The organism is Telluria sp. ZB2R32, assembly GCF_059685715.1.
In genome coordinates, this window is the sequence record NZ_JCASIG010000009.1 from 171,949 (window position 1) to 220,373 (window position 48,425).

Sequence of the window (48,425 nt, forward strand, 5' to 3'; positions counted from 1 at the left end):
CGAGAGGTTTATTGTGACTTACAGCATCAAAGAAATTTTCTATACCTTGCAGGGCGAGGGCGCCCATGCCGGCCGGCCGGCGGTGTTCTGCCGCTTCTCCGGCTGCAACCTGTGGACCGGGCGCGAGCAGGATCGCGCGAGCAGCGTCTGCACGTTCTGCGACACCGATTTCGTCGGTACCGATGGCGAACGCGGCGGCAAGTTCCGCGACGCCGACAGCCTGGCGCGTGAGATCGACAGCCTGTGGCCGGCCACCTATGCGCCCAGCAAGTACGTGGTGTTTACCGGCGGCGAGCCGCTGCTGCAACTCGACGACGCCTTGATCGCGGCCATGCACGCGCATGGCTTCACGATCGCGATCGAAACCAACGGCACCCTGCCGGTGCCGCCGGGCGTGGACTGGATCTGCGTCAGCCCGAAGATGGGGTCGACGCTGGTGGTCGGGAAGGGCAACGAACTCAAGGTCGTGATCCCGCAGGCCAACCAGGACCTGTCCGCCTACGAGGGGCTCGACTTCGAGAACTTCTTCGTGCAGCCGATGGATGGCCTGTTCGCCGCGCAGAATACGCGCCTGGCGATCGAGACTTGCCGGAACAATCCGAAGTGGAAGCTCAGCCTCCAGACCCATAAACTTTTACAGATCCCATGACTGGGCCGACACGCTGATGTTGACTATTACCCGCAAGCTTGAATTCGATGCAGGGCACCGGATTCCCGACCATAAAAGCCAGTGCCGCAACCTGCACGGCCACCGCTACACGCTCGAAATCACCCTGGTGGGTGAAGTGATCCAGGCCGAAGGCAATTCCGACAACGGCATGATCATGGACTTTTCCGACATCAAGGCGCTCGCTAAGGATCACCTGGTCGACGTCTGGGACCACGCCTTCATCGTCTACGAAAAGGACGACAAGGTGCGCGAATTCCTGTCCAGCCTGCCCGGCCACAAGACGGTCGTGATCGACCGCATCCCGACCGTGGAAAACCTGGCGCAAGTGGCCTTCGGCATCCTCAAGGCGGCCTACACCGACCGCTTCGGCACCGGCCTGCACCTGCATAAACTGGTGCTGCACGAAACGCCGAACTGCTGGGCCGAGATCACCGATGCCTGACAGCGCAGCCTTGCCCGGGCTTGTGATGGACGGCAGCGCTGCGCTCGAGGCGGCTGTACTCGACGCCCATTTCATGAGGCTGGCGCTGGCGCAGGCAGACCAGGCCTACGCCGAGGGCGAGGTGCCGGTCGGCGCCGTCGTCGTCAAGGAGGGCGAAGTGGTCGCGGTCGGCTACAACCAGCCGATCGGGCGCCACGATCCGACCGCGCACGCCGAGATTGTCGCCTTGCGCGCGGCCGCCGACAAGCTCGGCAATTACCGGCTGCCCGGCTGCGAGTTGTACGTGACGCTGGAACCGTGCGCGATGTGCTCCGGGGCGATGATGCATGCGCGCCTGGCGCGCGTCGTGTATGCCGCGAGCGACCCCAAAACCGGGGTATGCGGCTCGGTGCTCGACCTGTTCGCGCACGAGGTCCTGAACCACCACACCGAGGTCGTCGGCGGCGTGCTGGCGGACGAAGCGAGCGCCATGCTCAAGGGCTTCTTCGCCGAACGGCGCGCGGCGGCACGCCGAAACGTCGCGCCTTAGCGTTTTTCGCGCCACTCTGTGCACGCGACGCACAGCCTTGCGCTGCGCGTGCTGTGAAAATGTTATGCTGGTTTCCATCCTGCCGCCCGCGCCGCGCTTTGCTGCCCGGGACTGCTGCTCGGGACTTGACTCGACTCATGACCATGCCGACGCTGACCGCCAACGGAATCCGCATCGCCTTCGACACCGCCGGGGACGCCAAGTCGACCCCGCTGCTGCTCGTGTATGGGCTCGGCATGCAGCTCACCAGCTGGCCCGACGAATTCGTCGACGGCCTCGTCGAGCTCGGCTTCTACGTGATCCGCTTCGATCACCGCGACTGCGGCCTGTCGACCAAGTTCGAGCGCGCCGGTCAGCCGCACCCTGTCTGGCACTGGCTCAGGTCGCACCTGAAACTGCCGCGGCGGCCCGCCTACCAGCTCGACGACATGGCCGACGATGCGCTCGGCGTGCTCTCCGCGCTGGGTGTCGCGCGCGCGCACCTGGTCGGGGTGTCGATGGGCGGCATGGTGGCGCAGATCCTGGCGGCGCGCCATCCGCAGCGCGTGCTCAGCCTTGCCTCGATCATGTCGAGCAGCGGTAAACGGGGTTTGCCCGGGCCGGCGCCCGCCGTGCGCCAGGCGCTGCTGGCGCGCCCTGGCGATCCGAACGACGTCGACGCGATCATCGACACCGCGGTCGCGCTGCAGCGCGCGATCGGCAGTCCCGCCTATCCGACCCCGGAAAAGCAGTTGCGCCGGCGCGCCGCGCGCGCCTTGCGACGCTGCTATTGCCCGGCCGGCGTGGCGCGCCAGATGGCGGCGATCGCCGCTGCGCCCGAGCGCGGCGAGCTGCTGCGCTCGATCGGGGCGCCGACCCTGGTCATCCACGGCGCCGCCGATCCGCTGGTGCCGCTCGCCTGCGGCGAAGACACCGCCGCCCACATCCCGGGCGCGCGCCTGGAAGTCATCCAGGGCATGGGGCACGATTTACCGGCCCAGTTGAACGAGCGCTTGCTTGCCTTGATCGACGCCAACGCGCGCGGTAAGATGGCCGCCAGCTCAACACCGCGCCTGTTCGTTCGGCAATAACCATCAGGTTTCAACTCAGTGACTCACACCCAACCAGGCGTCGCCATTGTGGCGCCCGCCGGCTTCGTGCCGGACCCTGCCGCCGTCGAGCGCGGCGTCGCCTATCTCGCAGCACGCGGCTGCCGCGTGCACAATTACTACGATCACGGCGCGATCCACCAGCGCTTCGGCGGCACCGACGCGGCGCGCCTGGCGACCCTCTACGCCGCAGCGGACAACCCCGAGGTCGACCTGGTGATGGCCGTGCGCGGCGGCTACGGCCTGACGCGCCTGCTACCGGCCATCGATTTCGAGCGTTTGGCGGCGGGACGCAAACTATTCGTCGGCTACTCCGACATCACCGCGCTGCAGATGGGCCTGTATGCGAAGGCGGGGGCGCAAAGCTATGCCGGCCCGTTCGTCGCCAACGATTTCGGCGCGCAGGAGCTGAACCAGTTCACGCTCGACGATTTCTGGGCCTGCCTGGCCGGCCCCACGCACACAGTCAATGAGAGCGCCCGCGGCAATCCGCGCGTAGAAGCGGCCGGCACGATCTGGGGCGGCAACCTGGCCATGATCGCTTCACTGATCGGCACCGAATGGTTCCCGCGCATCGACGGCGGCATCCTGTTCGTCGAAGACATCGCCGAGCATCCCTACCGGGTCGAGCGCATGATCCTGCAGCTGCACCAGGCCGGCATCCTTGCGCGCCAGCAGGCGCTGGTGCTGGGCGACTTTTCCGGCTACCGCCTGGGGACGATGGAAAATGGCTACGATTTCGACGCCATGCTCGCTTACCTGCGCCAGACCTTGCCGATTCCGGTGGTGACCGGGCTGTCTTTCGGGCATATTCCACGCCGGGTCACGATCCCGTTCGGCGCGCAGGCGTCGCTGGTGTCGAACAGCGAAGGTTTCCGGCTGACGATCAGCGATTACCCGACGTGGCCCCCGGCACGGTGGTAAAATAACCGGTTAATCGAACACGCTTCCAAAGGCTTTTCAGTGCTCTCCACAGCTAACATCACAATGCAATTCGGCTCCAAGCCGCTCTTCGAGAACATCTCCGTCAAGTTTGGCGAAGGCAACCGCTACGGCCTGATCGGCGCCAACGGCTGCGGCAAGTCGACGTTCATGAAGATCCTCGGCGGCGACCTCGAGCCTTCAAGCGGCAACGTCAGCCTCGATCCGGGCGAGCGCCTGGGCAAGCTGCGCCAGGACCAGTTCGCGTATGAGGACGTGCGCGTGCTCGACGTCGTCATGATGGGCCACACCGAGCTGTGGAATGCGATCGCCGAGCGCGACGCCATCTACGCCAATCCGGAAGCGACCGACGACGACTACATGAAAGCGGCCGAGCTCGAAGGCAAGGTTGCCGAATACGACGGCTACTCGGCCGAAGCGCGCGCCGGCGAACTGCTGCTGGGCCTGGAAATCGCCAGCGACCTGCACCAGGGACCGATGAGCGCCGTGGCGCCGGGCTGGAAGCTGCGCGTGCTGCTGGCCCAGGCCCTGTTCTCGAATCCGGACATCCTGCTGCTCGACGAGCCGACCAACAACCTGGACATCAACACGATCCGCTGGCTGGAAGACGTGCTGAACCAGCGTAACTCGACGATGATCATCATCTCGCACGATCGTCACTTCCTGAACCAGGTCTGCACCCACATCGCCGACATGGACTACGGCACCTTGAAGGTCTACCCGGGTTCCTACGACGACTACATGCTGGCCTCGACCCAGGCGCGCAACCAGCAGCTGGCGAACAATGCCAAGGCCAAGGAAAAGGTCGCCGAACTGCAGGAATTCGTGCGCCGCTTCTCGGCCAACAAGTCCAAGGCACGCCAGGCCACCTCGCGCGCCAAGATGATCGACAAGATCAAGATCGAAGACTTCAAGCCATCCTCGCGCGCCTATCCGTTCGTGCGCTTCGAAGGCGAGAAGAAGCTGCACCGCCTGGCTGTGGAGACCGAGGGCTTGACCAAGTCCTACGACCGCACCCTGTTCAAGAACTTCTCGATCATGATCGAGGCGGGCGAGCGCGTCGCCATCATCGGCGCCAACGGCGCCGGTAAAACGACGCTGCTGCGCTGCATCGGCGGCAAGGACGTGACCGGCCTCGACGCCGACCACGGCCGCGTGAAGTGGGCCGAGAACGCCAACGTCGGCTACATGCCGCAGGATCCGACCGAGGAATTCCCGAAAGACGACATCCTGACCGACTGGATGGGCCGCTGGACGAAAGAGGGCGACGACGACCTGGCCGTGCGCTCGATCCTGGGCCGCCTGCTGTTCGGCGGCGACGAAGTCAAGAAATCGGTGAAAGTGCTGTCCGGTGGCGAGAAGGGCCGCATGATGTACGGCAAGCTGATGCTGGGCCGTCACAACGTCATGCTGCTCGACGAACCGACCAACCACATGGACATGGAATCGATCGAGTCGCTCAACATCGCGCTGGACAAATACGAAGGCACGCTGGTGTTCGTCTCGCACGACCGCGAATTCGTCTCCTCGCTCGCCACGCGCGTGCTGGAAGTAAAGGAAAACGAAGTTGTCGACTTCCGCGGCACGTACGAAGAGTACCTGACCAGCCAGGGCATCGACTGATCTACGTAGTGGCTTGTCATGCGGGCACCTGGCCCGCATGACCCCGTAAGGTGGGCGGGTTCCCCGCCCACGCGTTCAACCAGCGCCAGCAGGCCGGCGCCGGTATCACTGCCCAACTATAAGAGCATACAGCGCATGAACATCCAGCCAATCCAGACCTACGACTACGACCACCCGCGAGGCGGCAACGCCTGCACGGCGCAAGCCTGGGCACGTATTCCCGCCACCCCGTCGCCGCAAGAAAAAGCCGAACTTAAAGACCGCATCCGCCGCCTCCTGAAAGAAAAACAAGCCGTCCTGGTCGCCCACTACTACGTCGACCCCGACCTGCAAGACCTGGCCGAAGAAACCGGCGGCTGCGTCTCCGACTCGCTGGAAATGGCGCGCTTCGGCCGCGACCATCCGGCCAAGACCCTGGTCGTCGCCGGCGTGCGCTTCATGGGCGAGACGGCGAAAATCCTCAGTCCCGAAAAGACCATCCTGATGCCGGACCTGGAAGCGACCTGTTCGCTCGACCTGGGCTGCCCGGCCGATGAATTCGCCGCCTTCTGCGACCAGCATCCGGACCGCACCGTCGTCGTCTACGCCAACACCAGCGCCGCCGTGAAAGCGCGCGCCGACTGGATGGTGACGTCTTCGATCGGCCTCGACATCGTCAAGCACCTGCACGCGCAGGGCAAGAAAATTTTGTGGGCGCCCGACCGGCACCTGGGCTCGTACATCCAGAAGCAGACCGGCGCCGACATGCTGCTGTGGCAGGGTTCCTGCATCGTGCACGACGAGTTCAAGGGCATCGAACTCGACCTCTTGAGGGCCGAGTACCCGGACGCGAAAGTGCTGGTGCACCCGGAGTCGCCCGCCAACGTGGTGGCCCAGGCCGACGTGGTCGGCTCGACCACCCAGCTGATCAACGCTGCCGTGACGCTGCCGGCGACCCACTTCATCGTCGCCACCGACAACGGCATCCTGCACAAGATGCGCGCGGCCGCGCCAGGTAAACACTTCATCGAAGCGCCGACCGCCGGCAACAGCGCCACCTGCAAAAGCTGCGCGCACTGCCCGTGGATGGCAATGAACGGCCTGAAAAACCTGGCGGACGTACTGGAATCTGGCGCCAACGAAGTCTTCGTCGACCCGGCCATCGGCGTCCAGGCCGTGCGCGCGATCGACCGCATGCTCGACTTCGCGGCCGCGAAAAAGGCGCAAGCGCTGCCAAGCGGCGCGCTCGAGCAAAACACCAACCTGTTTTCGAATGTGGGCCCCGCATGACGACCTTGAAGAATCCCCATGACGCTTTCGACGAAAAGCTGCAAGCGTCGTTCGAACAGAACATCCTGGCTGCGCTGCTGGAAGACGTCGGCACCGGCGACCTGACCGGCATGCTCGTCCCTGAGGAACCGCGTGCCCAGGCGCGCGTCATCGTGCGCGAAACGGCGGTCCTGTGCGGCGCGCCCTGGTTCGAAGGCGTGATGCTGGCGGTCGACCGGGACATCGACATCGACTGGAAATACGCCGAGGGCGACCTGATGGCAAAGGACAGCGTGGTCTGCACGATCGCCGGTTCGCCGCGCTCGCTGCTCACCGCCGAACGCGGCGCGCTGAACTTCATGCAGCTGCTCTCGGGCGTGGCGACTGCCACCCGCACCTACGTCGACGTGGTCCGGGGCACCAGCGCCGCCATCCTCGACACCCGCAAGACCCTGCCGGGCCTGCGCCAGGCGCAGAAGTACGCGGTGCGCGTCGGCGGCGGAAAGAACCAGCGCATGGCCCTGTACGACGGCATCCTGATCAAGGAAAACCACATCGCCGCGGCCGGCGGCATTACTGCGGCGCTGAACAACGCGGCGGCGCTGGATGCAGGTGTGACCGTGCAGATCGAAGTGGAAACCATCGCCCAGCTGGAAGAGGCGCTCGCGGCGGGCGTCAAGTCGGTCCTGCTCGATAACTTCGACCTGGCGATGATGCGCGAGGCCGTGACGGTGAACGCCGGCCGCGCGTTGCTGGAAGCCTCGGGCGGCATCAACATGGAAACCGTGCGGGCGATCGCCGAGACAGGCGTCGACCGGATTTCGATCGGCAGCCTGACCAAGGATGTACGCGCAACGGATTTTTCGCTGCGCATTGTCGGTTGAAGCGGCGTTTCGTGTGAATGAAGATGGGCGGGTTATCCCGCCCATTTTTTATTCCGAGGCGACGCTACACTCCGCTCTCGCTCGCTATCGCCAATGCTTCCTCCTGCGGACTGCGCAATCCAGCCGGTTCCCCAGCCTGCGCGGCGATCGCATCCACCGCGCGCACGATCGGCTCCGGGTGCGCGTAATGCACCATGTGGCCGACGCCCGGTTGCAGGTGCAGCTCGCTCGATTGGCCCGCCTCCTGCAGGTCCGCATGCAGCCGCTCGGAATTGGGCGCCGGCTTGACGATCCTGTCCTGGGTGCCGCTGATGATCTGCACCGGTACCCGCAATTCGCCGAGGCGCTTCGAGAGCGAGACCGCGGCCGGTCCCATCAGCACGGCCTCGGCGCCGCTGGCGCGCAGCTGACCGGGGCGCAGCGCCATCCAGGGCGAGATCCTGCGGAATTCCGCCGCCACGTTCAAGGGCGCGAACACGCGCTTTGCCGCCAGCGGCCACAGTGCGCGCCCGAGCAGCGGCGTGAGCGTGTAGCGCAGCACGTCGCCGACGACCGGAATCGCCGGCTGGCCGACGACCGGAACGTCCAGGCGCAGGGTGGGGTAATAGTAACCCGACAGCAGCACCAGGCCGCGCACGGCATCCGGCTCCTGCAAGCCCATCGCCAGCGCCACCATCGTGCCCCAGGAATGGCCCAGCACGATGGCCGAGTCGACCCCGATCTGCCGCAGCGCGCTATGCAGCAGGCGCGCCTGGGCGTCCGGTGTCCACACCGTGGTGCGCGGGCGCTCGCTGTAGCCATAGCCGGGGCGGTCGAAGGCGATCACGCGGTAGCGTTCGCTCAGCTTGTCGACCAGGCCGCTGTACTCGAAATCGGTGGCAAACACGCCGTTCCCGTGCAACAGCACCAGCGCCGGCCCGCTGCCGCGTTCCAGGTAGTGCAGGCGCACGCCGTCGACCTCGACGAATTTGCCGCGCGGCGGATGCTCGCGTTCGGCCTGGGCCGTCTTGTTGCGTACCACCAGCCAGGAGGCGGCCAGGGCCAGTGCACCGAGCAGCAGGCCGGGACGCATGCGGCCCTCGGGATGGCGGCGGTGTTCGAGCGATGTCGTCAAAATACTCCCCTTTCATTGATATGTTCAAGCGGTAGCGGTAGCGGTAGCGGCGTGCGGCCCGCGTGCAGCCGTGCGGCCACTTGCGGCAGCAGCCGTTCTGCGGATTGTTCGATCTTCAGGTCGAGCATGTGGTCGGCCCGGGTGCGGCCCAGGTTCACCGCGGCGATCGGCTTGCCGGCTTCCTGCGCCAGGCGGCAGAAGCGAAAGCCCGAGTACACCATCAGCGACGACCCCACGACCAGCAAGGCGTCGGCGGCGGCCATCTGCGCCAGCGCGCAGGCGGTGCGCGCGGCGGGGACGTTATCGCCGAAGAAGACGACGTCCGGCATCAGCGTGCCGCCGCAATGGCTGCACAGCGGCAGCTGGAAGTCGTCGAGGAATTCCGGCTCGACCTGGGCGTCGCCGTCGGGCAGCGGCTGGGCCGGGGCGTTGGCCACCTGCGGATTGGCCGCTACCAGCTGCGATTGCACGAACGCGCGCGGCACCCGCGCGCCACAGCCGAGGCAGATCACCGAGTGGATGTTCCCGTGCAGTTCGAGCACGGCATGGCTGCCGGCGCGCCCGTGCAGGCCGTCGACGTTTTGCGTGATAAGGGCGCCCAGGTGGCCGGCCGCTTCCAGCGCCGCCAGCGCCTCGTGCCCGGCGTTCGGGCGCGCCAGCGCCAGCACCGGCCAGCCGATCATGCTGCGTGCCCAGTAGCGCCGCTGCACCGCCGGCGAGCGCCGGAATTCCGGACCCTGGATCGGCTGGCGCCCGCGCCGTACACCGTCGCGGTCGCGGTAATCGGGAATGCCCGAGGCGGTCGACAGGCCGGCCCCGGTCAGCACCAGCGTCTTCGGGTGGCGCAAGAGGAAACCGGCCAATGCGTCCGCCTGTTCTGTCGTGCTGTCGTGTACGTCGAGTCCTTCAGCCATCGCGATGCATCCTCCCGTTCTGCCGAGGATCGTAGCACCCTTGCGGGTTCATCCGACACACGATTCCGGGTGTTCATCCCAACGCGGTTGCCGCCGCACCGGGCCGCCGCTAGCCTGACGACTTGACTTCACTTCTTTACATCACAAAGGACAACCCATGCGAACCATATGCCTGACCCTGCTGGCCGCACTGCTGGCCGGCGCAACACCGGCGATTGCCGCCGAGGTACCGGCCCCGGACGTGCCGGCTCATATCGGCCGCTACACGACGACACCCGAGGACCGGCGCGAAATCAACCAGGTCGTGGCCGATTTCCAGACCGCGCTCAAGACCAAGAACATCCGCCAGCTGGCCGGGCTGATGCTGCACGCCGACATCCCGTGGTCGTCGCCGGCATCGCCCGAGACGATCCGCAAGATCCGCGCCGAGTTCGAGCCGAACGCCAACGGCCTGCGCGCCGGCGGCTTCCACGATTTCGTGCAGTTTATCCGCGAGAGCAAGGTGCCGGTCGAGGAGCGTTTCTACAACGTCAAAATCACCCAGGATAAGCATGTAGCCTGGGTGATGTTCGATTACGAATTCGTCGAGGACGGCAAGGTCTGGAACTACGGTATCGAGACCTGGCAGATGATGAAGAACGTCGATGGCAAGTGGAAGATCGGCAGCGTCTGGTGGACCACGAACCTGATGGCGCCGTGAGGCTTCAGCGCGCCGAGACTGCGATGCCGCCGACGATCAGCCCGAACGCCAGCGCATGGTACAGGTGCGGCGCCTCGCCCAGGAAGGCCGAAGACAGCAGCGCCGTGAACAGCGGCGTCAGGTTGATGAAGAAGGAACCCAGCGTCGGCCCGGCCTGCTGCAGGCCGGCCCCCCAGCAGCGCATGGCGAGGATGGCCGGCCCGATCGCCACGTACAGCAGCGCGGCAGCCAGCGGCCAGCTCCAGGCGACGTGGACGTCGGCCAGCGTCCATTCCAGGCTTGACAGCGCCGCGCACCACAGCACGCCGTAGCCGACCTGGGCCAGCAGGAAGGCGGCCCAGTCGGCGCGCAGGTGCGATGGATCGCGCTGCTGCATCAGCATCCAGCTGTAGAACGACCAGGCGATCGTCGCCAGGATCATGTACAGGTCGCCCGCCACCAGGCGCAGCGCGGCCAGCTGGTGGATGTCGCCGCGGCACAGCACCACCAGCACACCCAGGATCGACAGCACGGCGCCACCGACCTGCTTCGGCTTGACCGGCGCCTTGTAGAACAGCTTCCCGACCAGCAGCATCCAGACCGGCATGCCCGACGCCACCAGGGTGACGTTGATCGGCGTCGAGCTTTGCAGCGCCAGGTATTGCAGCGAGTTGTAGAGGCCGATGCCGAGCAGGCCGAGCATGCTCAGGCGGCGCCAGTTGGCCAGCACGCCGCTGCCGGGTTTGAGCGCGGCGCGCCCGAGCGGCACCAGCACCAGGAGCGCGATCGTCCAGCGCAGCAGGTTGAGGGTCATCGGCGGCACGGCGTCGCGCACCATCCGGCCGACGATGGCGTTGCCGGCCCAGAGCAGCGGCGGGACCGTCAACAGCGCGGCCGTGGAAAGGGTGAGTTTGCGGGTCATGGGGATATAAAAACGCCCGCCGCGAAAGGGCGGGCATTATCTACAGCATAGCGAAGTTCAGCGGCGGTCCGGAGTCAGTACGCTCGGCAGGGCTTTCGGCAGGGTGTCCGGATAGTCGCGCGAATAATGCAGGCCGCGGCTTTCGCGGCGCGACAGGGCGCTGTTGACGATCAATGAGGCCACGTCGACCAGGTTGCGCAGCTCGAGCAGATCATGGGTGATGCGGAAGTTGCGGTAGTACTCGTCGATCTCTTCCTTGAGCAGCGCGATGCGGTGCTGGGCGCGCTCGAGGCGCTTGGTGGTGCGCACGATGCCGACGTAGTTCCACATGAAGCGGCGCAGTTCGTCCCAGTTGTGGGCGATGACGACTTCCTCATCGGCGTTGGTGACGCGGCTTTCGTCCCACGGCGGCAGCGGCGGATTCTCGATCGGCGGCGCGGCGGCGATCTGGCTGGCGCAGGCGCGTCCGACCACCACGCATTCGAGCAGCGAATTGCTGGCCAGGCGGTTGGCGCCGTGCAGGCCGGTGCAGGCGGTTTCGCCGACGGCGTACAGGCCGGGGATGTCGGTGCGGCCGGCCAGGTCGGTGACCACGCCGCCGCAGGTGAAGTGCACGGCCGGCACCACGGGAATCGGTTCCTTGGTAATGTCGATGCCCAGTTCCAGGCAGCGCGCGTAAATGGTCGGGAAGTGCTCCTGCAGGAATTCGGGACTCTGGTGGCTGATGTCGAGGTGGACGTAATCGAGGCCGCGCTTTTTCATCTCGAAGTCGATCGCGCGCGCGACCACGTCGCGCGGCGCGAGTTCGCCGCGTTCGTCGTGGGCCGGCATGAAGCGCGTGCCGGCGGCGATGCCCGCTTCCGGCGGCAATTTCAACAGGCCGCCTTCGCCGCGGATCGCTTCCGTGATGAGGAAGGATTTGGCGTACGGGTGGTACAGGCAGGTCGGATGGAACTGGATGAATTCCATGTTCGAGACGCGGCAGCCGGCGCGCCAGGCCATGGCGATGCCGTCGCCGGTGGCGGTGTCGGGATTGGTGGTGTAGAGGTAGACCTTGCCGGCGCCGCCGGTGGCCAGCACCGTATGCTCGGCTTCGAAGGTCAGGACCTTGCCGCTCTCTTCGTCCTGCACGTAGAGGCCGTGGCAGCGCGGCTGGCCGACCAGGTGGGGCACGCCGCCATGGACCGCTTTACCCGTCAGCTTGTCGGAGGTGATGACGTCGATCGCGCAGTGGTGCTCGAACAGCGAGATGTTCGGATGGGCGCGTACTTTCTGTTCCAGCGTGACCTGCACCGCATGGCCGGTGGCGTCGGCGGCGTGGATGATGCGGCGCTGGCTGTGCCCGCCCTCGCGCGTCAGGTGAAAGCCCAGTTCCGCCGTCGCATCGCGCGTAAACGGCACGCCTTGCTCGATCAGCCATTCGATCGCTTCGCGGCCGTGTTCGACGATGTAACGGGTGGCGGCTTCGTCGCACAGGCCGGCGCCGGCGACCAGGGTATCGGCGATGTGCTGGTCGTGGCTGTCGCCGGAATCGAGTACGGCGGCGATGCCGCCCTGGGCCCAGTTGCTGGCGCCATCGAGCAGCGCACGTTTCGAGATGATGGCGACCTTGCGCGTTTGCGCGAGGTGCAAAGCCACCGACAAGCCGGCCAGACCGCTGCCGACGATTGCGACGTCAAATTTCATGGCACATTTTATATTTGTACAGAGGCATGATCATAGACGATTTGGCCTCCCCGCGCCCCGTGAATTCCAGGGCTGCCACGGTGCGTGCATCCTGCCGAGGCGCTGCCACGATGCATGCATCCCGGGGCAGTGCCCCGGGCTCCCGGTCAACGGAGCCCGGGCATTGCCCGGGTTACCAGGATCCGAGCCAGCTGGCGCATGCAAAAGCCACCGCATCGCGCCAGGCGCTACGGCGCACGTCGACCCCGGCATGGGCGATTTCGACGCGCCGGCTGCGCGGGTACTGGCCCGCGAGGTCGCGGGTAGGATCCTGGCCGCCGGGAGCGGCGTCGCCACTGACCAGCAGCACGCGCCCGCTGAAGCCGGCCAGCGCCTGTGCCAGGGCGGGCGCCACGCCCTGGCTGGTGGTATGTCGTCCATCGTCCCGGCCGGCCCGGCTGGCGGCGCGCCCGATCGGGAAGCCCAGCGCCGCGGCGCGGCGCAGCAGGCGGTCGGCGGCCGAACGCGGGCCGTAGCGCACGCCGGATTCCGCCACCTGCCCCGGTGCGCCCGCTGCCGCCTCCGCCGCTGCCGCATTCGGGCAGCGCGGCAGTAGCGGATCGAGCAGCGCCAGCCCGGTTACGCGCGCATCCTGCGCCGCATACAGCGCGGCGCAACCGGCGGCGTCGCCGGGCGCCAGGATGACCGATTCTTTCATTTCGGGCACGTGGATGAAAAATTCTTTCATCGCCGCGCCGACGTCGTCCAACGTCTGCGCCGCCGCGTCGCCGTCGCTGTCGCCGGCGCCCATGCGGTCGAAGCGCATCACCGCCACCCCGCGCGCGGCCAGCAGGCGCGAGAGCAGGGTGAACTGGCGGTGGCTGCCGGTGCGGTACTGGGTGCTGTCGGGCAGGACCAGCATGCCGCGCGCCAGCGGGCGCTCCGGCACGTCGACGATGCCGATCAGCGCCGCGCCCCGGGCGTGGAAGCGCAAGGCGCGTTGTTCGAGCTTCATGCGGGATCTCCTGAAAACAGGCTGCAGGTGGCCGCGCGCAGCTCCGGCAGGTCGAGTTCGCCCGCGCCATTCCAGTCCGGCGTGCCTTCGAGCGGGTGGAAGTGCAGGGCGGCCCCGGCGGCGCCCCAGCGTTCGCCCAGCCGAAGTGCACTGGCCGCCAGTTTAGCCGGCGCGGCGCCGCCATACGCGAACCAGTGCACGGCGCACGGCGGCAGGGTCACATGGGCGGCGTCGCAGGCATCGATCGCCTTTACCAGCGGCACCGCCACTTCGAAGCCGTTCACTTCGATCGTGCCATGCACGGCCAGTTGCGCGCGCAGCGCGGCCGTGCTGCGCGGTGCGCCCGGCGCCGGGTCGACCAGCTGCTCGGACAGGCGCAGGAACTGGTTGATGCAGGCGCGGCCGCTCATGAACGGCTGCCACAGCAGCACGCGGCGTGCCTGCAGGCGCGCCGCCGCGTCCAGCGCCAGCAAGCCGCCCAGGCGCACGCCCCACAGGGTCAGGGGGCCGCTGTCGCGGTCTGCCAGCCAGGCCGCGGCCAGGTCGAGGTCGTCGTGCCAGATCTGCCAGCGGCCGGCGCTGAATTCGCCGCAGCTGTCGCCGCAGCCGAACAGGTCGATCTGCAGCACCGCATACCCGAGCGCGGCAAAGGCGCGCGATTGCAGCGCCGCCATCCGCCGCGTGCGGTTGAGTTCGCCCGCAAACGGATGGACGTAGAGGATCGCACCGCGCGGCGCGACCTGGGGATTGGGTGCGTGATAGAGGCTGAAACGCGTTCCAGGCTCGGCATCGAAGAAAAATGGCTCCACGCGCGGCGTGGTCAGCAGCGGAGCATTCATGGCCGCTTGTCTCCTGCACTGTGAGCATCGGCGCGCTGGGCGTGTCGAAGCCGGTTTGTCGGTGTAACGATCGTATATTTATGTCAATTTGACACGCGTGCCGCCGCACCGCCTTGCGCGGAGACAGCTGAGCCCAAGCAATATCAATTGATATGGGTCAATAACCCGTTTGCAGTTTTTCTCAATCATGGATTTTTACGTTCAGCAAGATTGGGAAAAAAATGGCTCAGCTGGTACATGAACTGATCGACGCGGCGGCGCTGTGGTCGCCCACCGCGACCGCCTTGCGCCACGGTTCCGAACGCATCAGCTACGCCGGGCTCGCCGGTGCGGTGGCCGCCTGCGGCGCTGCGCTGAGCGCGCTCGGCGTGGCCGGCGGTGATCGCGTCGCACTGGGCCTGCCGCCATCGACGGCGGCCGTGGTGGCCTTGCTGGGCACTTCGCACGCGGGCTGCGCTCTTGTGCCGCTCGACCTGCGCTGCGCTGCGGCGGCAGTCACTTCGCGCCTGCGCGACTGCGGCGCACGCGTGTTAATCACGGATGCAGCCGGCCTCGATGCGCTCGGCGACGCCGCCGGCAGCTGTCCGGCATTGCGCGCCATCGTCGTGCACGGCGGCGGCGTCCCACGCAGCGGCCAGGCGCCAGTGCTCGGCTGGGACAACTTCCTCGCCTCCGCGGCGCCATCCTGCCCGGCAGCAGGCGGCGAGCCGGGCCTGGGCGCACTGATCTATGGCGCAGCCGCCACGGACGGTACCGGCGAGCGTGCGCTGGTCCTGTCGCAGTCTAACTTGGTCGCGGGCGCTGCTTCGAGCGCGCGCTGCCTCGGTATCCGGCCCGGCGACCGGGTGCTGGCCGCGCTGCCGTTCGCCGGCGATTACGGCGTCAACGTCCTGCTGGCGACCTTGAGCGCCGGCGCTACCGTGGTGCTCGACGGCGCCGGGGCGGCGACGCCCGCCGGCTCGCCGGACCCGGCGGCGCTGGCGCGCCTGCTCGAACGCGGCGAGATCACCGCGCTGGCCGCGCTGCCCGGCACCTGGAATGCGCTGGCCGCGCACGACCTCGGACGCACGGCCGACTGCCTGCGCTACGCCGCCTGCGCCGCCGGCGGCCTCGAACGCGACGCGCTGGCCACGCTGCGCGCGGCGCTGCCGCGCACCCGCATCCACCTGCTGTACGACATCGGCGAGGCGTGCCGCTCGACCAGCCTGATGCCGTCCCAGCTCGACGAACGGCCCGGTTCGATCGGGCGCGCGCTGCCGTACTCGGACTGGCTGGTGCTCCGCGCCGACGGGCGCGAATGCGCGCCGGGCGAGACCGGAGAACTGGTGCGCCGCGGCGCGCTGGTGGGATCGGGCTGGTGGAACGACCCCGGCGCCAGCTGCGAACAGTTCCGCTCCCTGCCTCCCGGCGCGGGCCTGGCGCAGAGCGATACCGGCTACTGGCCGGGCCTGAGCGCGCGCAAGGACCTCGACGGCTACCTGTACCTGAGCGAAGGGCGCAACGACACCATCACCACCGGCGGCTACCGCATCAGCGGGCGCGAGGTGGAAAAGATCGTCATCGGCACCGGCCTGGTGGCCGAGGCGGCGGCGGTCGGGGTCGCCCATCCTGTACTCGGACAAGTGATTGCCGTGCTGGCGACGCCGCGCCAGGGCGCCCGGCTCGATTCCTCGATCCTGTTCGGCGCCTGCCGCGCGCGCCTGCCGCAGCACATGCTGCCGGCCATGGTCGACGTGCGGCGCGCACCCTTGCCGCGTGCGCGCGATGGCCAGATCGACCGCGCGCTGCTGGCCGGCGAACTGGCGCCGCTGTTTGCCGACGTGGCGGCGCGGGGCGCGCCATGAGCGGCCTGTGCGGCTGGTTTTCACGAGAGCCAGCGGCCATGCAGCTGGCCGACATGGCCGCGCCGTTCACCCTGGCGCAGCCCTTGCGCAGCGCCGCCCACAGCCTGGGCGCGATGGCGCTCGCCGCCGCTTCCGCCGAGGCCAGCCTGTACCACCAGGATGGCCTCCTGATCGCCAGCTTCGGCGCCCAGGCCGACGCGATCGCACGCTTGTGGCGCGCGCACGGCGCCCGCGCCTGCGCGGCGCTGTCCGGGCACTTTGCCTTTGCCTTGCTCGACGAACGGCGCGGCGAAGCCCTGCTGGCGGTCGACCGCTGCGCCACGCGGCCGCTGTTCTATCAGATGGCCGGCCGCGGCCTGGTCTTTGCCAGCAGCATGGAAGCGCTGGCGCGCCATCCCGGCGCCGGGCGCGAACTCGATCCGCAAGCCCTGTTCGATTACCTGTACCTGCACGCGGTGCACGGGCCACGCACCATGTTCGCCGGCCAGCGCCGGCTGGCCCCGGGCGAATGCCTGCACCTGCACGGCGGCCGCGTCGAACGCATCCGCTACTGGCGCATGCGCTACACCGAGCACGCGGTCGACCCGGTCCCGCAGACGGCGCTGCTCGACGCGCTGGCGCTGGCCCTCGACTGCACGCCGCACGGCCCCAATGTGCCGCCGCGGGCCGCGGTGATGCTGGCGGGCGGTGCCGGCGCCACGCTGGCGGCCACGCTGCTGCAGCGCGGCGGGGCGCCGGTGCATACCTATGCGATCGGCTACAGGGTCGGCGAAAACCGCGGCGACGGGGCGATCCTGGCAAACGCACGCGCGGCGGCGCGCAAGATCGGCAGCCGCCACCGCGAGCAGGTCATCGACGGCAGCGACGTGGCCGACGCGGTCGCCGCGCTCGCGCAGGCTGCGGATGCGCCCTGCGGCGACCAGGCCGCCGTCGCCATGCTGTTTGCCGGCCGCATGGCGCGCGAGGATGGCGTCGAGCGCCTGCACGGCGCATTCGGCGCGGCCCAACTGTTCGGACGCGGACGGCGCTACGCCGGCCTGGCGCAGGCCAACGCCTATGAACGCCTGCCGGGCGCGCTGCGCCAGTTACTGATCGAACCACTCCTGTTTGGGCCGGGCGCGCGCCTGCCGATGCTGGAGGGCCTGCGCAGCCGCATCGAACACGCCATGGCGCCGCCGCTGGCCCGGCTGCGCCGCCGCAACGCACTGCTCGCCCACGGCACCGCGAATGTGTTCGAGCCGGCTTTCCTCGAACTGGTCGACCCGGATGCGCCCGCCGCCGTGCAGGAGGAGGCCTGGTGGCTGGCGCAGGCGCGCAGCGCCGTCAACCGCGCGGTCGACCTCGAACTGCAGGGCGACCTACCGTGCCGGATCGTGCCCGCCTTCGCCGCAGCCTGCGCGGCGGCCGGCGTGCAGGCCGGGCTGCCTTACCTGGACGACGCGGTGGTCGCCATGGCGGCGCGCCTGGCGCCACGCCACAAGAGCGGCAACGGGCCGCAGCGCCTGTTCTCGCGGGCGCTACGCGAACTCGGCGCGCCCGCGCCGGCTTATGTGGCCGACTATGCGGCCGGCGCCGTGACGCTGCCGTTCGGGCGCTGGCTGCTGGGCGACGCCAGGGTGCGTGCGCTCGCCTACGACAGCCTGTCGAGTCTCTCGAAGCGGCGCATCCTGCGCCGCGAATTCATCGACCTGCTGCTCGCGCGGCGCCTGCCCCAAGACCCGGCGGCGCACGGACAGACGGTCTGGCGCCTCCTGATGCTGGAACAATGGCTGGCGCGCGGGCGGCGCGATGGGGTGGCTGTGGCAACGCGTGTGGACGCCTCGGTACTGGAGCCGGGCTAGGGCTGGCGGCCGCGTTCAGCCGCCGGCCAGCGCGTCGTACACCGCAAGATAGCTGCGCGCCATCGCCGGCAGGCTGTGGTGGGCGATCACCTGGCCGCGCGCGCGCGCGCCGTGGCGGGCGCCCATCTCGGGGATGCGGCAGTAGTCGGCGATTGCCGCCGCCATCACGTCCGGCGACATCGGCGGCACCAGGATGCCGGTCAGGCCCGGCTGCACCAGTTCCTTGTGCACCCCGACCGAGGTGGCGACGACCGGCAGCCCGGTCGCCATCGCTTCGAGCAGCACGTTGCCGCTGACTTCGGCCAGCGCCGGCAGCACCATCAAATCCATCGCGCGCATCAGCTGGGCGGTATCCAGCCGTTCGCCCGGCAGCCAGGCGCGCTGCCCGGCGCCGGCGCGTTCGAGCATCGCCTGGCATTCGGCGCGCATCGGTCCGTCGCCCACGATCAGCAGGCGCAGGCGGCTGTGCGCCGCGTGGGGCGAGGAGATCAGGCGCAGGAAGGCTTCGACCAGGGTGGTGTCGTTCTTGGCGTCGTCCATGCGCCCGACGCTGCCGATCACGAAGGCATCGTCGCGCATGAAGCCGTCGGGGCCCACTGCGGCGTGCGGGCCGAGGCGCGGGTGGAATTCGAGGCTGTCGACGCCGTTCGAGATGTGCGACACCCGCGAAGGCTCGGCGCCGACCTGTTCGATCAGCCAGCGCTCCTGCTCGGCGCTGACGGCGATGTAGTGGCCGACCAGCGGTCGTAGCGCGCGGCGCAGGAAGCCGGGCGGGCGTTTGCGGCCGGGGCCGGCGGACTCCCTGCCTGGTCCGGGTGCGGATTCGCGCGCATATTCGCCATGCACGCGCAGCCGCACTCCCGCCAGCGCCGCCGCCAGCTGCCCTTCCAGGCCGCCCAGGTTGCGGGTATGCACCAGGTCCGGCCGCAGCGCGCGCAGGGCGCGCACCATGCGCAGGAAGTGGCCCGGGTCCGGACCGTCCCGCTTGTGCAGGTCGATCACTTCGACCCCATGTTCGCGCAGATGGGTGTGCAGCAGTGCATGGTCGCGCAGGCACAGCACCGCATGACGATAGCGGTCGCCCGGCATGTGCGCGATCAGGTCAAGCAGGCTGTCGCCGGCGCCGCCGGCATCGAGCCGGTTGACCACGTGCGCGATCAGCCGCGGCGGCGCGAACGCCGGCGCCAGCGCGGCGACGGGACGGTTACCCATGGCACCCCACCAGGACCTGAAGCGCTCTCATGCGTATATAGGAAACAGGAACGCTCGGCGCAGCCGCGCCAAACGATGACGATGGGCGAGGAACATTGGACGGTCTCCGGTGAACGGCCAGGGCGGCGCGCAGGTGCGTTGGCTTGCAACCCTGTCGATTATATGGCCGCGCGCGAGGTGCACTGCGCAACCCTTTTCACCGTTGATACCGGTCAAAGAGGTGGCGTGCACATATGAAATTTCCTTATCGACACATCTTTCCACCAAGTGCTGGTGATTAATTTCTTCCGTGATTGATCTATGTCCAGATGGCAAAGATTGCACGCAAAGCCCGGGAACCCCGTTACTGCTGACCTTGTCTGAATCGCAGTCATGTCGTTTTCGCCAATGACGGCGGAACGCTACTTTCAGGGAGACCAGTATGTTGGTAGATGAATTGCCGATCGCAACGTTCGAGGCAGCACCAATCCAGGCGCCGCGTACCGGGGGTGCCGGCCCCGCAGTCCAGGCGCCGGCGCGCCTCGACAACCAGGTATTCAATATCCGCGTGGCGCTGTCGGCCGAGTGCCACGCCGACAGCGGCGCCCTGGTGCGGCGCATGTACGCCTGGCGCGGCTATGCGTTCGAGGCGGGCGAGGGCGGCTACGACAGGGTGACCATGTACGCCGAGACCGGCGGCGAGCTGGTCGGCACGATGAGTCTGTGCCTCGACCGCGGCAATCGCCTACCGGCCGACGAGAACTTTGGCGACCGCCTCGACATCCTGCGCGCCCAGAACCGGCGCCTGTGCGAACCCTCGCGCCTGGCGATCGACGCCGGCACGTCCAAACGCGTGTTCGCCGCGCTGATCCACATCTCTTATCTGTACGCGAGCGAATTGCATGGCTTCACCGATTACATCATCGAGGTCAATCCGCGCCATGTCGCCTTTTACAAGCGCATGCTCGGCTTCACCGACTTCGGCGGCGAACGCCCGTGCAGCCGCGTCGGCGCCCCAGCCGTGCTGCTGCGCCTGACGCTCGACCAGATGGGCGGGCAGATCCGCAAGTGGGCCGGCAGCTTCGAGCAGGGCGCGGGCGAGCGCTCCTTCTACCCTTGGTTCTTCCCCATGTGGGACGTCCCCGACATCCGGGCGCGCCTGGCGGCCCTGTGCCGTGGCGGAGAACGCGCATGAGCCGCCTGAACGACCTGCAGGGCGTGGTGGATAGCACCGACGCGCTCGCCGCGATGGCCGCCGTGGTCGGCGCCGCCAACGTGCTCGCCGACGAGACCACGCGCGAGCGCTATGCGCGCAGCACGGCAGCGCGCCCGGTGCGCCCGCTGGCGCTGGTGCGGCCGGCGAATGCCGGCGAGGTGGCGCAACTGGTCAAGATCGCGGCCGGCGCCGGCGTTGCCGTGTACCCGATCAGCACCGGCAAGAACTGGGGCTATGGCGACGCCTGCGCGGTCGGCGCCGGCCAGGTGATCCTCGACCTGTCGCGCATGAACCGCATCATCCACGTCGACCCGGAACTGGCGTACGCGGTGATCGAGCCGGGCGTGACCCAGCGCCAGCTGTCGGACCACCTGCTCCAGCGCGGCTATCCGCTGTGGGCCGACTGCACCGGCGCCGGGCCGGACACGAGCTACATCGGCAACATCATGGAACGCGGCTTCGGCCATTCGCCCTACGGCAACCGCCTGCAGCACGTGGCCGGCATGCAGGTGGTGCTGGCCAGCGGCGAACTGCTCGAAACCGGCTTCGGCCACTACCGCCAGGCACGCGCCGCACACCTGTTCCCGTATGGCGTCGGACCCTTCCTGGATGGCCTGTTCACCCAGTCGAACATGGGGATCGTCACCCGTCTGGGCATCTGGCTGATGCCGCAAGTCGAATGCGTGAACCACTTCCTGTGCAGCGTTCCGGCCCATGCCGACATCGCCGACGTGGTCGACGCCCTGCGGCCGCTGCGGCTGGACGGCACCCTGCGCAGCATCCTCCACATCGGTAACGACATGCGCGTGTTTTCCGGCAGCGGCGCCTTTCCGCGCGCGGCCGTGCCGCAGGGCGCGCGCCTGCCCGAGGCGCTGCGCCAGCAGATGCGCGCCGAAAGCGGCGTCGGCGCCTGGACCGTCTCCGGCGCGCTCTACGGCTCGCACGCCCAGGTGGCGGCGGCGCGTGCCGCCGTGCGGCGCGCCCTGCGCGGCACGAAGGGACGCGCGCGCTTTGTGAGCGAGCGCAGCCTGCGCGCCGGCTCATTCGCCGCGCGCCTGCTAGGGAATACCGAAGCGGGCAAGCGCTTGCGCACCCAGGTCGCGCTCGGCGAATCGCTGTTCGGGATGAACCGCGGCGTACCCGACGGCCGCTTCCTGTCGGGGGCCTACTGGCGCCGCCGCGGCGGCGTGCCGGCGACCTTTCCGGTCCAGGCCAATCCGGCGCAGGACAATTGCGGCCTGCTGTGGGTCTCTCCGGTACTGCCGCTGCGCGGCGGCGACATGCTGGCCGTGCACGAGCTAGCCCATGCCAGCTTCGACAAATACGGCTTCGACCTGTTCGCCACTTTCAGCATGATCAACGAGCGCACACTCGGCGGCGTGCTGACGGTCGCCTACGACAAGGACGACCCCGACGAAGCCGCGCGCGCCCGTGCCTGCCATGACGAGGTGTTCGCCAACATGTTCGACGCCGGCTACATTCCCTACCGCGTCGGCAACCACGCCATGGGCCGGCTCGACCCGGACGGCGACAGTTACTGGCGCACGGTCGGCGCCATCAAGGCCGCGCTCGACCCGGCCGGGATCCTGGCGCCGGGACGCTACCAGCCGGGGGTGGCAGCCGGATTGATGTAGACACGTCGCCGTGCGGCAGCGTTCGCCGCCGCACGGAACGCGGCCGGCGTCTGTTCTAGGATGTCGGTTCACTCAATATCCAAGGAAACGCCATGTCCATGACGAACGCTTCGGCCCAGGCGGCCGCGCTGGCGGACAAGATCCGCTCGATGCGCTTTGCAATGTTTACCACCGTCGACGAGCACGGCCACCTGATCAGCCATCCGATGACCAACCAGGAAACCGACGAGCAGGGCGGTCTCTGGTTCTATACCTCGATCCATGCGCCGCTGTGGCAGAACATCGCCCTGCAGCCGGAAGTGAACGTCAGCTTCGCCCAACCGGACGACAGCCTGTACGTCTCGATCAGCGGCACCGCCGAGCGCGTGGTTGACCGTGAGCGCATTCGCGCGCTGTGGAACCCGATGGTGCAGGCCTGGTTCCCGCACGGCCCGGACGACGAACACGTGGTGCTGGTGCGCGTGTCCCCGCACAGCGCCGAATACTGGGATTCGAACGACAGCAAGATGGTGCGCATGTTCCAGATGGCCAGGGCCGCCGTCACGGGGACGACGCCGGACGTCGATCCGGGCGAACACGGAACGATCAGGCTGGATAATTAATCTAAGCTGATCGGCGCAGCGGCGGATGGCCGCCGCTGCGCATCGCTTTTCAAGTCCGGGGCGGCAAGTCGTCCTGCGACTGGTTGGCGCCGGACTCGCGCGAACCGATGCCGGTGCCGGTACCACCGGCCTGCTGCGAGGTGGTGTCGAGGTGGCCACGCGCGCCGGTCTGCATGGCGCTGCCTTGCGCTTCCGGCGCCGGTTCGGTCGCAGGCGGGGTTGCATCCGGGGCTGCGCTTGGCGCGGCATCGTCCTCGCCGGTGCTATGCGTTAGCTGGGCGCCGCCGCTGCCGCCGGTTTCCTGCTGGGTTTCGTGGTGCGGCGTGGCGCCGGCCTGGCCGCTGGTGGTGCCGCCGATGCCTACCGTGGTCGAGGCGGAGTCGTTCGAAGGATTGGTCGCCATATTGCTCTCCCGTTGATGCGTTATCAGTGACCCGATTATGCCCGCAGCCGCGTTCGGCGCCATCGGTGCGTGCAGCGTGGCGCTGTAGGACGGCAGCCAATCCGTGGTGCATAGCGTCCATGCACAGCGCCTGAAACGCCAAAAGACTTCGGCCCGGCATCAAGCCAGGGACGTTTGCCTCGTGTATTGTTGCGGCTAAGAACAAATCAGCGCCCGAGCGCCGAGGAGACCGCCCATGACCACCTTGCCGCGCACTACAGCGTCGATGTCAGCGTCGACGCCAGCGACGATCCATGAAGCCATCATCATCGGCGCCGGCTTTGGCGGCATCTGCATGGGCGTGGCGTTGCGCCGCGCGGGCATCGACAATTTCCTGATACTGGAAAAAAGCGCCGACCTGGGCGGCGTCTGGCGCGACAATACCTATCCCGGCGCCGCCTGCGACGTCCCCTCGCACCTGTACTCGTTTTCCTTCGCGCCGAATCCCGACTGGTCGCATACCTTTGCCGGCCAGGCCGAGATCCACGCCTACCTGCACGATTGCGTGCGCCGCTTCGCCCTGGGCAGTCACATCCGTACCAGCTGCACCGTGCAGGGCGCCGCCTACGACGAAGCGCGCGCATTGTGGGAAATACAGCTGGAAAACGGGGAACGCCCGCTGGCGCACCTGCTGGTCAGCGCCGCTGGACTGCTGGGCCGCCCGGTGCCGCCGCGGCTTCCCGGTATCGACAGCTTCCGCGGCCATGCCTTTCACTCGGCGCAGTGGGACCATGCCTGTACGCTGGCGGGCAAACGCGTCGGCGTGATCGGCACCGGCGCCTCGGCGGCCCAGTTCGTGCCGGTCATTGCGCGCGAAGCCGCACACCTGACCGTGTTCCAGCGCTCGGCGCCATATATCAAGGCGCGCGCCGACCGGCCGTACCCGCACTGGCAAAAGCAGATGTTTCGGCGCTTGCCGGTCCTGATGCGCCTGCACCGCGCCTTTATTTATGCCGCATACGAAACCCGGACGCTGGCCTTTACGCGCATGAAAAGCATGATGTGGCTGGCGGTCGGCAAGCCGTTCCAGGACATGCTGGCGCGCGAAGTGCCCGACTCCGCCTTGCGTGCGCGCCTGACGCCGGATTACCCGATCGGCTGCAAGCGCATCCTGCTGAGCGACGATTATCTCGCCGTCTTCTCGCGCTCCTCGGTGCGCCTGGTGACCGACGCCATCGCGCGCATCACGCCGGCCGGCATCGAGACCGCCGACGGCGCGCAGTACCGGTTCGACGTCCTCATCTACGGCACCGGCTTTGCCGCCACCGAGTTCCTGGCGCCGCTGGCGATCCATGGACGCGGCGGGCGCTCCCTGCACGATGCCTGGCAGGGCGGCGCCGAAGCCTATCTGGGCATGACGGTGCCGGGCTTTCCCAACTTTTTCATGCTGTATGGGCCGAACACGAACCTGGGCCACAATTCCATCGTTTACATGCTGGAAAGCCAGGTCGCACACATCATGCGTTGCCGCCGCGCGCTGCATGCGGCGGGCGCAGCGGCGATCGAGGTCGAAGCCGCGCCGCACGCGCGCTTCAACGGCATGCTGCGGCGGCGCCTGGGCGCCACGGTCTGGCAGGGCTGCCGCAGCTGGTATCTCGACCGTCATGGGCGCAACAGCGCCAACTGGCCCGGCTTCACGTTCACCTACCGCTTCCTGACGCGCCATGCCAGCCTGCTTGCCTACCGGTTCACCAGGCCGCTTGCGGATTATCCGGACGGGGTCGAGGTCGCCGCGCCGCGCGCACTGTCCGAACGCTGCGCGGCCGGCTTCCAGCGCGCCTTCCTGCGCACGTGTTTCAAGCCCCTGATCGGGCCGCCGTTCGGGGCCGGGACGCAGCGCCGCATCGTCGCGATGCTGGCGCCGCTGATGCCGGGCGTGGGCGGCGTCGGCCACCGCCAGGTGCACGCGGGCCGACTGTCCATCGAAGTCGTGACGCCGCCAGAAACAGGGGAGGGCGCGATCCTGTACCTGCACGGCGGCGCCTTCTGCCTGGGTAGCCCAAGGACCCACCGCAGCATCACCACGCGCCTGGCGCGCGCGGCCGGGGTGCCGGTCTGGGTGCCCGACTACCGTCTCGCGCCCGAATATCCTTATCCGGCGGCACTGGATGACGCAATGGCCTGCCACGCCGCCATGCTGGCCGCCGGCATCCCGGCTGCGCGCATCGTGCTGGCAGGCGATTCGGCGGGCGCCGCGCTGGCGCTGGCGGCCGCGCTCAGGCTGCGCGATGGCGGCACGGCGGCGCCGGCCGCGCTCGCGCTGATATCTCCGCTCACGCAACTGCCGCCGGGCGAACACCCGGCGCACGCGGCGGCCGATCCGATGGTGCGCACCGCCTGGGGCCGCCAAGGCGCCGCCTGGTACGCCTGCCCGCCGGATGCCACCGTCCACCAGCCGCTGCGCTGCGACCTGCGCGGCCTGCCGCCGCTGCTGGTGCAGGTAGGCGACCAGGAAATCCTGCTGCCCGATTCGCTGCGCCTGGCCGACCATGCCGCTGCCTGCGGCGCGCCGTGCCGGCTCGAGATCCACCGGGCGCGCTGGCACGTTTTTCACTTGCAGGCGTTTTACCTGCGCTCGGCGGACAACGCCATCGGCGCGCTTGGCCAGTTTGCGCGCGAGCGGATCCTGGCGACGCAAGCGGCCACCAGCGACGCAACATCGCTCTAAGCTACCAAGCGGGCGCACAATAGGCCATGCTCTACGCCGCTGCAGCCACGCTCGTCCTGCTCGCCCACCTCGCCTTCGTGCTGTTCGTCGTGTTCGGCGCGGCGCTGGTGCCGCGCTGGCCGCGCCTGATAGGGCTGCATCTGCCGGCGGCGGCCTGGGGCATCTTCATCGAGACGAGCGGGCGCGGCTGTCCGTTGACCGCGCTGGAAAACCTGCTGCGCCTGCGTGCCGGCCTGGACGGCTATGCCGGAGGCTTCCTCGAACACTACATCCTGTGGCTGCTGTATCCGGGCGGTCTTACGCGCGAGATCCAGTTCGTGCTGGCCGGCGTGGTCGCGGCCGTGAATATCGTCCTGTATGCACGAATCTGGCGCCGCCGCCGGCAGAAATAAGGGGGCCCCGCGTCCGGTTGGCGCGGCCAGCGCTTGCTCAACAGGGGTTGCCGGAGCAATAATGCAATGTGCTGGCTGATTGTTATCGCTTTTCGCCCGCGCGTGGGGCCTGTAAGGACACGAAGCGGCTGCGGACATGGCGAGTCGATTCGCGCCTGACCATATCGCAAGATGTGACAGGCGCTTTCCCTCGTGGTGACTACGAACCCGGACCCGTTTGCGTGTTGCGCAAGCGGGGGGGGTACGCGTATGCGATCGATCGGCCGGCGAATAATGGCAATGCGGCAGGGAAGCGGGAAAGACGCCCGGCACGGATTGGCAAGTGCCGCGACGACTTCCGACAGGAGACAGACAATGCATAACAGGAGAGCACGTAGTGAGTCTTTTTAGAACGAAAAACCTCGATACCATGGTGGCGGACAGCCGCACCCCTGGCGGACTGAAAAAGGTCCTCGGACCGATGGACCTGATCCTGATGGGTATCGGGGCGATTGTCGGCACGGGTATCTTCGTGTTGACCGGCACCGGTGCCGTCACGGCTGGCCCGGCATTGACCCTGTCCTTCGTCATCGCCGCCGTGGCCTGCGGTTTCGCCGCCCTGTGCTATGCCGAATTCGCCTCGAGCGTGCCGGTGGCCGGTTCGATCTACACCTATTCCTACGTCACCCTCGGTGAACTCGTGGCCTGGATGATCGGCTGGGACCTGCTGCTCGAATACGGCCTGGCCACGTCCACCGTCGCCGTGGGCTGGTCGGGTTACTTCCAGTCGCTGCTCAAGGGCATCGGGATCGTCCTGCCGGAAGCCTTGCGCGCCGCCCCCGGCGCCATCCCCGGTGTCGACACGGTGTTCAACCTGCCGGCCTTCCTGATCATGATCGTGCTGACCTTCATGCTCTCGCTCGGCGTGCGCGAGTCGGCCCGCGTCAACAACGTCATGGTGCTGATCAAGACCGGCGTCGTGCTGCTGTTTATCTTCGTCGGCGTCAACTACGTCAAGCCGGAAAACTGGCAACCCTTCATGCCGTTCGGCGCCGGCAGCGTGATGAGCGCGGCGGCCCTGGTGTTCTTCGCCTTTATCGGCTTCGACGCCGTCACCTCCGCCGCGGAAGAAGTCAAGAATCCGAGCAAGGACCTGCCGGTCGGCATCATTGGCTCGCTGGCCGTCTGCACCATCCTGTACGTGGCGGTAGCGGCCATCATGACCGGCATCGTCCCGTTCATGAATTTCAAGGGTGTCGACCACCCGGTCTCGCTGGCGCTGCAGTACGCCGGCCAGGACTGGGTCGCCGGTTTCGTCGACCTCGCCGCGATCCTGGGCATGAGCACCGTGATCCTGGTGATGGCCTACGGCCAGACCCGCATCCTGTACGCCATGTCGCGCGATGGCCTGCTGCCGAAGAAACTCTCGACCGTGCACCCGAAATACGGCACCCCGTACTTCGCCACCTGGCTGGTCGGCATCATCTTCGGCCTGATCGCCGCCGTCGTGCCGCTGGGCGTGCTGGCCGAACTGGTCAACATCGGTACGCTGGCCGCGTTCTCGCTGGTCTCGCTGGCCGTCATCATCCTGCGCAAGAAGCGTCCGGACCTGCACCGCGCCTTCCGTTGCCCGGGCGTACCGGTGATCCCGGCCCTGGCCATCCTCTTCTGCATCACGCTGATGACGTTCCTGAGCTGGCATACCTGGGTTGCCTTCATCGTCTGGCTGGCGATCGGCCTGGCGGTGTATTTCGGCTACGCACGTTCGCGTTCGCTGCTGCACAAGCAGGGCTGAGCCGTTCCGGCATAAAAAAACCTGGCCGCGGCCAGGTTTTTTCGTTTGTGCTACCTGGACAAATCAGGCGTGGGCGGCAAGCCCTGCGAATTCGTCGAGACCGGCCACGCGCGCGCCGAGCGCAGCCATGCGCTCGATCGCGCGTTCGCCATCGCCCGGCGCAACGTCCACCGCGCGCATCGCTTCCGCGACGATGACCACCTCGAACCCGAGTTCGCGCGCATCGAGTACCGTGTTCAGCACGCAGTAATCGGTGGCCAGTCCACCGACGACCACCCGGCGCACGCCACGCCCGCGCAACTGCTGCGCGAGGTCGGTGCCGTTGAATGCCGAGTAGGCGTCGGCGTCCGCCGTGTCCGCCTTGGACACGACCGTTGTGCCGGCTGGCAGCTCGAGCTCGGCGGAAAACGCCGCCCCCTCGGTATCGGCCACGCAATGCGGCGGCCACGGTCCGCCGCGCGCGGCGAACGAACAGTGGTTGTCGGGATGCCAGTCGCGCGAGGCGTAGACCGGCAAGCCCTGGCGGGCGAACAGATCAGCCAGGCGGTTGATCGGCGCGATGACCTGGTCGCCATTGGGCACGCCGAGCGCGCCGCCGGGGAGGAAATCAAGCTGCATGTCGATGATCAGGAGGGCGTCGCCGGAGTTGAGTTCGATCGGGTTCATATGTTGTCCTATTGAATCATTTGATCGGAACAGGTTAGCACGCTCCGGGCGCGGGCGCTGGGGCTTTGTCATGATATACTGTATAAAAACACAGTATTACATGAAGACAATATGACCAAGTTCGTCCCCATCGACCTCGCACCACGCCTTGCCGGCGAAGCCGACGCGCCCAGCGCCCGGTTTGACGTCAAGATGTTTCGCGTCGCCGACGATCCGATCACCGAGGCCCAGACCGACGCCGAAATCGCCCGCGAATTCATCGGCAATGGCGAACTCAGCGCCAAATCGATCGCCAACAGCCAGAAAGAACTGTTCCGCTTCCTCACCTGGTGCCGGGAAGAAGCAAAAAAGACGCTGGCCCAGCTGAACGTGGCCGACCTCAACGCTTACAAGGAATTCCTGCGCAACCCGCCGCCGAACTGGATCTCGACAACCAAGTGGCCGCGCAGCGACCCGCGCTACCGCCCATTTACCGGTCCCTTGTCCGATCCGAGCCGGCGCCAGGCGATGATCGCGGTGAAAGGCTTGCTGGCCTTTGCCGAGCAGACCGGCTACCTGCGGCGCAACCCGGCGGCGCTGGTGCGCAACGTGCGCACGCCGATCGCCAGCCGCATTACGCGCTACCTCACGCCGGAGGCGATCGCGCTGGCGGTGGAAACCGTCTCGCGGCGCGTGCCCGATTCGCCCGCGGCCCTGCGCCGGCGCGAGCGCGACCGTTTCCTCCTGATCGCGTTCGCCCATACCGGCGCGCGCCTGAACGAACTGGTCAGCGCGAACATGGGCGCCATCTACGCGGAAGGGAACGACCGCTGGTGGCTCGACGTCATCGGCAAGGGCAACAAGCCGCGCCGCCTGCCGGTGCCAGAAGAGATGCTCGATGCCTACCGGCGCTACCGCGAAGCCTTTGGCCTGCCGCCGCATACGGCGCGCGCCGACCGCATGCCGCTGGTGCTGTCGAGCCGCAGCAAGGCGGTCACGCGCCTGACCGACGAGGCGGCGTCGGAAGCGATCAAGAGCGTGTTTGCCGAAGCCGCATCCGCCGCGGCGCGCGCCGGCCAGCCCGATATCGCCGCCAGCCTGCGCCACGCCTCAGCCCACTGGCTGCGCCACAGCATGCTGACCAACCACGCAAACAATGGCGTGCAGCTGAAAACCCTGCAGGATACGGCCGGCCACGCCAACATCGCCACCACCGCCGGCTACCTGCACAAGACCGACAACGAGCGCCACGACGAGATCATCGCGTCGAACGCCGGCACGAAGGGCAAAAAGGAGAAATAAACTGGAGGACGTCAATGGGGCGGAACGGGAAACCGGATCGGGGTAGCATGACGCCTGCACATCCGTTCCGGATATATTCCACGTTCTGTCGACAAAGGAGAATCCCATGGCAAAGGTACTGGTCCTGTATTACTCCACCTACGGCCACATCGAGCAGATGGCGAATGCCATGGCCGAAGGCGTGCGCGCCGGCGGCGCCGATGTCGTCGTCAAGCGGGTGCCGGAAACGGTGCCCGAGGCGGTCGCGCGCGGCGCCCATTTCAAGCTCGACCAGCAGGCGCCGGTCGCCACCGTCGACGAGCTGCCCGATTACGACGCGATCGTCATCGGCGCGCCGACCCGCTATGGCCGCATGCCCTCGCAAATGGCGGCCTTTCTCGACCAGACCGGCGGCCTGTGGGCGCGCGGCGCACTGCACGGGAAGGTTGGCGCCGCCTTTACCTCGACCGCGACCCAGCACGGCGGCCAGGAAACCACGCTGTTCTCGATCATTACGAACCTGCTGCACTTCGGGATGGTCGTGGTCGGCCTGCCGTACAGCTTTGCCGGCCAGATGACGCTCGACGAAATCAGCGGCGCCAGTCCCTATGGCGCCAGTACGATTGCCGGCGGGCAGGGGCAGCGCCAGCCGAGCGCCAACGAACTCGAAGGCGCGCGCCATCAGGGGGAACTGGTGGCGAAAACGGCGCTCAAACTGTTCGGCTGAGCGGAAAAGGGGTCGTTCCCACCGCGAGGCGAGGTCAGACGCGGCGCGCGTGTTGTTCCACGACGAGAAGGATCCGGGACCGCGCCACGCTCGGCGCAGCCTGTGCCACTGCTATGGGAGTGAATGATGCCGGAGAGGTCGTTGGCGGAAGTACGGTGGCTGGCGGCCACCCGGTCGAGCATGTGCTCCTGTGGAGCAGGCCGAGCGGCATACGAGGCAGGAGTTCGTCGGTTACGGTAATCTTTTCGCTGGCGCCGGCCGCACCGGTTCGGCTGTGTACGGCGATATCGTGCGGCAGGAGGAGCAGCGGGCCTCCCAGGCCTGATAAGTGGTCTACCGAGATCCCGCAGGAAGCGAGCGGCCGTGCACAGCCAACAGGATGCCGACCATGCCCGAGCTGTTCGGATTCGATGCGTTTTCGCCGAAGGAAATCGCCGAGCGGGTGGAGACCGTCGGCGTTGCCAAGGCGCGGCTGTTGCTGCTGCCGATGTTGATGCTGAGCGTGCTGGCAGGCGCCTTCATCGGCCTGGGAGCGCTGTACTTCGTCATCGTACGCTCCGATCCGACCCTTGGCTACGCACTCAAGCAGATGCTGGGCGGCATGGCTTTCGCCTCTGGCCTGATCCTGGTGGTCGTCGCCGGCGCCGAGCTGTTCACCGGTAACAACTTGCTGGTACTGGCTTGGGCCGACAGGAAAATCGGCACGCGCGAACTCCTGCGCAGCTGGGCGATCGTGTTTGTCGGAAACTTCTTCGGGGCGCTCGGCATGGCGCTGCTGGTGGTTCTGTCGCGCCATCCGGAGGCGAACGGCAATGCGATCGCCCGTGAATACCTGGCCATTGCCGCGGCCAAGGTAGCGATGCCGTTCTGGACGGCGTTTTTCCGGGGCGTCCTGTGCAATGCCCTGGTCTGCCTGGCGGTCTGGATGGCGCTCGCCGGACGCAGCGTGGTCGACAAGGTCGTGGCCATCGTGGTGCCCATCTCGGCGTTTGTCGCGGCCGGCTTCGAGCACAGCGTCGCCAACATGTACCTGATTCCCATGGCCATGCTGTTGCAGGCCTTCGGCACGGTGGACGCCGCGCCTGCGATCACCTGTGGCGGATTCCTGCGCAACTTGGTGCCGGTATTGCTGGGCAACCTGGCCGGTGGGGGCGTGCTGGTCGGCCTGGTCTACCATTTCATTTATCACGCCAAACGCGAATGAGAGCAGGGTGCTTGACATTCGAACCATGCTGGTCGACCTGCCATCACTGGCACTGCCTGCGTATCGTTTCCATGTGGCGCTGGCGCATCTCGGGCGACAGCGCGCCGTTTTCCCTGTGCATCATGGCCTGCCGCGCGTGCTCGTCCGGCGCAGCGCGCATGCCGCGGTACCGAGCGCACATCCCTTCCTTCTCCACCGGCCCCACGCTGCCGGCCGTGCCCGCGCTCATTCCGGGCAGACTGCTGGCCCGCCGAGGGCGCTATCGGATCGCGCCGCCGGCCAGGGGCATGCGCTTAATCTGCACTTAATGTTGGGTACCTAGGCTTGAGCCATTGAAACAAGTATTGCTCACAGCATGCCGGACACCATCCAATTCGCAGGGCCGAATGCCGACGCCGTGGCACTGGTCCGCAGGCCGCGCCAACCCCGGCCCGTGCTCGAACGCTTTCCCCGCGGCGCACCGGGCCGGGCGGAGCTCGAGGCCTTCATCGCCGCCTCCTTCCTGGAAAGCTATGGCGCGCATATCGATCATTTCAGCGACACCCTGGTCGGCTACCGCGATGCCGCCGGTGCCTGGGCCGCCGCGCTCGGGTATTCGCTGGCGGCCGACGGCGCGGTCTTTCTCGAACAGTACCTCGACGGCCCGATCGAAACCGAAATCGGCGCCCGCCTCGGCCGTCCGCTCGCGCGCGCCGACATCGTCGAGGTCGGCAACCTGGCGGCCAGCCATCCCGGCGCGGCGCGCGCCCTGATCGTCGGCACCACCGCGCTGCTGCACGGCATGGGCCCGCACGTCGTCGCCTTCACCGCGACCACCAGCCTGCTCAATTCCTTCGGCCGGCTCCACTTGCGGCCCCAGTTGCTGGCACCCGCCGATCCGGCCCGCCTGCCGGGAGGTGGCCGCCACTGGGGCTCCTATTACGCAACCCATCCACAGGTCATGTTTGGTGACATCCAATATGGTTATTCAGAACTTGCTCGACTCGCTACCCGCGCATTCCCACCTGCTGACTGACGGGCGCCACCCGCTCGATCGCGCGGCGCTGGCCGACCGCATCCGGCACATCGGCGCCATGCTCTCGGCACGCGCCCGGCCGCAGGCGCCGGTCGGGATACTGGCCGATAACTCGCCCGAGTGGCTGGCCGTCGACCTTGCCACGCAGATGCTGGGCCTGACCCTGGTGCCGCTGCCGCTCTTTTTCACGCCGGAACAGTGGATGCACGTCATCGCGCAAAGCGGCATCGGAGCGCTGTTCTGTGCCGATCCGGCACAGGGCGCCGCCCTTGGCTTCGGGCGGCGGGTGGACGGCGGCGGGCCATTGGCGCTGTGCGAGACGGACCGTGTGCCGGCTCCCGCCGCCCTCGACGGCGTGCAGAAACTGACCTTCACTTCGGGCACGACCTCGGCGCCGAAGGGCGTCTGCCTGAGCACGGAACAGCAATGGGAAGTCGCACGCGCCTTGCGCGCCGGCGTGGCCCAGCTGCGGCTGGAACGGCACCTGTGCGTGCTGCCGTTCGCGGTCTTGCTCGAGAACATCGCCGGACCGTACACGGCCCTTCTCAGCGGCGCGACCACGATCTGTCCGCCGCTGCAGGAAGTCGGCATGCGCGGCGCCAGCGGTTTCGATGCGCAGGCCTGCCTCGACGCGATCGCGCGCTACGAGGCGCACAGCATCACGCTGGTGCCGCAGATGCTGCAGGCGATCGTCGCGGCGGCCGGGAAGGACGACCCGCGCCTGGGCAGCCTGCGCTTCGTTGCCGTCGGCGGCGGCAAGATGCCGCCCCAGCTACTGGCGGCGGCACGCGCGCTCGGCTTGCCCGTGTTCGAAGGCTATGGCCTGTCCGAATGCGCCTCCGTCGTCGCCCTGAACCTGCCCGGCGCGCAGCGCGATGGCAGCGTCGGCAGACCGCTGGCGCACCGCCAGGTGGCCATCGCCGCCGACGGCGAGATCCTGGTCGAGGGCTGCACCGCGCGCTACCTCGGCCAGGAAGCGTCCCCCGGCATCGAGGGCAGGCTCGCCACGGGCGACCTCGGCCATCTCGACGCGGACGGCTTCCTCTTCATCGACGGCCGCAAGAAGGACATCCTGATCACCGGCTTCGGGCGCAACGTTTCGCCCGAATGGCCCGAAGCCGTGCTCACCGGCAGCGGCGCCATCGCCCAGGCGATCGTCGTCGGCGAGGCGCAGCCCTGGCTGGGCGCTCTGCTCGTGCCGGCCGGCCCCGGCCTCGACGCGGCGGCCCTGCAGGTAGCGGTCGACCGGGCCAATGCCGAGCTGCCGGATTATGCGCGGATCGGGCGCTGGCAAGCCGTGCCGCCGTTCCTGCCCACGAACGGTTTGCTGACCCCGAACGGCCGCCTCAAGCGCGAAGCCATCCGCACCACCTATGCGAACGAGATCGCATTCCTTTTTACTCAACCGGAGTCGAACACGTGAATTTCTTCGATCAATTGCAGGCGGCGACCGAGCCGCAGCGCCAGGACATGTTTGCCATCCCCGTCATCCAGGATGCGCTGCAGGGCAAGGTGATCACTTCCCAATACATCGCCTTCCTGGGCCAGGCCTACCACCATGTGAAGCATACCGTGCCGCTGCTGATGGCCTGCGGCAGCCGTCTCGACGGCCGCCACGAATGGCTGCGCGAAGCGATCGTCGAGTACATCGAGGAGGAAGTCGGCCACCAGGAGTGGATCCTGTCCGACATCGGCGCCTGCGGCGGCGATGCCGAAGCGGTCCGCCACGCGCGTCCCCACGCCAGCACCGAGCTGATGGTCGCCTACGCCTACCACCAGGTCGATCGCGGCAACCCGGTCGGCTTCTTCGGCATGGTGCACGTGCTGGAAGGTACCAGCACCGCGCTCGCCACCCACGCCGCCGACACCATGCGCACGGCGCTGGCGCTGCCGCCCGAAGCGTTCAGCTACCTCAGCTCGCACGGCAGCCTCGACCTGGATCACGTGAAATTCTTCGAAGGCCTCATGAACCGGCTCGACGACACTGCCGACCGCGAGGCGGTGATCCACATGGCGCGCATGATGTATGGCCTGTACGGCAATGTCTTTCGCAGCCTGCCGCGCGGCGCGCAACTGTTCGAGGGAGCGTAAGCATGGCGCACACCGACGCCCAGCCTTACCGCGCGGTCCTCACCGGCGCCAGCGGCGGGATCGGCGCGGCGATCGCCGAGCGCCTCGCGGCGCGCTGCTCGCTGCTGATCCTGGTCGGGCGCAAGCGCGACGCGCTCGAGGCGCTGGCCGCGCGCCTGCAGGGATGCCCGGTGCGGATCGTCAGCGGCGACCTGTGCGCGCAGGCCACACTGGATGCGATCGCGGACTGCGCGCGCGACAGCGGCGGCATCAACCTGCTGGTAAATAACGCGGGCATCAGCAGCTTCCACGCCTTCGAGTCCCAGCCGGCCGCCGCCATCCGCGCTCAGGTCGAGACCAACCTGCTGGCGCCGATGCTGCTCACGCAAGCCTTGCTGCCGCTGCTGCAGGCGGCCCCGGCGGCCCAGGTCGTGAATATCGGTTCCGTGTTCGGTTCCCTCGGCTTTCCCGGCTTTGCCGCCTACGGCGCCGCCAAGGCCGGGCTGGCGGGCTTTTCGCAGTCGCTGCGGCGCGAGTTGGCCGATACGACGGTCACCGTGCGCCATTTCTCGCCGCGCGCGACCCGCACCGCGATCAACAGCAGCGCCGTCAACGAGATGAATACGGCGCTGCGTACCAACGAAGACACCCCCAGGATCGTCGCCGACGCCTTCATGCACTTCCTGGCGGGCACTGCGGCCGAGCGTACCCTGGGCGGTCCGGAACGCTTCTTCGTGCTCGTCAACAAGCTGCTGCCAAGGATTCCGGAAAGCGCGATCCGCAAGCAGCTGGGGCAGATCCGCAAGTACCTGCCGCGCTAGCCACCCATTCATTCAAGGAGAAAACGATGAAATACCGATTCGCATGGTATGCGGCACTGGCTGCGGCCGCGGTGATGAGCCTGCCGGCACAGGCCGGCGTCAACGAAGACGTCGCCCATTTGCAGCAGGCATGGGAACAAGCCAAGTACCAGACGCCGGCGCCGAAGCAGGAGGCCGAATTCGAACGCCTCGTCGCCGAAAGCGAGCACGTGGTCATGCGCAACCCGGGCAGTGCCGACGTGCTGATCTGGCATGCCATCATCGAGTCGACCTATGCCGGCGCAAAAGGCGGCATCGGCGCACTGAAGTACGTCAAGGATGCGAAGAAGCGGCTCGAACAGGCCATGGCGATCAACCCGGCCGCGCTCGCCGGATCGGCCTATACGAGCCTGGGTTCGCTATACTACCAGGTGCCTGGCTGGCCAATCGGCTTCGGCGACGACGCCAAGGCGCAGGAGTTCCTGAAGAAGGGCCTGGCGGCCAATCCGGACGGCATCGACCCGAATTATTTTTATGGCGACTACCTGTTCCGCAAGGGCGACTTCGAAGGCGCCGAGCGCTTCCTGCGCAAGGCGCTGCAGGCGCCGGCGCGGGCCGGGCGCAAGCTGGCAGACGAGGGCCGGCGCGGCGAGATCGCCCAATTGCTCGAGAAGATAGCCAACCAAAGGAAGTGACCGACATGCACATGAGGATGCGGCCTTGAGGCTGCTGTTGATCGAGGACGACGAACTGCTCGCCCGCGGCCTGCTGGTGGCGCTGCGCCGTGTCCACTACACGGTCGAGCACGTGCGCGACGGCGGCTCCGCGGTCGCGGCACTGCGTGACAACGCGTTCGACCTCGCCGTCCTCGACCTCGGCTTGCCTGGCCTGGACGGCACCGAGGTCTTGCGCCAGGTACGTGCCGGCGGCAATGGCTTGCCGGTGCTGATCCTGTCGGCGCGCGACGCCATGCGCGACCGCGTCCAGGGGCTCGACCTCGGCGCCGACGATTACCTGGTCAAGCCCTTCGAGCTCGACGAGTTGCTGGCGCGCCTGCGGGTCATCACGCGCCGCCATGGCGGGCGGCCGGTGAACCGGATCGAGCAAGGCGCCCTGGTGCTCGACCTGGAAAGCCTGCGCGCTTCCTGGCAGGGCGAGCCGATCGAACTGCAGCGGCTCGAATTCATGCTGCTGAAGCAACTGGCGGACAATCCACAGCGGGTCTTCAGCCGCGCCCAGCTCGAGGAATCGCTGTATGGCTGGGGCGAGGGCGCCGAAAGCAACACGATCGACGTCCACGTCCACCACCTGCGCAAGAAGCTCGCGCCCGCCGTCGTCAAGACGATCCGCGGAGTCGGCTACCGCCTCGGCGACGTCGGCGCATGACGACTCGTATCTATTCCGGCCGCCGGCGCCTGGTCGCCGCCACACTGGCGTGCATGATCCTGATCTTCGGCGGCATCGGCGTGGTCGCGCACCTGGTGGCCCGCCACGAATCCGAGGAACTGTTCAGCGCACGCCTGGCGACCTCGGCACGGGTGCTGGAAGCACTGGTGGCGCAGCAACTGGCGACGGCGACGCTGCCGCAGCCGATTATCATCACCTTGCCACCGGAGCTGGAAACGGCCGGCGAGGACGAAGACGAAGCCTTCGGGCACCGCTACGAAACCAAGATCGCGTTCCAGGTGTGGCGTGACGACGGGGCTTTGCTGGCGAAGTCGGCTTCTGCGCCGCAGGAAGCGCTGGCGCCCTTGCGGCCGGGCTTCAGCGAGCATGCCGTGGGCGCGACTTTGTGGGAGGTGTTTGCCCTGCGTTCCGGCCACATCTGGGTGCTCACCGCGGAGAAGGAAGAGGTGCGGCGCGAGATGGCCGACTACATCGGCAGGTCGATCGTCGCGCCGATGATCGTCGGCGGACTGCTGATGCTGGCCGCCGTTAACCTCGTGCTGGCGCGCAGTACGCGGCCGCTGAGGGAACTGGCGGCGCGCATCGCGGCGCGCACGCCCGATTCGCTCGATCCGGTACGCCTGCCGGAAACCCCGACCGAGCTGGCGCCGATCGTCACCGAGCTGAACCACCTGCTCGACCGCATCAAGGCCGCCTTCGAACGGGAACAGCGCTTCATCGACGCCGCCGCCCACGAGATCCGCACGCCGATCGCCGCGCTTCAGCTGCACCTGGAAAACGCGCTGCGCTCGCACGACGAGACGGAGCGCGACGAGGCGCTCGCCCAGGCGCTGGCCGGCGCGCGCCGGACCAGCAAGCTGGCCGAGCAGCTCCTGACCCTGAGCCGGATCAGTGCGCGCAGCGACGACTATGCGCCGCATACCGTTTCGATGCTGGAGATTTGCCACGACGTGATCGCCTCGATCGATCCGCTGCTCGAACGACGTGGACAGACGATCAGCCTGGATGCGGCGCGTGACTGCGCGGTCTGGGGCGTCCCCTCGCAACTGCGGCGCCTGCTGCAGAATCTGATCGACAACGCCTCGGTGCATGGCGCCCGGCATGGCGAGGTTGTGGTCCGCCTGGCCACGGCGGGGGAACGCGTGCTGCTGTCGGTCGCGAACGACGGCGTGCCGATCCCGGAGGGCGAAGTGGCCAAACTGTTCACGCCGTATTACCGCCTGCGCGGCGCCGCGCCCGGCGGCCATGGCCTGGGGCTGGCCATCGTCAAGGAAATCGCCGACCAGCATGGGGCGCCGATCAGGATCGTCCCCAGGGCCGACGGCCAGGGCACGATGGTCGAGGTATCGCTGCCGGGCGTCGCCGGATAAGGGCGGGCATGCCGCGGCAGCTCAGGGACGGGGCAGGCCCAGGTTCCGGTTTGCCGGCACTGCCACATCGATCAGCTTCGGCTTCGGCAAGTCGAGTTCGCTCATCAGCTTGCGGAAGTCCGCGCGGCTGCGGTTTGCCAGGCGCGCGTTGTGGGCTTTTTCCCAGCCGATCGTCGACACCGACTGGCTCTTGTAGTCGTGCCCGGGCCACATCCGCGTGTCGTCCGGCAGCGTGAACAGCTTGTCGGTCACGCTGTCGTAGAGGGCGTCGCTGCTGCCGCCCTGGAAATCGGTGCGGCCGCAGCCGTCGATCAGCAGGGTGTCGCCCGTGAACACGTTGCCGCGCCAGAGGTAGCACATGCTGCCCGGGGTGTGGCCGGGCGTATGCAGTACCTGGATTTCCTCGACGTTGCCAAAACGGACGACATCGCCGTCGTGCAGCTGCACCTCCGCCGGGGCGATGCCGCAGCCGCTGGGGACCGCCGCCCGGGCGCCGGTCAGTTCGCGCAGCATGCCGGCCGAGGTCACGTGGTCCGCGTGGGCATGGGTTTCCAGCACATACACCAGCTCGAGCCCGAGCCGTTCCAGGTGGCGCAGGTCGCGCTCGACCTGATGGTCCACGGGGTCGATGATGACGGCCTGCCGCGCGCCTGGCGCCGCGAGGATGTAGGTGAACGTCGACGATGCGGCGTCGAACAGCTGAAACGGGTTCAGTTGCATGGTGCTCTCCTCGAAAAAGGGTGGCGGCACGTCGCTACCGGAGTGCCTTGACGATCATCGCGATGGCGACGAGCGCGGAAACGCAAGCAAAACCTTGTTGCCGCCGGTGGGCCGGCGAGGCGTTCGGCGCGCGAGCGCCCGCCGACCATGCCTGCCAGCGCGCCTGCGGAGCAAGGCAGGGCGATATGCCAGTCGGGCCGGGACCAGACCAAGGCCGAGGGCGGTCGCCATATCCGGCTCGCGCGGACCGGAGACAGGGCGCCCATGTTCATGCCCCGACGCGGCGGTGCGCCGCGATCCGCTCGGCCAGCTCGAACAGGCCCATGCCGGCCAGCATCGCCAGCGTAAACACCAGCGGCTTGACGCCCCCGTAGGCCAGCGAGGCGAGGGCCGGACCCGGGCAATAGCCGGCCAGGCCCCAGCCGGCGCCGAAAGCGACGGAGCCGAGTACCAGGCGGCGGTCGATCACGGTTGCGGTCGGCAGGCGCATCGCGGCGCCCAGCAGCGAACGCTCGCGCTTGCGGGCGGCGCCGAACGCGAAGATGCCGACCAGGATGGCGCCACCCATCACCAGGGCAAGCGAGGGGTCCCAGTTGCCGGCCAGGTCGAGGAAGCCGGTCACCTTGGCCGGGTTGGTCATCCCGGATACGATCAGTCCGATGCCGAAGACGAGTCCTGCCACCAATGCCATGAGGATGTGCATGCCGGTTCCTTCAGATCAAGGCGTGACGTGCGAGATAGACGGTGACGAAGCCTGCGGCCATGAACGCCGCGGTGGCTGCCAGGGACCGCGGCGACATGCGCGCTATGCCGCAGACACCGTGCCCGCTGGTGCAGCCGGAACCGTAGCGGGTGCCGACGCCGACCAGCAGGCCGGCGGCCACCAGGATGCCCGTTCCGGCGTCGACCGTCACCTCGGGCAGTGCCGCCACCAGTCCGTACAGGACAGGCGCGCCGACCAGGCCGGCCAGGAACGCGATGCGCCATCCGGCGTCGCCATGCACGGGACGCAGCAGGCCGCCGAGGATGCCGCTGATGCCGGCGATCCGGCCGTTGAACAGCACGAAGATGGCGGCGGCCAGGCCGATCAGCAGGCCGCCGGCCAGCGCCGTCCATGGGGTGAAGTGGATCCAGTCGATGGTCATGGTTGCGCCTCCTTGCCTGGCTGGCAAAACAGTTCGTACAGCACGCCCATGATCGCGGCGGCCTCCCTGCTCTCGATCCTGTAGTAAATCTGCTTGCCCTCGCGGCGCGTGCTGACGAGCCCTTCTTCGCGCAACACGCCCAGCTGCTGGGACAGCGTCGGCTGCGTGATGCCCAGCAAGGTCTCGAGTTCGCTGACGCAAAATTCCCCTTGCGTCAGCTGGCAGAGCAGCATCAGCCGGTCGGGGTTGCCGAGTACTTTCAGCAAACCGGAGGCGCGTGCGGCAGCGCTTTGCATCGCGTGCAGATCCAGTTTCGGTGTATCGCCCATCGTCAAACGGTCCCGTGATTCGTTTTATTGGCTGATAGTATATCTCAATACAATATATCGTTAAATATAACGTATGCTTGTGGGAGCTGTCGAGGAGCTGCGCGATCCTGCCGATTTCGAACCAGCATCAAGTGAACTGCTACCGGGCCTGACCTGCCGGCGTGCCGGAATCGGAGACCGGATTGCGCGCTGCCACGGCGTCAACGGCGCGCGGCGCCATCCCCAGCGTGCGTTCGACCTCGACCAGGTGGCGCACCGTGGCCACCACCGAGTCGGGGTTCAGGCTGATCGAATCGATCCCCTGTTCGACCAGGTAGCGCGCCACCTCCGGGTAGTCCGACGGCGCCTGGCCGCAGATGCCGACGTGGCGGCCGTTGCGCTTCGCGCCGGCGATCGCCTGGCGCAGCATCTCCAGTACGCCGGGGTCGCGCTCGTCGAAATCGAAGGCGACCAGGTCGGAGTCGCGGTCCACGCCCAGCACCAGCTGCGTCAGGTCGTTCGAGCCGATCGAGAAGCCGTCGAACAGAGCGGCAAAGGCGTCGATCTGGATCACGTTGTTCGGGATCTCGCACATGACGTAGACTTCCAGCCCATCGCGCCCGCGTTCGAGACCGTGGCGTGCCATCGCCGCCAGCACCTCGCGCGCCTCCTGCACGCGCCGGCAGAACGGAATCATCAGGCGCAGGTTGTCCAGCCCCATCTCTTCGCGCACGCGGCGCATGGCCCGGCATTCGAGCGCGAAGCCTTGCGCATAGGCCGGGTGGGCATAGCGCGCCGCGCCGCGAAAGCCGAGCATCGGATTGGCCTCGACCGGCTCGAAAGCGGCGCCGCCGAGCAGGCTGGCGTATTCGTTGGTCTTGAAGTCGGACATGCGCACGATGACGGGTTTCGGCCAGAACGCCGCCGCGATGGTCCCGACGCCTTCGGACAGTTCGCGCACAAAATAGTCGGCCGGCGTGGCGTGGCCGCGCGTGCGGCGCGCGATCTCGGCGCGCTCTTGCGGATCCGCTACCTTGTCCGGATGGACCAGCGCCATCGGGTGGATGCGGATGTGTTCGGCGACGATGAATTCCATCCGTGCCAGGCCGACGCCGTCGTTGGGCAGGAAGGAGGTACGCAGCGCCGTGTCCGGATTGCCGATGTTGACCATGATGCGGGTGCGCGGCATGGGCAGTGCCCTGAGGTCGGTGCTGGTCTTGCGAAACGGCAGGCGTCCCGCATACACATGGCCGAGATCACCCTCGGCGCAGGATACGGTCACCTCGTCGCCCGTGCGGATCGCCGTGGTCGCGTTGCCGCAGCCGACCAGGGCCGGCACGCCGATCTCGCGCGCGACGATGGCGGCATGGCAGGTGCGCCCGCCATGGTCCGTCACCACGGCGGCGGCGGTCTTCATGACGGTACCCCAGTCCGGCATGGTCGTGGGGGCGACCAGGATTTCGCCCGGCTGGAACTGTCCGAGCTCGCCGGCGTGGGCGACCACGCGCGCCTTGCCGGCCGCGATCTTGCCGCCGACGGCGCGGCCTGAGGCGAGGGCAGGGCCGCGTTCCTCGAGGCGGTATTCGTCCAGCTCGGTGGCCGAGCGGCGCGAAGCCACCGTCTCCGGACGCGCCTGCACCAGGTAAAGCTGGCCGTCGATGCCGTCGCGCGCCCATTCGATGTCCATCGGCAGCGGGTGGCCCGCCTGGCGGCCGTAGTGCTCCTCGATGCGCAGCGCGGCCGTCGCCAGTTCAAGTACCGCGTCGTCGTCCAGGCAGAAGCGCTCGCGCTCCTCCATGGGAGTGGTTTCGTTGCGCGTGGCCGGGCCGCCGACGCCGGCGCCGTACACCATGCGCACCGCCTTGCTGCCGAGGCTGCGCCGCAGCAGGGTGGGCCTGCCGCTGGGCAAGGAGGGCTTGAAGACCGTGAACTCGTCCGGATCGACCGTGCCCTGCACGACGTTCTCGCCCAGTCCCCAGGCGCCGGTGACCAGCACGACGTCGCGAAAGCCGGTCTCGGTGTCGAGGGTGAAGATCACGCCGGAGGCGCCGAGGTCGGCGCGCACCATCTTCATGACGCCCACCGACAGCCAGACCTTGAAGTGGTCGAAGCCGTTTTCGATGCGGTAGACGATGGCGCGGTCGGTGAACAGGCTGGCGAAGCAGCGCCGCACGTTATCGAGCAGGTCGGGACCGGCGACGTTGAGATAGCTTTCGTGCTGGCCGGCGAAGCTGGCGGTGGGCAGGTCTTCGGCCGTGGCCGAGCTGCGCACGGCGACCGTCAGCGACTCGCCGTACTGCGCGCGCAGCGCCGCGTGGGCTTGCAGGATGCCCGCCTCGAGTTCGGGCGGCAGCGGCGCCTCGTACACGATCGCGCGCGCAAGGGCGGCGCGCCGCGCCAGGTCGTCGACGTCGGCCGGATCGAGACCGTCGAGCGCGTCGTGCAGGCGTTGCCAGGCATCCGACCGGTCGAGCGTTGCCTTGTACGCCGCGGCGGTGACGGCAAAGCCGTTCGGCACCCGGAGGCCCTGGTCGCGCAGCGCGCGGAACATCTCGCCGAGCGAGGCGTTCTTGCCGCCGACCAGGGGCACATCAAGCATGCCGACTTCCGAAAACCAGCGAATGAATGCGGACTGCGTCTCCATCGCGTGTTCCTCCGTTGTTCCTTCCATGGGCGGACACCGGACTGCATTCATCGTAGCAGATACGCCGCGTCGCGCAGGCCCAGCGCCGCGGTCAGCGGCGCATCCAGGCCGTAGATGTCGTCGGCGAACAAGGTGCGCCCGGCACGGTCGGCGACGGCGGTGGCGTAGAACAGGACCACCGGGACCGCTACCGGCAGCGGCACGGTGCGCGTCTTGCCGGTGGCGATCGCCGCTTCGATCCCGGCCCTGTCCCAGGCCCGGTCATCGGCCAGCACGAAACGCGCCAGCTCGATAGGGTCTTCGACACGGATGCAGCCGTGGCTCAGGTCGCGGCGCCCGCGCTCGAACAATTCCTTTGCCGAAGTCGAGTGCAGATAGATGTTCATCGGGTTGGGCATGGCGAACTTCAGGGCGCCGAGTACGTTACGGCTTCCGGGCCGTTGCCTGATCCTCGTAGTGCCGGCGTGCAAGCCGGCAGTCCCGCCGCCTCCCACCAGTTCCATGTCGTTTTTGGCGAGATAGCGCGGGTCGCGCGCCAGCTTCGGCAGGATTTCGCCGAGCGCGATACTGCGCGGCACGTTCCAGTAAGGATTGAGCTCCAGATAGCGCATCTGGCCGATGAACAGCGGCGTTTGCGTCCTGGCGGCGGTGCCGACGATGATGCGCATCTCCAGCGGCGAACCCGAGGCGCCGGCGCCGCTGTCGAAGGCCCACAATCGGTAGGCCGGCAGGTTCACCGCCACCATGCGCCCGCGCGGCAGCGGCGGCAGCCAGCGCAGGCGTTCCAGCGTCAGCGCCAGCTGGACGGCGCGCCGGGCCGGTGGTATGGCCAGCGCCGCCAGCGTCAGCGGCCCCAGTACACCGTCCTCGGCCAGGCCGTGGCGCGCCTGGAAACGCCGCACCGCGTCCGCCAGGGCGGCGTTGTAGTCGCCAGTTGCGGCAGCGTCGGCCGCCGCGGGATCGAGGTCGCCCAGCAGTTGCAGGCGTGCCCGAAGCAGCGCCGCGCCCGCATACCGCTCTCCGGCCGCAACCGGGGCGGCAGCAGGCGGCAGGGTTTCCCACCCGGGATGGCGGCGCGCCAGCGCGCGGTAGCGGGCCAGGCTGGCTACCACCCGGGGGTAGAGCGGGATGGCGGGTGCGGCGGCGTCGACCGCCATTGCCAGGTTCCCGGCGGCGAATGCCCGTTCCAGCAGCGCGCGTGGGTCGAAACCGGGGGCATCGCCCGGTGTCCGGTAAACCGATACCGTTTGCCCGCCGTGCAGTTCGCCGAGATAGCGCAGCATGGCGGCGTCGAGGTCGCGTGCGAGCGCCGCGGCGGCGGCCGGATCGCGCGGCCCGTCGAGCCGGCGGCCCAGCTCGGCGGCACCGTAGCGCCCGGGGTCGAGGCCGTGCGACGCGGCATCCTGCAACAGCTGCACGGCGCTGCGCGCCTGGTTGCCGCCATCGGCCAGCCAGGGCAAAGGCGATGCCTCCTGTGCCGCGACTGCGCCCGCCAGCGCGCACAGGACCAGGAACACGGCCGCGCGGGCGCGCTGGCCCAGGGGAGGGGAGACTGTCGGCTTGAATATCATGTCCTGGTCCGAGGCACCGCAGCGGGCGGGCGATTGTTATTTGGCCGTGCGGGCACGGTCTTGTTCAGGATAGGTAAGTGTGATTCGAGTAGTCGTTGATCCATGTCAAAATTTCGTTCGGATTGGCTTGCGCGGATCAGAACGTCTTTCGAGACGCCTTTGATTTATATCAATCGAAATGCACAGAGGCGCGTCATCCTTGACCAACCAGCGCGCGCCTCCGCCAGCGCGCCGGGCCCGGAGGGCAGCATGAAGCACTCGCCAAGCGCATCGGCATCCGCACGTCCGTTCGTCGCGAAGCGGCCGCGGCCGGTTGCAGCGCGATGAACGCGATTCTGCGCGGCCGGCCCTGCCGGCCGTTGTCGCCGTCCAACCTCACCAGCTCGTTCTCGTTCTGCACCGGCATCGAGAACAGCACCCCGGTCGTCACCGGCCCCGACGGGCGCCGCTGCCGCATCGACCAGATGGCCGCGTCCGGACACGACCGGCGCTGGCGCGAGGATTTCCGGCTCGTCTGCGAGCTCGGCGCCGGCTGCCTGCGCTACGGTCCACCCTACTACCGTACCCATCTCGGACCCGGGCGCTACGACTGGGACTTCGCCGACGAGACCTTCGCCGAGCTGCGCCGGCTCGGCATCGTCCCGATCGCCGACCTGTGCCATTTCGGGCTGCCCGACTGGCTGGGCGACTTCCAGAACCCCGACTTTCCCGCCTATTTCGCCGAGTACGCGCTCGCCTTCGCCCGCCGCTACCCGTGGGTCTGGCTGTACACGCCGGTCAACGAGATGCTGGTCACGGCCGAATACTCGGCGCTGCGCGGCTACTGGAACGAGCAGCTCGCCGACGAACGGGCCTTCGTCAGGGCGCTGGCCCATGTGGTCGACGCCAACCTGCGCGCCACCGAAGCGATCCGCAGCGTCTGCGACGCCTGGTTCGTGCAGAGCGAGACGACCCGCTACTACCATCCGCATGACCCGGATGCGGCCGTCCGCTCCGGCTACCTCAACGAACGCCGCTTCCTGTCGCTCGACCTGAATTACGGCTTCACGCCGTGCCCGGAGATGGTCGACTACCTGCTTGCGAACGGCATGCCGCGCGCACGCTTCGAGGCCTTCATGCGGCCATCGTCGCGCGAGCGCTGCGTCATGGGAACCGACTACTACGAGGGCAGCGAACAGGTCGTCCGTGCGGACGGCAGCACGCGCGGATCGAACGTGCTCGGCTATTACGGCCTGACGCGCCAGTACCACGAGCGCTACCGGCTTCCGGTGATGCACACGGAAACGAACCAGCTGCAGGACCTGAACACCGCCTTCTGGCTGGAGCGCCAGTGGGCCAATGTGCTGCGCCTGCGCCAGGAAGGCTGCCCGGTGATCGGCTTTACCTGGTACAGCCTCACCGACCAGGTCGACTGGGACATCGACCTGCGCGAGCAGCGCGGCCACGTCAACCGCAACGGCTTGTACGACATGGAGCGCCGCATCCGCCGTGTTGGGGTGGAGTACCGGCGCATCATCCGCGAATGGCGCGGGGTACTGGCCGACAGCGCGGCCGAATGCGGCCGGCTTCGCCTCGGCGTGTGAGTAGCGGCAGGCGCGTTCATCCTGTTCTGGAGGGCGCGGCGGCGCCATGCGGCCGCGCCAGCACCGTGCGGTTGCGTCCGCTTTCCTTGGCCCGGTAGAGCGCGGCATCGGCCGCTTGCAGCAACGCTTCCCAGCTGCCGTGCTCCAGGTCCAGCACGGCGACGCCGGCGCTGACCGTGAACGACAGCGTTTGCCCGCCTTCCGGCAGGCGCAGGGCGGCGACCGCAACGCGGATGCGCTCGGCGCAGGCCATCGCCTCGCCCGCGTCCGTCTCGGGCATGACGCAGACGAATTCCTCGCCGCCGATGCGGCCGATATAGTCGCTCGCGCGCAGGTTGTCCTTGCACGCCCTGACGAGCGCGCACAGGGCGCGGTCCCCGGCCGCATGGCCCCAGGTGTCGTTGACGCGCTTGAAATGGTCGATGTCGAGCATGGCCAGCGCCAGCGGCCGGCCGTGGCGCCGCGCCAGCGCAAGGTCGTGCAGCACCAGTTCGATCACGTAGCGGCGCGACAGTGCGCCGCTGAGGCTGTCGTGGCGCACGGCATCGAGCACCGCCTGCTCGGCCAGGAAGGCGCGCCGGCGCAACTGCAGCGTGGCCAGCGCCGCGCCCATGGCCAGTGGCCAGCACAGCCCGTACAGGAGCAGGACATGCAGGAGCGGGACCGGGGCCAGGTTCAGGACCCCCAGCAGCGCCAGCAACAGCGAGGACGGCAGGGTGGCCAGCATGAAGCGGCCCGGCCGGGGCTCCACCAGCGCGAGCAGGAACAGGGCGCCGGTCAAGCCCGGCAGGGCCAGCACCAGGCCCTGGGGCAACATGGCCGCGCACGCCACCATGGCGCCGACATGGGTCGCATACAGCCAGGCGCAACGCGCACCGGGGCGCCAGGGCAGCCGGCCCGCTGCATAGGCAAGGGCGCCGAGCAGTACCAGGCCGACGCGGATCCGGACGGTGGCGGCCGCAAGCGCCGCGTCGAGCCAGGCGTCCCAGGCGCCGAACAGGATGACGAACAGCCCGAATATGGGGCCGAGTACCGGCAGCAGCCGGGCGATGCCGGCATCGAGTCCGTCATCGAAAGCCGCCTCCAGTTCGTTCGGCAGCGGCCGGAGCAGGTTGCGCAGCCAGTCCAGCCCGCCGACCGGTTTTGCCGAGACTCGTGTTTGCATGGTGGATACGCCCGCGCCCGGGGCATGTCAAGCATCGGTGTCATCCCGCTCTCGTTCTTTGATTTGCATCAAATACCTAATCCGGGCATTGGGCCGACTGGCGCAACCGGCGCTTGATCTGCGTCAGCCGCGCTGGCGGGATGCCCGCCGCCATTCGCAGTCGAACCAGACGGGAGGTTCATGAAGCCGACAATGCCAGAACGCCGCCGTATCGTCGTCCCGCTGGCCGTGCTCGTCGTCCTCGGACTCGGCGCCGCGTACGGCTGGCGAACCCTGCGTCCGCAGGGGCCGGATGCCGGCTTTGTCAGCGGCAACGGCCGGATCGAGGCGACCGAAATCGACATCGCCACCCAGCAGCCGGGCCGCATCGACCGGATCCTGGTCGCGGAGGGTGACCTGGTGCGGGCAGGGCAACTGCTTGCGCGCATGGACCTGCCGGCGCTTCAGGCCGGACGCGACGAAGCGCTCGCGCGGGTGCAGCAGGCGCGCGACGCCGTGGCCGGCGCCGAAGCCGCGCTCGCCATGCGGCGCAGCGACGAAGCCGCGGCCGCCGCCCTGGTCGCGCAGGGGTTGCGCGATGTCCTGGCAGATG

Annotated in this window: 45 protein-coding genes and 1 pseudogene; 29 read left to right on the forward strand and 17 right to left on the reverse strand. The window is 68.0% G+C overall.

The window, feature by feature from the left end:
* The first annotated feature begins 13 nt into the window (after positions 1 to 13).
* The 8 genes from queE (at position 14) to nadC (ending at position 7,426) form a co-directional block, all read left to right on the forward strand.
* On the forward strand, positions 14 to 649 hold the full coding sequence (gene queE / locus AC56LG_RS22680; RefSeq protein WP_497168285.1) for a 7-carboxy-7-deazaguanine synthase: 636 nt from the start codon (positions 14 to 16) through the stop codon (positions 647 to 649).
* Between the two features lie 16 nt (positions 650 to 665).
* Positions 666 to 1,112, forward strand: a complete 447-nt coding sequence (gene queD / locus AC56LG_RS22685; protein WP_497168286.1) for a 6-carboxytetrahydropterin synthase QueD — start codon at positions 666 to 668, stop codon at positions 1,110 to 1,112.
* Between the two features lie 25 nt (positions 1,113 to 1,137).
* Positions 1,138 to 1,641: a tRNA adenosine(34) deaminase TadA gene (gene tadA / locus AC56LG_RS22690; RefSeq protein ID WP_497168337.1), complete on the forward strand. Its 504-nt coding sequence runs from the start codon at positions 1,138 to 1,140 to the stop codon at positions 1,639 to 1,641.
* Between the two features lie 143 nt (positions 1,642 to 1,784).
* Positions 1,785 to 2,711 carry an alpha/beta fold hydrolase gene (locus AC56LG_RS22695; RefSeq protein WP_497168338.1) on the forward strand — a complete coding sequence of 309 codons (927 nt, stop codon included), beginning with the start codon at positions 1,785 to 1,787 and terminating at the stop codon, positions 2,709 to 2,711.
* A gap of 18 nt (positions 2,712 to 2,729) precedes the next feature.
* Positions 2,730 to 3,653, forward strand: a complete 924-nt coding sequence (gene ldcA / locus AC56LG_RS22700; protein ID WP_497168287.1) for a muramoyltetrapeptide carboxypeptidase — start codon at positions 2,730 to 2,732, stop codon at positions 3,651 to 3,653.
* Between the two features lie 39 nt (positions 3,654 to 3,692).
* Positions 3,693 to 5,294, forward strand: coding sequence for an ABC-F family ATPase (locus tag AC56LG_RS22705; RefSeq protein ID WP_497168288.1), 1,602 nt, complete (start codon positions 3,693 to 3,695; stop codon positions 5,292 to 5,294).
* Positions 5,295 to 5,429: 135 nt separating this feature from the next.
* Positions 5,430 to 6,563, forward strand: a complete 1,134-nt coding sequence (gene nadA, locus AC56LG_RS22710; protein ID WP_497168289.1) for a quinolinate synthase NadA — start codon at positions 5,430 to 5,432, stop codon at positions 6,561 to 6,563.
* Positions 6,560 to 7,426, forward strand: coding sequence for a carboxylating nicotinate-nucleotide diphosphorylase (nadC, locus tag AC56LG_RS22715; protein ID WP_497168290.1), 867 nt, complete (start codon positions 6,560 to 6,562; stop codon positions 7,424 to 7,426). The genes nadA and nadC overlap by 4 nt, the downstream gene beginning before the upstream one ends.
* Before the next feature lie 64 nt (positions 7,427 to 7,490).
* Here nadC and AC56LG_RS22720 read toward each other — a convergent pair whose 3' ends face one another.
* Entirely contained in the window at positions 7,491 to 8,540 is a 1,050-nt protein-coding gene (locus tag AC56LG_RS22720) for an alpha/beta fold hydrolase (RefSeq protein WP_497168291.1), read from the reverse strand.
* On the reverse strand, positions 8,537 to 9,454 hold the full coding sequence (locus tag AC56LG_RS22725) for an NAD-dependent protein deacetylase (protein WP_497168292.1): 918 nt from the start codon (positions 9,452 to 9,454) through the stop codon (positions 8,537 to 8,539). The genes AC56LG_RS22720 and AC56LG_RS22725 overlap by 4 nt, the downstream gene beginning before the upstream one ends.
* A 157-nt stretch (positions 9,455 to 9,611) precedes the next feature.
* Between AC56LG_RS22725 and AC56LG_RS22730 the strand changes: the two genes are divergently transcribed.
* Positions 9,612 to 10,154: a Cif family virulence factor gene (locus AC56LG_RS22730; RefSeq protein WP_497168293.1), complete on the forward strand. Its 543-nt coding sequence runs from the start codon at positions 9,612 to 9,614 to the stop codon at positions 10,152 to 10,154.
* Positions 10,155 to 10,158: 4 nt separating this feature from the next.
* Here the strand turns inward: AC56LG_RS22730 and AC56LG_RS22735 are convergent, their stop codons facing one another.
* The 4 genes from AC56LG_RS22735 to AC56LG_RS22750 form a co-directional block, all read right to left on the reverse strand.
* Positions 10,159 to 11,055 (reverse strand): DMT family transporter, encoded by an 897-nt coding sequence (locus AC56LG_RS22735; RefSeq protein WP_497168294.1) that lies wholly within the window; start codon positions 11,053 to 11,055, stop codon positions 10,159 to 10,161.
* 57 nt (positions 11,056 to 11,112) lie between these two features.
* On the reverse strand, positions 11,113 to 12,741 hold the full coding sequence (nadB, locus tag AC56LG_RS22740; protein WP_497168295.1) for an L-aspartate oxidase: 1,629 nt from the start codon (positions 12,739 to 12,741) through the stop codon (positions 11,113 to 11,115).
* A gap of 172 nt (positions 12,742 to 12,913) precedes the next feature.
* Positions 12,914 to 13,735 carry an alpha/beta hydrolase family protein gene (locus AC56LG_RS22745; RefSeq protein ID WP_497168296.1) on the reverse strand — a complete coding sequence of 274 codons (822 nt, stop codon included), beginning with the start codon at positions 13,733 to 13,735 and terminating at the stop codon, positions 12,914 to 12,916.
* Complete coding sequence (locus AC56LG_RS22750; protein ID WP_497168297.1) at positions 13,732 to 14,574, reverse strand: hydrolase 2, exosortase A system-associated; 843 nt, start codon at positions 14,572 to 14,574, stop codon at positions 13,732 to 13,734. The genes AC56LG_RS22745 and AC56LG_RS22750 overlap by 4 nt, the downstream gene beginning before the upstream one ends.
* 221 nt (positions 14,575 to 14,795) lie before the next feature.
* Here AC56LG_RS22750 and AC56LG_RS22755 point away from each other — a divergent pair, with 221 nt between their 5' ends.
* A complete protein-coding gene (locus AC56LG_RS22755) occupies positions 14,796 to 16,418 on the forward strand; it encodes an AMP-binding protein (RefSeq protein WP_497168298.1) in 1,623 nt (540 codons plus the stop codon).
* A 38-nt stretch (positions 16,419 to 16,456) separates the two neighbouring features.
* Positions 16,457 to 18,259, forward strand: a complete 1,803-nt coding sequence (locus AC56LG_RS22760; protein WP_497168299.1) for an asparagine synthase-related protein — start codon at positions 16,457 to 16,459, stop codon at positions 18,257 to 18,259.
* A 15-nt stretch (positions 18,260 to 18,274) separates the two neighbouring features.
* Here AC56LG_RS22760 and AC56LG_RS22765 read toward each other — a convergent pair whose 3' ends face one another.
* The gene (locus AC56LG_RS22765) at positions 18,275 to 19,471 is read right to left on the reverse strand and encodes a glycosyltransferase (RefSeq protein WP_497168300.1); all 1,197 of its coding nucleotides are present in this window, start codon (positions 19,469 to 19,471) and stop codon (positions 18,275 to 18,277) included.
* A gap of 421 nt (positions 19,472 to 19,892) precedes the next feature.
* On the opposite strand from AC56LG_RS22765, the gene AC56LG_RS22770 reads away from it, so the two are divergent.
* The 3 genes from AC56LG_RS22770 to AC56LG_RS22780 all read left to right on the forward strand — a co-directional run bounded on the left by AC56LG_RS22770 (position 19,893) and on the right by AC56LG_RS22780 (position 22,902).
* The gene (locus tag AC56LG_RS22770) at positions 19,893 to 20,645 is read left to right on the forward strand and encodes an N-acyl amino acid synthase FeeM domain-containing protein (protein ID WP_497168301.1); all 753 of its coding nucleotides are present in this window, start codon (positions 19,893 to 19,895) and stop codon (positions 20,643 to 20,645) included.
* Positions 20,642 to 22,300, forward strand: a complete 1,659-nt coding sequence (locus tag AC56LG_RS22775; protein ID WP_497168302.1) for an FAD-binding oxidoreductase — start codon at positions 20,642 to 20,644, stop codon at positions 22,298 to 22,300. The genes AC56LG_RS22770 and AC56LG_RS22775 overlap by 4 nt, the downstream gene beginning before the upstream one ends.
* Positions 22,301 to 22,392: 92 nt before the next feature.
* Positions 22,393 to 22,902: a pyridoxamine 5'-phosphate oxidase family protein gene (locus tag AC56LG_RS22780; protein ID WP_497168303.1), complete on the forward strand. Its 510-nt coding sequence runs from the start codon at positions 22,393 to 22,395 to the stop codon at positions 22,900 to 22,902.
* A 49-nt stretch (positions 22,903 to 22,951) separates the two neighbouring features.
* Here AC56LG_RS22780 and AC56LG_RS22785 read toward each other — a convergent pair whose 3' ends face one another.
* The gene (locus tag AC56LG_RS22785) at positions 22,952 to 23,305 is read right to left on the reverse strand and encodes a hypothetical protein (RefSeq protein WP_497168304.1); all 354 of its coding nucleotides are present in this window, start codon (positions 23,303 to 23,305) and stop codon (positions 22,952 to 22,954) included.
* A 235-nt stretch (positions 23,306 to 23,540) separates the two neighbouring features.
* Between AC56LG_RS22785 and AC56LG_RS22790 the strand changes: the two genes are divergently transcribed.
* From AC56LG_RS22790 to bcaP, 3 genes are all read left to right on the forward strand, one after another.
* Positions 23,541 to 26,012 carry a flavin-containing monooxygenase gene (locus AC56LG_RS22790; RefSeq protein ID WP_497168305.1) on the forward strand — a complete coding sequence of 824 codons (2,472 nt, stop codon included), beginning with the start codon at positions 23,541 to 23,543 and terminating at the stop codon, positions 26,010 to 26,012.
* 26 nt (positions 26,013 to 26,038) lie between these two features.
* Complete coding sequence (locus tag AC56LG_RS22795) at positions 26,039 to 26,404, forward strand: DUF2784 domain-containing protein (RefSeq protein WP_497168306.1); 366 nt, start codon at positions 26,039 to 26,041, stop codon at positions 26,402 to 26,404.
* A gap of 376 nt (positions 26,405 to 26,780) precedes the next feature.
* Positions 26,781 to 28,178: a branched-chain amino acid transporter BcaP gene (gene bcaP / locus AC56LG_RS22800; protein WP_497168307.1), complete on the forward strand. Its 1,398-nt coding sequence runs from the start codon at positions 26,781 to 26,783 to the stop codon at positions 28,176 to 28,178.
* 63 nt (positions 28,179 to 28,241) lie between these two features.
* On the opposite strand, the gene AC56LG_RS22805 is transcribed toward bcaP, so the two are convergent.
* Positions 28,242 to 28,844 carry an isochorismatase family protein gene (locus AC56LG_RS22805; RefSeq protein WP_497168308.1) on the reverse strand — a complete coding sequence of 201 codons (603 nt, stop codon included), beginning with the start codon at positions 28,842 to 28,844 and terminating at the stop codon, positions 28,242 to 28,244.
* A 111-nt stretch (positions 28,845 to 28,955) separates the two neighbouring features.
* Between AC56LG_RS22805 and AC56LG_RS22810 the strand changes: the two genes are divergently transcribed.
* From AC56LG_RS22810 to AC56LG_RS22820, 3 genes are all read left to right on the forward strand, one after another.
* A complete protein-coding gene (locus AC56LG_RS22810) occupies positions 28,956 to 30,125 on the forward strand; it encodes a tyrosine-type recombinase/integrase (protein WP_497168309.1) in 1,170 nt (389 codons plus the stop codon).
* Between the two features lie 106 nt (positions 30,126 to 30,231).
* Positions 30,232 to 30,831, forward strand: a complete 600-nt coding sequence (gene wrbA / locus AC56LG_RS22815) for an NAD(P)H:quinone oxidoreductase (protein ID WP_497168310.1) — start codon at positions 30,232 to 30,234, stop codon at positions 30,829 to 30,831.
* Positions 30,832 to 31,219: 388 nt separating this feature from the next.
* Positions 31,220 to 32,035 (forward strand): formate/nitrite transporter family protein, encoded by an 816-nt coding sequence (locus AC56LG_RS22820; RefSeq protein WP_497168311.1) that lies wholly within the window; start codon positions 31,220 to 31,222, stop codon positions 32,033 to 32,035.
* A gap of 43 nt (positions 32,036 to 32,078) precedes the next feature.
* Here AC56LG_RS22820 and AC56LG_RS22825 read toward each other — a convergent pair whose 3' ends face one another.
* Positions 32,079 to 32,264, reverse strand: a complete 186-nt coding sequence (locus AC56LG_RS22825) for a hypothetical protein (RefSeq protein ID WP_497168312.1) — start codon at positions 32,262 to 32,264, stop codon at positions 32,079 to 32,081.
* Positions 32,265 to 32,390: 126 nt separating this feature from the next.
* On the opposite strand from AC56LG_RS22825, the gene AC56LG_RS22830 reads away from it, so the two are divergent.
* From AC56LG_RS22830 to AC56LG_RS22860, 7 genes are read left to right on the forward strand one after another with little or no spacing between them, the layout of a single operon-like run.
* Positions 32,391 to 33,050, forward strand: coding sequence for a thermostable hemolysin (locus AC56LG_RS22830; protein WP_497168313.1), 660 nt, complete (start codon positions 32,391 to 32,393; stop codon positions 33,048 to 33,050).
* Positions 32,995 to 34,473: an AMP-binding protein gene (locus AC56LG_RS22835; RefSeq protein ID WP_497168314.1), complete on the forward strand. Its 1,479-nt coding sequence runs from the start codon at positions 32,995 to 32,997 to the stop codon at positions 34,471 to 34,473. Before AC56LG_RS22830 ends, AC56LG_RS22835 begins: the two co-directional genes overlap by 56 nt.
* Positions 34,470 to 35,141, forward strand: a complete 672-nt coding sequence (locus AC56LG_RS22840) for an iron-containing redox enzyme family protein (RefSeq protein ID WP_497168315.1) — start codon at positions 34,470 to 34,472, stop codon at positions 35,139 to 35,141. The genes AC56LG_RS22835 and AC56LG_RS22840 overlap by 4 nt, the downstream gene beginning before the upstream one ends.
* A 2-nt stretch (positions 35,142 to 35,143) precedes the next feature.
* Positions 35,144 to 35,941: an SDR family oxidoreductase gene (locus tag AC56LG_RS22845; protein WP_497168316.1), complete on the forward strand. Its 798-nt coding sequence runs from the start codon at positions 35,144 to 35,146 to the stop codon at positions 35,939 to 35,941.
* A gap of 26 nt (positions 35,942 to 35,967) precedes the next feature.
* Positions 35,968 to 36,615 (forward strand): tetratricopeptide repeat protein, encoded by a 648-nt coding sequence (locus AC56LG_RS22850; RefSeq protein WP_497168317.1) that lies wholly within the window; start codon positions 35,968 to 35,970, stop codon positions 36,613 to 36,615.
* Between the two features lie 25 nt (positions 36,616 to 36,640).
* Positions 36,641 to 37,306: a response regulator transcription factor gene (locus AC56LG_RS22855; protein WP_497168318.1), complete on the forward strand. Its 666-nt coding sequence runs from the start codon at positions 36,641 to 36,643 to the stop codon at positions 37,304 to 37,306.
* Positions 37,303 to 38,697: a sensor histidine kinase gene (locus AC56LG_RS22860; RefSeq protein ID WP_497168319.1), complete on the forward strand. Its 1,395-nt coding sequence runs from the start codon at positions 37,303 to 37,305 to the stop codon at positions 38,695 to 38,697. Before AC56LG_RS22855 ends, AC56LG_RS22860 begins: the two co-directional genes overlap by 4 nt.
* 21 nt (positions 38,698 to 38,718) lie before the next feature.
* Here AC56LG_RS22860 and AC56LG_RS22865 read toward each other — a convergent pair whose 3' ends face one another.
* The 6 genes from AC56LG_RS22865 to AC56LG_RS22890 all read right to left on the reverse strand — a co-directional run bounded on the left by AC56LG_RS22865 (position 38,719) and on the right by AC56LG_RS22890 (position 45,085).
* Entirely contained in the window at positions 38,719 to 39,417 is a 699-nt protein-coding gene (locus AC56LG_RS22865) for an MBL fold metallo-hydrolase (protein ID WP_497168320.1), read from the reverse strand.
* 268 nt (positions 39,418 to 39,685) lie between these two features.
* Positions 39,686 to 40,120, reverse strand: coding sequence for a YeeE/YedE family protein (locus tag AC56LG_RS22870; RefSeq protein WP_497168321.1), 435 nt, complete (start codon positions 40,118 to 40,120; stop codon positions 39,686 to 39,688).
* Positions 40,121 to 40,130: 10 nt separating this feature from the next.
* A complete protein-coding gene (locus AC56LG_RS22875) occupies positions 40,131 to 40,562 on the reverse strand; it encodes a YeeE/YedE family protein (protein WP_497168322.1) in 432 nt (143 codons plus the stop codon).
* Positions 40,559 to 40,858, reverse strand: a complete 300-nt coding sequence (locus AC56LG_RS22880; RefSeq protein ID WP_497168323.1) for an ArsR/SmtB family transcription factor — start codon at positions 40,856 to 40,858, stop codon at positions 40,559 to 40,561. The genes AC56LG_RS22875 and AC56LG_RS22880 overlap by 4 nt, the downstream gene beginning before the upstream one ends.
* A 172-nt stretch (positions 40,859 to 41,030) precedes the next feature.
* Positions 41,031 to 43,541: a phosphoenolpyruvate synthase gene (ppsA, locus tag AC56LG_RS22885; RefSeq protein WP_497168324.1), complete on the reverse strand. Its 2,511-nt coding sequence runs from the start codon at positions 43,539 to 43,541 to the stop codon at positions 41,031 to 41,033.
* Between the two features lie 20 nt (positions 43,542 to 43,561).
* Entirely contained in the window at positions 43,562 to 45,085 is a 1,524-nt protein-coding gene (locus AC56LG_RS22890) for a L,D-transpeptidase family protein (protein ID WP_497168325.1), read from the reverse strand.
* A gap of 323 nt (positions 45,086 to 45,408) precedes the next feature.
* On the opposite strand from AC56LG_RS22890, the gene AC56LG_RS22895 reads away from it, so the two are divergent.
* The gene (locus AC56LG_RS22895) at positions 45,409 to 46,668 is read left to right on the forward strand and encodes a family 1 glycosylhydrolase (protein ID WP_497168326.1); all 1,260 of its coding nucleotides are present in this window, start codon (positions 45,409 to 45,411) and stop codon (positions 46,666 to 46,668) included.
* Positions 46,669 to 46,684: 16 nt separating this feature from the next.
* Here AC56LG_RS22895 and AC56LG_RS22900 read toward each other — a convergent pair whose 3' ends face one another.
* A complete protein-coding gene (locus AC56LG_RS22900; RefSeq protein WP_497168327.1) occupies positions 46,685 to 47,833 on the reverse strand; it encodes a GGDEF domain-containing protein in 1,149 nt (382 codons plus the stop codon).
* Between the two features lie 180 nt (positions 47,834 to 48,013).
* Between AC56LG_RS22900 and AC56LG_RS22905 the strand changes: the two are divergent.
* Positions 48,014 to 48,425 (forward strand): annotated as a pseudogene (locus AC56LG_RS22905) (hemolysin D); the annotation flags it as partial.

What these genes read in the sequence shown, in the direction of transcription:
- queD (WP_497168286.1), top strand. Translation starts at nt 666, where the DNA reads ATGTTGACTATTACCCGCAAGCTTGAATTCGATGCAGGGCACCGGATT.
- tadA (WP_497168337.1), top strand. Translation starts at nt 1,138, where the DNA reads ATGGACGGCAGCGCTGCGCTCGAGGCGGCTGTACTCGACGCCCATTTC.
- AC56LG_RS22695 (WP_497168338.1), top strand. Translation starts at nt 1,785, where the DNA reads ATGCCGACGCTGACCGCCAACGGAATCCGCATCGCCTTCGACACCGCC.
- nadA (WP_497168289.1), top strand. Translation starts at nt 5,430, where the DNA reads ATGAACATCCAGCCAATCCAGACCTACGACTACGACCACCCGCGAGGC.
- nadC (WP_497168290.1), top strand. Translation starts at nt 6,560, where the DNA reads ATGACGACCTTGAAGAATCCCCATGACGCTTTCGACGAAAAGCTGCAA.
- AC56LG_RS22725 (WP_497168292.1), bottom strand. Translation starts at nt 9,454, where the DNA reads ATGGCTGAAGGACTCGACGTACACGACAGCACGACAGAACAGGCGGAC.
- AC56LG_RS22730 (WP_497168293.1), top strand. Translation starts at nt 9,612, where the DNA reads ATGCGAACCATATGCCTGACCCTGCTGGCCGCACTGCTGGCCGGCGCA.
- AC56LG_RS22735 (WP_497168294.1), bottom strand. Translation starts at nt 11,055, where the DNA reads ATGACCCGCAAACTCACCCTTTCCACGGCCGCGCTGTTGACGGTCCCG.
- nadB (WP_497168295.1), bottom strand. Translation starts at nt 12,741, where the DNA reads ATGAAATTTGACGTCGCAATCGTCGGCAGCGGTCTGGCCGGCTTGTCG.
- AC56LG_RS22745 (WP_497168296.1), bottom strand. Translation starts at nt 13,735, where the DNA reads ATGAAGCTCGAACAACGCGCCTTGCGCTTCCACGCCCGGGGCGCGGCG.
- AC56LG_RS22750 (WP_497168297.1), bottom strand. Translation starts at nt 14,574, where the DNA reads ATGAATGCTCCGCTGCTGACCACGCCGCGCGTGGAGCCATTTTTCTTC.
- AC56LG_RS22755 (WP_497168298.1), top strand. Translation starts at nt 14,796, where the DNA reads ATGGCTCAGCTGGTACATGAACTGATCGACGCGGCGGCGCTGTGGTCG.
- AC56LG_RS22760 (WP_497168299.1), top strand. Translation starts at nt 16,457, where the DNA reads ATGCAGCTGGCCGACATGGCCGCGCCGTTCACCCTGGCGCAGCCCTTG.
- AC56LG_RS22765 (WP_497168300.1), bottom strand. Translation starts at nt 19,471, where the DNA reads ATGGGTAACCGTCCCGTCGCCGCGCTGGCGCCGGCGTTCGCGCCGCCG.
- AC56LG_RS22770 (WP_497168301.1), top strand. Translation starts at nt 19,893, where the DNA reads ATGTTGGTAGATGAATTGCCGATCGCAACGTTCGAGGCAGCACCAATC.
- AC56LG_RS22775 (WP_497168302.1), top strand. Translation starts at nt 20,642, where the DNA reads ATGAGCCGCCTGAACGACCTGCAGGGCGTGGTGGATAGCACCGACGCG.
- AC56LG_RS22780 (WP_497168303.1), top strand. Translation starts at nt 22,393, where the DNA reads ATGTCCATGACGAACGCTTCGGCCCAGGCGGCCGCGCTGGCGGACAAG.
- AC56LG_RS22785 (WP_497168304.1), bottom strand. Translation starts at nt 23,305, where the DNA reads ATGGCGACCAATCCTTCGAACGACTCCGCCTCGACCACGGTAGGCATC.
- AC56LG_RS22790 (WP_497168305.1), top strand. Translation starts at nt 23,541, where the DNA reads ATGACCACCTTGCCGCGCACTACAGCGTCGATGTCAGCGTCGACGCCA.
- AC56LG_RS22795 (WP_497168306.1), top strand. Translation starts at nt 26,039, where the DNA reads ATGCTCTACGCCGCTGCAGCCACGCTCGTCCTGCTCGCCCACCTCGCC.
- AC56LG_RS22805 (WP_497168308.1), bottom strand. Translation starts at nt 28,844, where the DNA reads ATGAACCCGATCGAACTCAACTCCGGCGACGCCCTCCTGATCATCGAC.
- AC56LG_RS22810 (WP_497168309.1), top strand. Translation starts at nt 28,956, where the DNA reads ATGACCAAGTTCGTCCCCATCGACCTCGCACCACGCCTTGCCGGCGAA.
- wrbA (WP_497168310.1), top strand. Translation starts at nt 30,232, where the DNA reads ATGGCAAAGGTACTGGTCCTGTATTACTCCACCTACGGCCACATCGAG.
- AC56LG_RS22820 (WP_497168311.1), top strand. Translation starts at nt 31,220, where the DNA reads ATGCCCGAGCTGTTCGGATTCGATGCGTTTTCGCCGAAGGAAATCGCC.
- AC56LG_RS22825 (WP_497168312.1), bottom strand. Translation starts at nt 32,264, where the DNA reads ATGAGCGCGGGCACGGCCGGCAGCGTGGGGCCGGTGGAGAAGGAAGGG.
- AC56LG_RS22830 (WP_497168313.1), top strand. Translation starts at nt 32,391, where the DNA reads ATGCCGGACACCATCCAATTCGCAGGGCCGAATGCCGACGCCGTGGCA.
- AC56LG_RS22835 (WP_497168314.1), top strand. Translation starts at nt 32,995, where the DNA reads ATGGTTATTCAGAACTTGCTCGACTCGCTACCCGCGCATTCCCACCTG.
- AC56LG_RS22845 (WP_497168316.1), top strand. Translation starts at nt 35,144, where the DNA reads ATGGCGCACACCGACGCCCAGCCTTACCGCGCGGTCCTCACCGGCGCC.
- AC56LG_RS22850 (WP_497168317.1), top strand. Translation starts at nt 35,968, where the DNA reads ATGAAATACCGATTCGCATGGTATGCGGCACTGGCTGCGGCCGCGGTG.
- AC56LG_RS22860 (WP_497168319.1), top strand. Translation starts at nt 37,303, where the DNA reads ATGACGACTCGTATCTATTCCGGCCGCCGGCGCCTGGTCGCCGCCACA.
- AC56LG_RS22865 (WP_497168320.1), bottom strand. Translation starts at nt 39,417, where the DNA reads ATGCAACTGAACCCGTTTCAGCTGTTCGACGCCGCATCGTCGACGTTC.
- AC56LG_RS22870 (WP_497168321.1), bottom strand. Translation starts at nt 40,120, where the DNA reads ATGCACATCCTCATGGCATTGGTGGCAGGACTCGTCTTCGGCATCGGA.
- AC56LG_RS22875 (WP_497168322.1), bottom strand. Translation starts at nt 40,562, where the DNA reads ATGACCATCGACTGGATCCACTTCACCCCATGGACGGCGCTGGCCGGC.
- AC56LG_RS22880 (WP_497168323.1), bottom strand. Translation starts at nt 40,858, where the DNA reads ATGCAAAGCGCTGCCGCACGCGCCTCCGGTTTGCTGAAAGTACTCGGC.
- ppsA (WP_497168324.1), bottom strand. Translation starts at nt 43,541, where the DNA reads ATGGAAGGAACAACGGAGGAACACGCGATGGAGACGCAGTCCGCATTC.
- AC56LG_RS22890 (WP_497168325.1), bottom strand. Translation starts at nt 45,085, where the DNA reads ATGATATTCAAGCCGACAGTCTCCCCTCCCCTGGGCCAGCGCGCCCGC.
- AC56LG_RS22895 (WP_497168326.1), top strand. Translation starts at nt 45,409, where the DNA reads ATGAACGCGATTCTGCGCGGCCGGCCCTGCCGGCCGTTGTCGCCGTCC.
- AC56LG_RS22900 (WP_497168327.1), bottom strand. Translation starts at nt 47,833, where the DNA reads ATGCAAACACGAGTCTCGGCAAAACCGGTCGGCGGGCTGGACTGGCTG.